The organism is Vibrio breoganii (assembly GCF_001677275.1).
Taxonomy (GTDB): Bacteria; Pseudomonadota; Gammaproteobacteria; order Enterobacterales; family Vibrionaceae; genus Vibrio; species Vibrio breoganii.
The window spans coordinates 173,015-229,454 of sequence record NZ_CP016178.1 but is presented as its reverse complement, the minus strand read 5'-3'; the positions used below and the strand labels follow the sequence as shown (position 1 = coordinate 229,454).

Sequence of the window (56,440 nt, the reverse complement as noted above, 5' to 3'; positions counted from 1 at the left end):
TCAGTGCTCTTGCCGGATATCGAGGCTCCATACGATGCAATGGCATCACCTGTTGGTTTTGCGCAATCTTCATCGGGCCTGGATTTGAAATAGCCAGCCCAGTAACTGCTGTATCCAAAGCAACCTGAGGCAAATCTAAACTGTCTAGCGAGATTGAATTTTCCGATACGTTACTTGAGTTACTGACCTGAGTTTCCGGCGGTTGTGCTGGCTGCTCAGGTGGTTCTGGCAATTGGCGCTGACGGCGCTGCGTTTGGCTATCTTGCTCAACTTGCAACATGTCAAATCTGACCGTTGGCTTTTGATCAGGCAAAGGCGTCTTGCCCATATTGACCAGCCAGGTCATAAAGCCGAAGACAAAAAAGGTCATCAAAATAGCAGCGGGCAGCGCAATGAATAATCGTTTCATCAAAGATCTCTACTTCGCTGCAGTAGCCAGTGCGATTTTTTCAATACCTGCACCTTTTGCGCCATCCATCACCTCAACAACCGTGCCATTAAAGGCAAACTTGTCGGCTTGGATAACCACTGAGGCATCGGGCTTGTCAATGATCATACTTTCTAGCGTAGCTTGTACTCGTTCAACATCGACCAAGCGCTTATCGATATACACTTGGTTGGTGTCTGTGATGGCAATGAAGATACCTGCATCTTTTTGGCTGGTTGCGTGGGCAGCCTGAGGACGATTGACCTCAACGCCAGATTCGCGCACAAAAGAACTGGTCACAATGAAGAAGATCAACATGATGAATACGATATCTAGCATCGAAGTCATGTCCACCTGTGCTTCTTCGTTACGCTCGCGGCGGCGTCCTAATCTCATAATATTAACCTTCAGCTATGGATTCGCAGCAGTCGCTCTAAGTGCAACTGTTTACGTTCTGCCAATCCATATAATCTTGAATAAACAAACATACCAACAAGCGCGGCAACCATGCCTGCCATCGTTGGAATCGTGGCCATGGAAATACCAGCCGCCATTAGGCGTGGTTCACTGTTTCCTTGAGCGGCCATCACATCAAACACCGAAATCATGCCCGTTACGGTTCCCAATAACCCAAGCATTGGGAACAGAGCGACCAGCACCTTCATCAAAGAAAGTGAACGCTTAAGACTAGATTCTGATGCAGATAGCCATGCGCTTCTTTGCGATAGGGCGTACCAAGAATGGCGGTCTGTACGTTGTTGCCACTTAAGCACCCAGTCATGCTGACTCTTTGGAAATGCCCAAAAGAAGTACAAGATCCTATCGAGAACAAGTACCCAAAAAACCAGCATCACAATAGCGAGCCACCACAGAACCGGACCACCTCGAAACATCAGCTCTTCAATAGAACCGACAAGGGGTACGTCTGATAGCATCGCCCACATAGACGCAATGTCGTTCATTATGCCGTTGCCTCTTGTGCAATCTGGCTGTCCGTTGCATGTTTACGCTCAGCGCTTTCAGCGACCAAGCCCACACCTTGTTTCTCAACCACATTACGAATGCCTTCAGATAGGCTCGATAGTAAGTTATGTACTAGCAGTAATGGCATTGCTGCGATCAAACCAAGCACGGTTGTGATCAAGGCCATTGAAATACCACCCGCCATAATACGAGGGTCGGCATTACCAAATTGAGTAATAGTCTGGAAGGTATCAATCATGCCTGTCACTGTACCGAGTAGACCAAGCATAGGTGCAAGCGCCGCCAACAACTTGATGGTAGAAATACCCTGTTCTAGCGTTTCTTGCTCATCCATTACCGCTTCTAACAAACGAAGCTCTAGCGCTTCAACCGTTGGGCTTTGGTCTTGCTTATGAACCAACATCACTCGTCCAAGCGGGTTGTCATCTGATGGTGAGTCCACCTCTTTTAGCTGCTTGGCGATCTTAGACTTAATAGACATCAGAACTACAGCACGATATAGACCGATTAGGAGGCCGATGAGTAGCAAACCAAGAATGATCTTACCCACTAGGCCACCTTGCTCAATGCGTTGCATCAAGGTTGGGTTGTTGGCTAGTTGTTCCAGCAGCGCACCGCGTGTGGCATCAATGGCAATCACTGGCATTTCAGCATCCATATTCGCATTGAGAGTCAGTGCCTGCTTTGGTTGTACGGTATAGGGCGTAGCGATCTGCTTGTCCGTGTTCCACACTAGGTAGCCATTGTCATCTGCCAAGGCGAATGCACCCATGCGCAACACTTGTTTCTGCTCAATCTCACCTGAGCCACCTACAAACGGCACATCAATGATAGAGGCTTGTGAGCTTGTCTTGATCTGATGCACATAAGACTGCCAAAGACCGTATAGTTGATCCTTAGAAGGAATAGACTTTGCTTCAATGATGTCATTGATGGTCGCTACGTCTTGCTCAAGACCAATAGAGGCAACCGAACGCTCTTGCTCTAATTGAACATCTTTTGCAGATTGACGAACAACCCCAAAGATTTCACCCAAGCTGCCTGTGGCTAAGGTCAGTTCCTTCTCTTTTTCAGAAAGCTTTTGCTCATTTTCTTGAAATTGTGCGCTCAGCGAATCTATTGATTTATTAAGGTTGGCGCGCTGCTTAACCAGAGCATCATATTGGCTTTGAAGCTTTTTCTCTTGAGATGCAAACTCAGCTTCTCGTTGCTTGTTGTGTTGCTGCTCGGTTGCTTTTGCTTTTGCCGTTTCATTCAAAAGATCTTGGTTAGCATGAGCAGGTAAAACGTACATTACCGATGCTAAGGCTAGGCTAATCGTGGCTAGGAAATGCTTCATGGATTATTTCTCCTCACCATTAACGCTATCAACCTGAATCAGCGACACTGGCAACTCAAGAAGGCTTGGCGAGGCATGCTTTGCCGCCACATCAAATGCTTTATCGATTTCACGACCTACTCCACTGCCTTGTGCAACCCATGACTTAGTGTTGTCATTCCATGCCCAGTAGTTCTGACGATCGTTTGAACGTGCCACTAGGGAAATACGACCCAGGTACAATTGCTCAGCAATAATATCTTTGCCATCTACTGCTATTGTTCCCGAATACGCGCCCATTTTAGTGCCGTAGTCCATTTCAATCTGGTACGCCTCTAGAATACGACGGTATTTTTCAGCGTCGCTAACGTCAGCTTGAGTCATCATTTCATTCAAGCTATCTAGGCGCTTAGCTCTTGCTTCAGTGCGGATGGGGCGGTCTTCAGCATTAAGCTTTTCAAGACCTTCTAGCATCTCGTACATCAAAGGAACAATGCTTTGGCGAGTATCATCGATTTGAGAAAGCTGCGCATCAAACCCTTCAAGCTCTTTACCTTGGCTTGCGATCAAGCCTTCAAGGTGTGAGTTATAAACAGAGAGATTATGAACTTCTTGCTTGAGCCCAGCGATGTCGGCTTCTAGTTGCATCGCCTTGTCGCTGCTCTTAACAACGCTATTTTGGGTCTTTGCTGCACCTTGCGTTATCTGCGTCTCGATATTCTGAGATTCTTGCAGTGTCGCTTGCTCATTGGCCATAGCCATTGAGCTCGTCATCGATAGTCCCGCAACAAGCAGATATCGCATTTTTGTGTGGTTCATAGGTTTCTCGTAAATCTGTGATTTAGCTATTAGTGAATAAGGTAATACAAACGGAGGCTGTTTCTCAAATTGGCGGTTGGTACATTTGACGGATAAGACAAACCCTTCATGCCCTATACACCCACAATGACACATTGTAAGCGTGCGCTAGTGTACAAAAATAACGACAACGCAAATGAGAAGTACTTTTATTTGCAATAATGTCGGCTATATTAAAGACAGAAAACAACGGATGCAATAGAGAAAGAAGTAGCAAGACTATTAAAACTAAATCTTTGATTAATGCGCCGATTTTTATAACTTCTAACTACAAAATAACATAGAAATCATTAACCAAATTAACAAATCAATCTCAGTTTTGTATCTATTAGAATACGTCATAACGTAGTCATTGAAGTGGCTTTTGGATTACCTTACTTATTTTCTTTTAACTGCCTTGACCTCCCCTATCTAAACAAGGTTTAATTGCGCCCCTTTTTCGTAGCACTCACTGGTCTTTAGAGGACACATGGCAATAGGTTTTGATTACGGTACGGCAAACTGCTCCGTGGCACATATTATCGACAACCAAGCAATCCAAATTCCATTAAGTAATGGCGACAAGTACATCTCTTCAACCTTGTGCGCGCCTACGTCTGAATCGGTATCTGAATACCTGTATCGTCGTAAGAAGATAATGCCAATCACTCAGCCCGGTGAGGCGGTGTTGCAGCGTGCGATTCGTGCCAACCGCGAGGAAGGCATAGACGTTATGGAAGAGGAAATCCTGTTTGGGCAGCCGGCTCTGGATCTGTACCTCGAAGATCCAAAAGATGTTTACTACATCAAATCACCCAAGTCTTTCTTAGGTGCAAGGGGGCTGCGTGACGTGCAGCTCGCCTTCTTCGAAGACTTGGTGTGCGCCATGATGGAGAACGTAAAATCTCAAGCTGAACTATCCCTTGGAAACGCCGTTGAAGATACGATGATTGGTCGCCCCGTCAACTTTCTTGGCCGTGGCGGGGAAGAGTCAAACCAGCAAGCACAAGACATATTGCTCAGAGCGGCTACTAGAACTGGCTTCAAAAACGTCGAGTTTCAATTTGAACCCGTTGCTGCGGGACTTGATTACGAGAGCACATTAACCTCGGACCAAAACGTATTAGTGGTTGATATCGGCGGTGGTACAACCGACTGCTCCATGATCCAAATGGGCCCATCTTGGCTGGGTAAAAGTGATCGTAAAGAAACTCTACTGGGTCATACAGGACAGCTGGTAGGGGGTAACGATCTCGATATCCATATCGCTTATAAGCAATTTATGACTGAGTTCGGTAAGGGAAGTCGCAAACAATCAGGCCTTGAAATACCTATCAGTCAATTTTGGCACTCTATTTTGATTAATAATGTTCAGGCGCAGCGTGACTTTTACGGCAAAGAAAACCTAGCCTTGCTTAAACAACTGCATCGTGAAGCTTGTGAGCCCGCTAAACTGGCACGAATGATCGAAGTACACCAAGGTGCTCTTGGCTACGGCATAGTCTCTCAGGCCGAAAGTGCCAAGATTTCGTTATCAGAGGATGAAAGCTATCTCGCCAAGATCAAGCTTCTTAGCGAGATGGTCGAGATCCCAGTGTTGAGGCAAGAGATGGAACAAGCCATTGAAGTGCCGAAAGAGAAGATTACTAAGTTGGTACTTGAAGCCGTTCAGCAATCGCAGACCACTCCGGACGCCATATTCATGACCGGGGGCTCTGCTCGCTCTACTGTACTAAGAAATGCAGTACAAACCGTACTACCGAATGTGCCTGTAGTGAGTGGTAACTACTTTGGCTCTGTTACTGCTGGCTTAGCACGCTGGGCAGATGTGTGCTTTAAATAGACTCTACAAATTGCTTTTGAAAGCCCTCTAAATTCGGTCTACGCTTAACTTTCAAGGCTAAGTCGTTATCATTTATGAGGGTTGAAATGAATTTAAAGCCTATACAGTTTGTCATTCTTGGCGTTATCGTGGGGTTCTTCATGAATAACCTTTATCACGTATCACAAGAAGCGAGAGCGGCCGATAAGGTTGCTAACCACTCCCCCTTCTCAAACTGTTCTGTGGATCAGAAACAGTCTTAGTGCCCAACTAAGCTGGTTTATAAGGTGAGCTTAGGCTGAATAAAATCAATAAACGCTGAGATACGTTTTGATACCGTAGAAGAGCGATAGTAAACCGCATTCACCAACTCACGTCCTGTATTGCTCATCTTGTCACCTTCCAGCAAAGAGACTAAGCGCCCTGCCTCTATGTCTTTGTTCACCATAAAGCCAGATAGGCATGCGACACCATTTCCTTCAAGCGCCAACTGCCTAACTGTTTCGCCATTACTTGAGATAAAGGTTTGTTCTAAAGGAGAAAAACCTCTTAAAGGCCAGTCATTAAGTACCTTTACCCCCGCAAAGCCGATAATGTCATGAGTAGAAAGGTCGCTGGTTTGCTGCGGTATGCCTCTTCTAGATAAGTACTCCGGCGAGGCAACAATGTACAGAGGGCTTTTGCCTAGAGGCCTGGCATGAAGGGTTGAATCTGTCAGCGACCCGATGCGAATCGCGATGTCAGTTTTCTTTTCTAGAAGGTCGACAAAGCCTTCGTTGGATGTCAGTTCTAGCTTAATGTCCGGATAGGCTTGATTGAACTCTTTAACTAAAGGTACCAACTGATGAAACACAAACGGGCTGGCCGCATCAACTCTCAAACGCCCTTTTGGCAGTTCACCTCGAGAAACAATGTCGTCCTCAGCTTTTTGCAGTTGCTGAAGCCCTAATCTCACCCCGTCAATAAACTGTCGCCCTTCATCCGTCAGTTCGACACGGCGCGTTGTGCGATTGAGTATGGATACTCCTAACTGCTTCTCAACCTTGCTAACAGAGCGTGACACTCTAGCAACTTGGATATCCAGCGCCTCTGCGGCTGCAGAGAAGCCGCCACTATCAACTACGGTAAGAAGAATTTCGAGATCATCAGAACGAGTAAGCATAAATTAGATTTAATAAGTGGGTATTGTTGCAATTATAACAACAATTAGTGCTTACAACCGCTTAATAACGAAACAAACAGACTCAATCGATTGAGTTCTTAGAACGACGAGATTGTAGGCCGCGTCCAACGATCAAAGCGAGCAACCAAGCCCAAGATAAAGAACCGCCAGAGTCGTCCCCAAACCCGCCATCTCCTTCGTCAGGCGTGTAGTTTTCTCGGTCAAACTCTGTCACAACCACCTGTGGTGTCATGCGTCCTGCTAGAACATCCGCAATCCAGTCTCCGTACTCTGCTACTTCAGTGTATGCAGACGAATAATCTGAATCAGGATTTCCGCATTGAGTAGGGCCGTAACTGGTTATCCCAACTTGGATGTATTGACTACCGTTGTACCAATAAAGGGGCCCACCAGAATCGCCTCCACAAGTTGAATTAAGTAGTTCAGTATTAGCGCTGTAGTCGCCAATAAGACAGAGTTGTTTGCTGCCAGTATCCGCAGAAGGACACTCAGAGGAAGAAAGTAGTGTTTGGGTGGTTTTTTGAAGGGCGTCGGTATTGTCTGTCGCAGAGCGAGTATAACCGTGCCCTATGACCTCCATTGTTGTACCGGGAATGTCATACGATGCTATATCACTAAGGTTCGCCAAAGTGACATAATCTGAGGGAGATACAGGCATAGGTGATTCTAGCTTGACGATAGCGATATCGTCAGGCCAACTCAACGCCTCGCTATCAACAAAAGTGTCTGGATAATAGAACTCGCTCGCCCGAATCAGTTGAACACTGCCATTTAAAACCTGTTGTTCGTTCAACAACTGCGGAGCAATAGACGTATAGGTATAATAGTAGGAGTCGCCCTCGACACAATGGGCTGCTGTTAATACGTGATACTCGTCGAGAATCGTCGCTCCACAGTAGTTTTGATAAAGCCCAGAAGTATCTAATTGGTCGAAGTAAAGACTAGAAAACGACGGGAATTCGTCAATGGATAGAACTTCGTCTCCATTGACAATATAAGTACTGGCACCGCCTTCTGAAGCCGAGGCCTGAAGTGCGGTGAAGATTACAACCCCACACGCAGTCAATCTTAACGCTTTATGCATACCTTACTCCGTTATTTGTACACTCTGTCAGGGTGATTCCTTTACCCTGTGATGTGCCAGGAAAATAAGGGGCATCATCAGCTAGCTATTAAATTTGTCTCATTGCAACTGCACTTGAGCTTGCCTTTAAATATAGCTTTTTTGAAATAGCTTTGCAGTACTAAGTTTTACTCATTTTATCGGACAAAGTTCAAAAACCATTCGTAAAAGTTAACTCAAGAACAACAGGACTAAGTTGCAAGAATTCGTATTTCCTAGACTAACGCCTAATTTTTTGTAGCGCTAAATTGGTACAGTATTAGCTTCGTTTTTCAACATGACTATACACATGAACTTCATCGACAAACTCACCTCAAATCAGCCGTTCATCCATAAGTTTGCTCGTGATGACAAAAAGCTTCAATCCAAGGCAAAGCGACTCTGCTTCGAGCTCAACAATTCTCACCCTGACGACATGGAACAGAGACAAACGCTATACAAAGAGTTGTTTGGCACAGTGACCTCCTTCATGAACATCGAGCCTCACTTTCGCTGTGACTACGGCTTTAACATTCACTTCAAAGGCTTTGCGCTTCTCAACTACAACTGCGTTATTTTAGATACCTCCCCTGTGCACATCGGTGCAAACGTAATGATAGGGCCTGGCAGTGTACTCGCCTGTGTGGAGCACGCTATCGACCCTTATCAACGTTCCGCTGTCGGACTATATGCGTCGAAACCAATTACTCTTCAAGATGATGTGTGGCTTGGAGCGAACACCACTGTCTGTGGCGGTGTCACCATAGGTGAAGGCAGCATTATCGGTGCGGGCAGTGTAGTGACTAAAGATATCCCAGCTGGCGTTATCGCTGTGGGCAACCCTTGTAAAGTCATGCGAGAAATTACAGACGAGGACAAGTGGGAGTATCACGATCTAACGCCACTCGATTTGTAATTGTTACGTATTCAAGACCTACAAAAGCACTTCTTTATGAAGTGCTTTTCATCTCAATAAAACTAACCCTCACTTATTCGAGAGCTAATCGGAGTCCTATGTCGGCATAGTGTCAAAGGCAGGCACACCATCAGGAACCTTAAACCAACTCTGCTTCTCCTTAATCCAAATATGCGCTGTCGGCTCAAACAGTGCCATAACATCAGCATCAATAGGCTTTAACTTCAGCTTCAGAAGATTTGGTTCCGCAGGGTTGTAATGATAGATACGATTGCCACACTGTGGGCAGAATTTAGCGGCATTCACATTGCCACTGTCCGATGAGCGTCGCCATTCATGCATCTCTCCACTGAAGTCGATATCCTCCGCAAGTACAGCGGCAGTAACACTATAGGGAGCAGTGGCGAGCTTTTGGCATTCAGTACAATGGCAGGCCATTACTTTCTTTGGCTTAGCCTTCAGTAGGTAAGAAACTTGTCCACATTGACAGCTAGCTTTAATGGGAAAATTCATAAGGAAAATATCCATTTAATTAACGTCACTCTAGCATAGCGCTATTAGAGGTAAGCAAAAGCTAATCGATGAGATCAAAATCGCAAATTGTGGTTAAAGCAAACTGCAGCCATAAAAAAACGCAGTGGCTCGAAAGCGACTGCGTTTTCAATTCGGGGGGTTGAGAGATTACTTCTCAGCACGACCCATGAATGCTTTGTCAGTGGTGTTCACACGAACTTTTTCTCCACCAGCAATGTACTCAGGTACTTGAATAATAAGACCTGTAGAAAGCGTTGCAGGCTTAGTACGAGCAGCGGCTGAAGCACCCTTGATTGATGGGTCTGTTTCAACAATTTCAAGCTCAACAACTGAAGGTAATTCAAGTGCTACTGGGCTACCATCAACGAGCAGTACGTAGATGCCTTGTGTTTCTTCATTGATGAATTGAAGCTCATCTTCAATGGTCTCTTTGTTGAAGTTGTATGGAGTGTAGTCTTCACTATCCATAAACACATACTCATCGCCATCGATGTAAGAGAAGGTAGATGGGTGACGGCTGAAATCTGCTAGGTTAATGATTTCATCGGCTTTAAAGCTTTCGTCTGCCTTTGCGCCTGTCGCTACATCATACATACGCATGCGGTATAGGCTTGCACCTGCACGGCCACTTGGCGTTAGTTTGTTGATTTCTTTAACGAAGTACACTTTACCGTTGTGCTCAATCGCAGCACTTTTTTTGATTTCACTTGCCTTAGGCATTGTTGTTCCCTTGTCTCAATTAGGATCTTTCTAGCAGAGTATACAAGGACATTTGGGGTTGATCATCCAATACTGCTCTCAAGGCTGTAAAACTGTGTTTAATGTATCTTTACCCCACAAAAAAGCGCCCCAATAGGAGCGCTCTTAAACAATGGTTACATCACTTTAGATCAAAGATTGTCCAATCGAATATGGCTGTTCTTCAAGTCATCACGAGTAATACCCTTTCCATCATTCATGTTATTGAAATGACGCAAAACTTCAGTGATGGCTTCGATAGAAGCAAGCAAGTCGCCAGTATGAGCGGACTCCGATGAAGTGTGCATGTTGCGAATTGGGTAACCAATTGAGATTGATGCGCTATCAACACCAGCAAGTGCTGCCGCCATGCCGTCTGTGCCCATGTCACGACCAGAGAAATCCAACTGGAACGGGATATTCTTCTCACGACACAAGGTATCAAACACCTGAACTAGGTATTCTGACGCTACGGATCCACGACCAATCGTAAAGCCCTGCCCCATTTTTAGCGGGTTCATATTGCGAGCACCAATGCCAGGCGCTGCCTCATAATCATGATTCACGTCTGTTGCAATTAATACATCAGGCTTAAGCTCGCCCACTACTTGAGTAGAACCAAAGCGGCCAATCTCTTCATGAGTCGCGATAGTGTAGAGTACGCGTACGTTATCTAGGCCTTCAGAAGCAAGAGTGCGAGCCACCTCAGTGACAGAAAAACAGCCTAGGCCGTTATCAAGATAAGCACCGAAGAAGGTATCTGCACCAACGCCTCGTTTGATAGGGCGATCAAGTAGGATTGGGTCACCCACACGCAGGCCAAGAGCCTCTACTTGTGCTTTGCGGTCTTCACCGTGCATTTGCAGTTCTAGGTAGATCGATTCAGGCTTAATGCCCTGCTCACCTGTGCGCTGTGATGGTGTAGAGAAGTGAATAGCACCGAGTGCCTCAACAGTTCCACCCTTAATCACTTTGTAAGCGCCTAGCTTTTCTGGGTCTTGGCAGAAGACTTGAACTTCATGACCAATCAAGGTCGTCGGTAAAAAAGAATCGGTATTGATCCAAACCTTACCGTCGTTATCAATTTTACGCACCTGCATGCGAATCTTATCCGCATGACCAACAATCATAACGCTAGTAAGATCGTCGCGGCCTGGGTGAGAGTCAAACACGATACTCGCGTTGCCCTTGAATTGATGAATACCCCAACCTTCAGGCATAAACGATTCAAACTCAGGTTTGATCACGCCATAGCTCATCGCCGCTTCAAACCCAATTGGGGAAGGTGCAGACAATACTTTAGACATAAATTCAAACTGGTGTTGTGGCATTGGCTGTGCCCAAGGCTGAGCGTTGTTGCTTTCTGAAGTCATTTGGTCATTCTCATATCCATTTACTATTGGCAGTTAAACTAATGCCTGAAGCCAATGAATTCAAGGGATTTACAAATGTTAGTAGGTGCGAGATGAAACTAGGCTCATAGTTGAGATGAGCAAGATTATGGGAGTAATGCGTGTTTCTTGTGAGGATTGAGTAGTGTAGAAATTGAGATTCTTATCAACTCAAAGCGTTCTGGATCACGAAAACGGCTTGAGTCTAAGACATTACAGCGAAGCTAAGTATTGATAATTAGCTAGCTTTTTTAAATTTGGTACTATTTTCTGTGCACTTTTTTTGGAACCAAAAGCGTTTACGACCGATAGAACGAGACATAAATATCCTTAATTTTTATACGACTGAACCTTTCCTGTGAAATTAAATTCAACATGGAAATAGCTAAGCTTATTTAATATTTATATTGATGTAGCGAAGGAAATAACTAACTTGACGACATTTACATTTTGCAGATGTGAGAGAGGTTTTTATTTACGGTGTTACGATATAAATTATTGAGTTATGAGTTAATGGTATTAAGTTGGCGCAGACAGCCAAAGCTATCTGCGCCGACAAAACTTAGATAGCTACTACGTCAGCAGCTTGAAGGCCTTTTTGACCTTGCTCTACTGTGAAAGACACTTTTTGGCCTTCAGCTAGAGTCTTGAAACCTTCAGATGCGATAGCACGGAAGTGAACGAATACGTCTGCACCGCCATTGTCTTGAGTCAAAAAGCCGAAACCTTTCTCTTCGTTAAACCATTTTACGATACCAGTAGTTTTGTTAGACATAATTTGTCCCTTATTTTTAAAATCATTTATTTTCGCAATATTGCGAGACGCTGAAATCTTGAATTATTGAATGCTACGATGAAGCTAAGGAAACACTGAGGATGACAACAATAACGATGGAATACTGAGGGTTTTGCTTTTACTTTATATTTCATTAATAACTCTGAATCACAGAGTGAACGTGGATAGTACACTAATAAAACAGGCTGTAAAGAATTCTTTTGCTATTTTTTCAGCTGAAGGCTTTTTAAGCTCGCCACCTTCAGCTGGTATCTGGATTCTAGCTTTTATACACCGCAAAGTAATAAGGCGGTAGTTCTTCACTTAGCTCTTCCCCTAGTATCAACTTCGCTCCCTGAAGTTCATCAAGATTAGGCGCCGATACCCTTGCAGGGCTTAGATTAACAATCACTGAATAGGTGCTGCTATCACTCTCACGTTGATAAGCAACAATCCCATCATCAGTATCATACAGAGCAGTAGTTCCTGTTTTTAAGGTCTCAGAGCTAAGCCGTAACTCAATCAACTGTTGGTAAAACCGCAATATAGACTCATCATCCTGCTGCTGTGCTTTTACATTTATCCTGTTCTTGTTCTCATTGACCTTTAGCCAAGGCGTTATTTCGCTAAATCCAGCAAAGGTTGAGTCATCCCACTGCATTGGTGTGCGGCTGTTATCTCGGCTGGCTTTGCTTACCAATGCTAAGGCCTCATCATTTGATAAGCCGTGCTCTAGCTGCTCTTGATATTTGGCAACAGTATCAATGTCATCATAGTCAGAGATCTCATCAAAATAGCAGTTGGTCATACCTATTTCCTCACCTTGGTATAGGTAAGGGGTCCCATGCTGAGTAAGGTTGAGTACGGCTAACGCTTTTGCTGACTGTAACCAAAACTCGCCGTCATCACCGTAAAGCGATACTTGTCGTGGCTTATCATGGTTTGAGAGGAAATTCGCATTCCAAGCGCCTTGCCTTTGAACCTCAATACGGGTCTTAATCTGCTCTTTGTAATATCGGTTCAAGTTCTCATGAAATACTTCAACTTCTGGTGGCGTGAATACAATTGCCATTTGAAATTCGTTACGAGAGGGGAGCACATAATCCAGTAATTCATCGGTATCTCTGGCATTGATCTCACCCACACTCAGTACATTACGAGTGTGCACCTTGCTCATTAGCTTGCGCAGGTGTGCATGTCCCTTAGGTCTATTCACGCAGGCTTCTGTGGCATAGGTGCCATTCGGCGCATCTTCGATGCCTGATTTATCCAAAAACGAAATCGCATCGACTCGAAAGCCATCCACGCCTTTATCTAGCCACCAATCTACCATCTGCTCAATGTCAGAAACTAGATTAGAACATTCCCAATTAAGGTCTGGCTGTTTTTTACTAAAGGTATGTAAATAGAATTGCTGGCGAGATTCACAATACTCCCAAGCACTCCCACCAAACACAGACCTCAAATCGTTAGGCTCATCAGCCCAATAGAAGTAATCCGCATACGGCCCTGTCTTTGATTTTTTCGATTGCTCAAACCACTTATGCTCATCTGAGCAATGGTTGATCACCAAGTCCATCACCAGTTTCATGCCTCGTTGGTGGCACTCTTCCAGCAATAAGTCGAAGTCTTGCATAGTGCCAAACTCCGCAAGAATGGCTTGATAGTCTCGAATATCATAGCCGTTGTCATCACAAGGAGAGTCGTAAACTGGACTTAACCAAAGGGTATTAATGCCTAGTTGCTGAAGGTAATCGAGTTTTGAACGAACACCATTGATGTCACCAATGCCGTCGTTGTTTGAGTCTTTAAAACTGCGTGGGTAGATCTGATAAACGATCGCGTCTTTTACCCAAGTATTCATAATCATGCTCCATAAACAAATGAGCGATAATCATGATTTGTCTCCGGGGGAGCGATAATCGTGATTTGTCTCTGAGGTTGGCGAGAATTCGCCTTTAAGGCAAATATAATAAAGCGGAATGGTTACTGTGTCACGAAGGCAGTTCACAGTTATATAAACTGTATCATTTGTCCTATGAATTTCAGCAACATAGATTATATTTGATAGTGTCTTTCAATAAAAATAGAAGTGATGGCTATGGTTCTAACGCGATTAATTTACATCAGTACTCTTTCCCCTACTTGTGACTCTCACACTTTAGACGACATACTCGCCACTTCTCGAAAATATAACCAACAGAGTCATCTAACTGGCCTACTCAGTCACAATAACAAGTATTTTTTGCAGTGTTTAGAAGGTTCAAGAGAAGCCGTCAACTCAACCTATAATCGCATTCTCGAAGATGAAAGGCACGACAATGTACAGATCCTCTATTTCCAAGAGATCCACAGCAGAGTCTTTGGTGATTGGTCTATGGGAGACATTCCAGAATCATATCTTACTACCTTGATTAATCTGCAATTTTCCGGCACACCGGATTTCAATCCTTATGAAATGTCAGGCGAAAGTGCGTTTCAAATGCTGTTAGAACTAAAGCAAAGGCTGCCTTCAGAGTAGCTAACTTTAGAATCGAAACTGTAGTCCCAGTTCAAGAGTTGCGTCCTGAGATATCTTGATATCTGCTGGCGTTACTCTATGGTCACCAAAGGTATATTGCACATAAGGCTCCACCCATTTAGGCGTAAAGGTGACTCGTACTTCTTGATAGGTTCTGTGGCCACTTTGACTAAGTGATTTATCGTAGCTGAATGAATAACTTAGCTTTACTAATTCATGTATGGCGTAGCTTGCACCAACCGTGTTTTTCCACTCACGAGTACCGTCTATCGCATCAAAAACCAATTCTCTCCATTCGTGAGAGGTGTTACCAAACAACAACACATTCTCAGTCACAGCAAACCCAGAAAAAACGCCTAGGGTGTAAACATCTATCAGATCACCACGGCCATAGCTTACATATACCTCGTTGTATGATTTCCCCAAAGAAAAGCCATAACCTGTACCAAGTTCGAGGTAGCCTGTAGTGTCCAACTCTGCGCTAACGCTGATATGTTCAGTGGCCTGCAAATGCCCAGTTAAAGTACCAATGTACTCATCATTTGTCTTTGATACGCTCATATTTAACTGAGGGGCGTTATATTCGTTTGCTGATGCTTGCACGCAAAGAAATAGGGCCGAGAATAGAATGAAGATGCGATTCATTTTAGGTACCTAGGGTCTGCTAGTCAGAGATCAAAAAGCCGCTTAATTTCTTAAGCGGCTCCATGCTTGTTACTGAGTTCGTAGTAGGGTTACGACCTGATTGATGAAATCCTTGCTTTAACAGCTTGTCGTACTTGGTTTCGCTGCTCTTTAGTTAGCTGATGCGAGTTCAAAATGCGGTCATCTGGCAAACCATGTGAAGGCACACCTAAGCGGCTTCCTGGTTCTGCATTTTTGTCGAACATCACGCTAAACTGTCCATGGCCACCAGCAATCTCATACAGACCATTATGCTTATCAGAAATCACTATCATGGTCCTATCATCACGGTATATATAAAGCTGAGAGGACTCTTCGTCGTATCCAATGCTCCATTCTGGAGTGTGGATTGGATTGTCAGGCATTCCTGGTGAAACTTTTTCTAAGCCGCCTTCTGGTGTCCAAGATCCAATCACAGTACCTTCTTTTCCGTACAAGGTAACTCCTGTAATTGAACCCTCGTCATCTATGACTAACTTAGTGTTTGGCAACTCCACTTGCTTACTATTGTTATGGTTTTTAAGGTGCACATTACCTTGCTCATCAACAGAGACGTATCCAACAACTTCCCCATCTTTACTGACGCTATATAGTCCTTTTACGTTATCTGATTGCTCAATATTCCAATACGCCTTTCTATCACCAATATCACCTACTGGCACACCCCAATCTGGCGAGTCATCTTTCTCGATTGGATTTTCGATACCCGCTGATGGGTTGCCAAATTCAGGATCGATCTCTTTCTCTATTGGGTTTTCAATGCCAGCTGTAGGGTTTCCGTAATCTGGATCAATGTCCTTCTCAATTGGGTTTTCAATACCAGCTGTAGGGTTATCAGAGCCAGGATCAATATTTGAGTCATTGTGTCCTGTAGAAGAACAACCTGCTAGGAAGGCTGCAGAAACTAGTGCGGTAAGAAGTTTAATTTTCATCATATTACTCTCAAAGATTTATATTTAGGAAACAAGCACCTTGCCCGGTGAGTGGCGTTCCTAGCCGATGAGAGAAGTATATGGAATGAGAGATTGAGGCTCTAATCACTTGTAAGAACCAGTGCTTTAATCTTGAGTTATTAATAAAAGAGATGAAACAGTATGATAACCGACGGTTATTAATGGACGTGCCGTGTTAATCCACCAAAAAGCGCTCTAGCATGGATTTCAACCACTGGGTAATTTGATTATCTCGGTTCTTGTTGTGAAAAAAGATACACACATCCGGTTCTATCGTTGCTCCAGCAAAAAGAATAGGCAAACTACGCAACTCCTGATGCTTATCTACATTCATGAATCGAGAGACGGGAAAGAGCATGTCGGAATTGGCTACGACATCAATAATTGCCGATGGGTTCTCTGAACGAAAGCCTACAGTGGCATCCAATCCACGCATCTTAAGCAACTTTTCTGCGTTAGACACATGACTATTCCAATCTGCGGCAATGATGGTGGCCAATTCAAACTCAATACCTTGGCTCACCTCTATTTGGTCATCTTTGAAAGGGTGCCCCTTGCGGATGTAGGCTCTGAAGCTGTCCTTAGTGACTGATTTAGCGATAACCTCTTTGGGCGCATGAGGCACTTCATAATTCAAACCAATCTGTATCTCATCATTAATAAGATCACTCATGGTAGATTTGGTCCAATTCAGCACTTGTACTTGCACGTTTGGCGCTTCAGCGCGGATCGCCATAAATAAATCACTAGAAATTGCATGCAGAAAGAAAGGAGATAGTGCGACCTTTATTGTCCCATCAAGCTCGGCGGGATTAAAATCATTGCTTTGATTCAGCGCGATAGCCAAGCTATCGATAATAGGATTTATAGATTCTGCTAACTGATGACAAAAATCTGTCGCTCGAAGTCCGTGATGGGTTTTAACAAACAGCTCATCATCAAAATGGTCACGCAGGCGTTGCAAGGCCTTACTTACCGCCGGCTGAGAGACAAACAAACGCTCTGAAGCTTTGCGCATATTGCGCTCTTGATGCAGTATGATGAAGGTGCGTAGAAGATTTAAATCTAGACTTGCGAACAGATCCTTAGCCATTTCAATCCCTGAAAATTAGTATTACTTCCAGAAGTATATACACTAATTGCCCCATTCAAGTAGGCACCTTGATCGCGCTTTTCCTTGCCCACATCACAGTTGCACATTAAACACTCACAACATTGATATACATCATGCGTTAAACCACGAAGCTTAACTACGCTTAACCTGTATTCAGCCGATTGATGAGGCTCGTTATGCGTAATCATAAGTTAACCTTCATTGCATTAGCGCTCGTAACCTATTGTCTACTCCCTGCCTCCGTTGATGCTGCACAGCATCTGAAAGCAATTACCAGTGACTTTGCCGACATCGATAGTGCCTCTTCAAAGTCAGTCGACAATAATGAACGTTTACATTTAGTGTTTATGCGCGAAGAGGAAAAGCTAGCGCGCGACGTATACACAAGACTAGGTATGCAATACAAGAATCTAGCCATATTCGGTAAGATTTCTAAAGCAGAAGAGCGCCATACTTACTCTGTTAGCAACAAATTACAGCATTATGGTATTAGCGACCCTGTGCAGAGTGACAATGTAGGCACATTCAATGGTGAAGAATTTGGCTGGTACTTTGATGAGAAATATCAAAGCCTAATAGACAAAGGCTCGAATAGTGAGCTTGATGCACTATATGTTGGCGCGTATATCGAAGAGTTGGATATGCTAGACATACGCCAATGTCCGAAAGTGATAATTGAGACCATTGATAGCATTCAAGATACGTCTGACTGTGGCCAAGTCTATACCGATAACGTTGACTTACAACGCTTGTACCAATCACTTATAGAGGGCTCAGAGAGTCACCTACGCGCTTATGTGCAGAATATCGAAATGTATATTGGTGAGGGTAATTATGAAGCCCAAGTTTTAAAGCAAAAAGATATAGATACAATTCTTCAGCGCTAATAAAACTTGAGAATGATAAAGCCCTATTTCAGGTGACACGGTTTATTCCGCTACCCAACACTTCTCAACTAGGCAATGTTCTCCTTGCAAAACGCGCCCGACAAATCGGTCACCTTTGCCAATGACACCCACGCCTTTAGGGGTGCCTGTCATCACAATATCGCCATCTTGCAAGGTAGTGAATTTGCCAAGCTCTTGCTTAATCACCTCCGGCGGGTACAGCATCAGCTCTACCCCACCTTGTTGGATCAGCTCATCATTAATCCACAGCTCCAGCGACAGAGTCTGAAACCCTTCATCAATGGAAACAAATTCAGACAGCACTGCTGAGCCATCAAATGCCTTAGCTCGCTCCCAAGGCAGGCCTTTTGCTTTCAATGCGCTTTGTGTTTCTCGCTTGGTAAGATCTAAACCAATGGCTACGCCAGAAAACTGCCCATCTTTGACTAAGAAACACAGCTCAGCCTCATAGTGCAAAGGCTCATCATGAAAACTACTCAATTGCTGACTAAGGGATGAATTGGGCTTCATGAAAACCACCATGCCCTCTGGGGTTTCATTACCCAGCTCCTCAATATGAGCCACGTAGTTTCGGCCTACACAAAGAATCTTGCTTGGCTCAAAGGATTGATCATTCAGAGTCACTTGGTTGAGAGGCATAATTATTCGCTGTCTTCTGAGACTTGATAGTGTCGAATCACATTAGTGGTGATGGCTCCCCAGTGAGAGGCTTTAACCCGACGTTGATGGAACTCGAAGGCTTCTCTATCTATGAACTCTTCATAAACATTAAAGCGATGAGGTTTTCTTGAGGATTGTTGGACATGAAAGGAGATACAACCAGGCTCCGCATGAGTCAGTTTTATATGCTCAGGCAAAGCCTCAAGTACTTGTTTCAAGTCTTGAACGGGCACGATTATGTGCCCTTCCAATGTCACTTTCGACATAATTGATTGAGATTAGCCGCGATAGTAACGCTGTGGTACGAACGGCATTTTTTCTACTGTCATTGGTAGTTTTTTACCGCGAACTTCAGCAAAGATCTCAGTGCCTGCTGCCATTAGATCAGCGCGCACATAAGCCATAGAAACAGGCTTGCCTGCGTTAGGGCCTGCAGTGCCGCTGGTGACGACACCTACTTCCACATCGTTAGCATCAAACAGCTTACAACCTTCACGAACCGGCGCTTTCGTTTGACCCACAAGACCTACGCGCTTACGCGTAACATCTTTAGTCGCAATTTGATCAAGAATGATATCTGCACCAGGGAAGCCACCAGCACGTTCGCCATCAGCGCGACGTATTTTGCTGATCGCCCAAAGTAGGCTTGCTTCGACAGGCGTCGTTGTGGTGTCTAAGTCGTGACCGTATAGACACAAACCACACTCAAGACGTAACGAGTCACGAGCCCCAAGACCAATCCACTCTACCAGCTCAGTATCAGTGAGCTTGCGAGCCAAAGCTTCAGCTTGCTCAGCTGGTACTGAGATCTCAAAACCATCTTCGCCAGTGTAGCCAGAACGGCTGACAATGCATTCAACGCCAAGTAGCTCAACATGAGCCACATCCATAAACACCATGTCTTTGACGGCTGGATTAAGCTCAGCCAATACGTCAACGGCTTTAGGGCCTTGAAGCGCAAGCAGTGCGCGGTCATCGATAACTTCTAGCTCTACATCCGCAGGCAAGTTTGCTTGAAGGTGCGCAATATCCTGCTCTTTACAAGCAGCATTCACCACCACAAACAGATGATCGCCAAGGTTAGCCACCATCAAATCGTCCATGATGCCACCTTGCTCATTGGTAAAGAACGCATAGCGCTGATTACCACTAGCAAGATCAATAATATCAACGGGAACTAAGGCCTCTAGCGCCGCAGCGGCATTGTCGCCTTTAAGGCGAAGCTGCCCCATATGAGATACATCGAAAAGACCGGCTGCATCACGAGTATGCAGGTGCTCCTTCTTAACCCCCAGTGGATATTGAACTGGCATATCATAACCAGCAAACGGCACCATTTTTGCGCCTTCTTCAACATGAAGGGCATGTAAAGGGGTTTTCAGTAAAGCTTCAGTCATTGTCTCTCCTTAGCTGTGTTCTGCGCCATGTTTCTTCATCTGGCCCAAAACAACATATTCATAATGATTGATATCAGTTTCGTAGTTAAGCAAACGTTTGCCGACACTATAGGAAACTTCGTCTCTTAACACAACCGCTACATTCAAGCGGTCTATTTTGCTGTAACCCAAAGTATTTGGGCATCTTGTTCACTGCGTGAAACCAATGCATGCCCCATGTTTGCGTCGTAATAAACACTGTCACCTTCAGCAAGGACTAAAGGCTCATAAAACTCAGTATATAGGGTGACCTCGCCAGACAGAATGAGTAGAAACTCTTCACCATCGTGTCTAACCCAGCCTTGAAACTCATCAAAGCTTCGCGCATGCACCACAGATTTGAACGGCATCATTTTTTTCTGTGACATCTCAGTCGCCAACAACTCATGCTCATACGTTGGCGTAGGATGAGGCTTACCCTGCCCCTTCATCGTGACGTCTCTTCGCCCGCTCGCCCCTTTGTTCTTGGGAGGAGCAAACAACTGTGGCATATCGATATCTAATCCAGAGGCCAGCTTTTGCATCGCCTGAAACGTCGGGCTTATTTGCTCGTTCTCTATCTTGCTTAGCGTAGAGCGGGCTAGTCCAGTGCGCTGACTAGCTTCCTCAAGAGTTAAACCCAGCTGGCTACGGATTGACTTAATTTTGTCACCTAACTTTAATGGTTCAACACTGTTTTCTACTGAGGACTTCTCTATGGTTAATGATGGATAATCATCCAGTTTAGATTCTTTCATGAGGTCCTTCGTCTTAATTTTCTTCCCATTTCTTGGCTGAAAAGTGTGCCATAAAAAGGTACTTGGGATGAAGAGCATAGAGTAAGATTAAGTGAGAGATAAGTTGCATTCTTGAATTTTTTGTTTCCAATAGGAAATTTCGACTTGAGAATGTAAACAACTCGGTTTATTTTATCTGCAATAGTGCTTTTATTAATTCAAATCTGATTAAGTTGGAGATTCAAAAAATGGACAACACCCTTAAGTTTGCTGATAGCCATGAGTGGGTAAAAGACAACGGTGACGGTACGGTTACTATCGGTATCTCAGAGCACGCTCAACAGATGCTAGGTGATGTTGTGTTTGTCGACCTACCAGAAGTAGAAGAAAACATTGAAGCTGGCGACAGCTTTTCATTGGTTGAGTCTGTAAAAGCAGCATCAGACATCTACGCGCCAATCACAGGTGAAATTGTTGAGATCAACGAAGAGCTAGAAGATAGCCCTGAGCTAATCAACGAAGAACCGTACGAAGGCGGTTGGATTGTTAAGGTGAAGCTAGAAGATCCCTCTGAGCTAGATAACCTAACTAACGCAGAAGATTACCTAGCTAGCATCGAAGACGAGTAATCCTCTTCGGTTTTATTAAGTTAAAACAATAGCTTCTAAGTATCCCCGCAACTGCGGGGATCTTGCCATTCAGAGACGCGTATAAGAGAGCAACCAAGCTCCATTCACTTAACCTGAATTGCACTCTCGCTTGCAAAAGCACCTAGGAAACTGAATCACCCCTAAAGTCTCGTAGAAGGCTTCAAGTAAGGTATAAAGGAATTATGACTGATCTACTACGCAGTTTGAGTACAGATAACGAATTTGTTGCGCGCCATAATGGTCCCAACTTAACTGATCAAAAAACAATGCTTGAGCGCATCAAGGCAGAGAGCCTAGATGAACTTATTCAACAAACGGTGCCACAACAAATCCGTTTAGAGAAGCCACTGACTCTAGATGCACCACTGAGTGAAGCGGGCATGCTAGAGGAAATGAAGAAGTTTGCTCAGCAAAACCAAGTTAAGCGCACCTTTATCGGCCAAGGTTACTACAACACCTTCACGCCAAACGTAATCCTGCGCAATGTTCTAGAAAATCCAGGTTGGTACACAGCGTACACCCCATACCAGCCAGAGATTTCTCAAGGCCGCCTTGAAGCCCTACTGAACTACCAGCAAATGGTCATCGACCTTACTGGCATGGAAATCGCAAACGCCTCTCTTCTAGATGAAGCGACGGCGGCGGCAGAGGCAATGACTCTGTGTAAGCGTGCAGGTAAAAGTAAGAGCAAGACCTTCTTTGTGGCAAGCGATGTACACCCTCAAACTATCGAAGTCGTTAAGACTCGCGCTGAATACATCGGCTTTGACGTTCTCATTGGCGAACTAGATTCCTTACCTGAGCAAGACGTCTTTGGCGCGCTAGTTCAGTATCCAAACACAACCGGTGATGTACGCGATCTCACAGACATCATCGCGAAAGCACAAGCGAACAAGACGCTTGTTACGGTTGCTACCGACCTTCTTGCATCAACCCTAATCAAGCCTGCGGGCGAGATGGGCGCAGATGTTGTGATTGGTTCAGCCCAGCGCTTTGGCGTACCTATGGGTTACGGCGGTCCTCACGCAGCATTCATGGCGACTCGTGACAAGCACAAGCGTACTATGCCTGGTCGTGTTATCGGCGTATCTATCGATACCAACGGTAACCAAGCACTGCGTATGGCAATGCAAACGCGTGAGCAACACATCCGTCGTGAAAAAGCGACCTCAAACATCTGTACCGCTCAGGCTCTGCTTGCCAACATGGCTGCTTTCTATGCGGTATTCCACGGCAGCGAAGGCCTGAAAACCATCGCGCGTCGCACGCACCACATGACGGCAATTCTAGCTTCTGGCCTAACTCAAGCAGGCTATGAACTGGCTAATAATTCGTTCTTCGATACTATTACCATTAACACTGGCGATAGAACTGAGGCGCTATACGGCGCAGCTCAACGTGACAACATCAACCTGCGTAAGCTAGACGGTAAGCTAGGTGTGAGTTTCGATGAAACGACCACCACAGCTGATATCGTCGCACTATTTAGCGTATTTCAGGTGACAGAGTCTATTGAAGCGCTTAGCGCAGAAGTGGCAAAGAACGAGTTTGCTGCCATTCCAGAAAACTGCCGCCGCGAGTCAGAGTTCCTAACGCACCCTGTGTTCAACACTCACCACAGTGAAACACAGATGATGCGTTACCTTAAACAACTTGAGAACAAAGACTTCTCGCTAACGCACGGCATGATCCCTCTGGGCTCTTGTACCATGAAGCTAAACGCAGCAGCAGAGATGATCCCGGTTACTTGGCCTGAATTTGGTGCTATCCACCCATTCGCTCCTATTGAGCAAGCTGCAGGCTATACCGCTCTTGCCAAAGACCTTAAAGCCAAACTTTGCGAAATCACTGGCTACGACGACTTCTCACTGCAGCCAAACTCTGGCGCATCAGGTGAGTACGCAGGCCTAATCGCGATTCAACGCTACCACCAATCACGTGGTGAAGGTCACCGTAACGTCTGTTTGATCCCAAGCTCTGCGCACGGCACTAACCCTGCAACGGCTTCTATGGTATCGATGAAGGTTGTGGTAGTGAAATGTGATGACGATGGCAACATCGACATGGCAGACCTAGAAGCGAAGATTGAGAAGCACGCTGAGAACCTATCTAGCATCATGATCACCTACCCTTCAACGCACGGCGTATTTGAAGAGCACGTGAAAGAGGTGTGTGAAAAGATCCACGCTGCTGGCGGTCAAGTGTATCTTGATGGTGCGAACATGAACGCACAGGTTGGTCTGACTACTCCTGGCTTTATCGGCTCGGACGTATCGCACCTTAACCTACATAAAACCTTCTGCATCCCGCACGGTGGCGGTGGTCCAGGTATGGGCCCAATCGGTGTTAAATCTCACTTGGCTCCATTCCTGCCAGGTCATATCGAAAATGGCGTACAAGGCTCAGATCACGCAGTCTCTGCTGCAGATATGGGTAGTGCTTCTATCTTACCAATCTCTTGGGCGTACATCGCAATGATGGGCGAGCAGGGTCTAACCCATGCAACAGAAGTGGCAATCCTAAACGCTAACTATGTGATGGAGCGTCTACTACCTTACTACCCTGTGCTTTACCGCGGTAAGAATGGCCGTGTTGCGCACGAGTGCATCATCGACATTCGCCCTCTTAAAGACGAAACAGGCATCAGCGAAGAAGATATCGCAAAACGTCTAATGGACTACGGCTTCCACGCGCCAACCATGTCATTCCCAGTTGCGGGTACGCTAATGGTTGAACCAACAGAGTCTGAAGACCTAGAAGAACTAAACCGCTTCTGTGACGCTATGATTGCCATCCGTAAAGAGATGAACAAGGTACGTGACGGTGAATGGCCACTGGATAACAACCCATTGGTTAACGCACCACACACGCAAGTTGACCTTGCAAGCAGCGAATGGGATCGTCCATACCCTCGTGAGCTTGGTGCCTTCCCATCGAAGTCTCAGCGCGTTTGGAAATACTGGCCAACAGTAAACCGCGTAGACAACGTCTACGGGGACCGCAACCTGATCTGCTCATGCCCGAGCATTGAAGAGTATGTGGAAGAGTAGATAAACTCTAACTAGAATAGGCAGACTTTGGTCTGCCTATTTTTTATATGTTATGGACTGAAATCTATTTTCAAAAGCCTACAGGGCTAAGATCAATTATATCGCAGCCTTTCTTTCACTTGAGAAAACGCTTTAAAAACTAAAATTCACGCCAAACTCATAACTATTTTCTGAAGTTACTTTTGAGCTAGGTGTAGATCTATGTTCACCAAAAATATACTTGAAATATGGCTGGATCCATTTAGGTCTCATGGTCAATTGAACATGTTGGTTTGTTCTGTACCCGCCTTCAGTAATCTTTCTATCATAGTTAAATGAGTACCCTATTCGAATAAAATCAATAGGCGAATAATTTACACCAATTGTATTTTTCCATTCCTCGATACCTAAATCAATGATATCAACAGAGCTACTTCTCCATTCATAAGAGCTACTTAAAAAGGCTATTGTACTCTCGTTAAGGGCCGTTCCACTAAACACACCTAATGAATAAATGTCTATGATATCTGCTCTACCATAGCTTATAAAAGCTTCTGTATAGAAGTCTCCAAGCATTACTCCGTAGCCTGTCCCCAGCTCTAAATACCCAGTAGAGTCTATATCCGCACTTATGTTGACCTGTTCTGTTGCTTGAATTGTTCCTGATACTGTTCCAACCCAACTGTCACCAGTCTGCGATACTTGAAAACTTAATTGAGGTTCATAATATTGCAGTTCAGTTTGATTGGAATATACAGCGCAGCTAAAAAATAGAAGCCCAATAGTTATCAATAGTCTTTTCATATCATCTGCTTTTGATTTAAACAAAAAAGGAGTCACTCGATAAAGCGACTCCTTTGCTTATATTTCTGTTTAAATCAAGTTACGAGCGAGATGCAACTCGGCTTTTGATAGCTTGCTTTATCTGTTGACGTTGCTCTTGCGAAAGAGACTGCAACTTATTGCGAAGTTCTGCTTTTTGCGCTTCTGTCATATTAACAGCCTTATCACGCGCAGCGCCTTTTAGTTCAGAGATACCCTTCTTTTGGCCAGTAAGAAGGTAATAACCTAATGAATAAGGTTTTTGACCAATCTCATCCACCTCAATAGCAATTATCTGGACCATTTTTGTTGCATTTTCTACAGACTGTTTAGCCCACTCAACCGTTGACTCTTTTTGAACTTTCCAAAGTGCTCTGCGCATCTCGTCATTGATAACATCACCACTTTGGTTTACCAAAAATACAGCGACAAGCGACTTCTGCTCTTCTGGACTCAATACTTCGGCAGCTTCCTTGTATGCATCCATGGTAGCTTTAGACACAAGCTTTGTGTCACCTTCAGGACCAATAATCACACCACCAGTTACGCCATTATCCTGAATGATAACCTCAGTACCATCGAGTAATGTTACTGTCAGTTGGTTACCATCTAGATCAAAGCCTAATGTAGGCAAATCGTTTGCAGGTGATACTGGACTAATAATTGCGGCAAACAGTCTTCCATTATCATTTCTAAAAATAATCTCAGCACCATTCTCAAGCTGAACTACAAAGCCATGCTCTGTCATTTCACCTGAGCCGATAACTTCACCATCCATATTAGTGATAGTGCCATCATTATTTAGTACAACACCGCTATCAGATTCTGGGTGATATAGGACACCATCTTTGACTACAACTCTTTCGCCATTGTCTAGTGTGATAACTGTCGTGCCAAATACTTCATCGATATCACCGTAAGTCGGCGCAGCTTCTGGCCCCCAATGATTATTGCCACTCTCACTAATAATCGCTGCGAACAAACGACCATTGTCGTTGCGGAAAATCACTTCAGCGCCACTTTCAAGTTGAACCACAAAGCCAAGCTCAGTCATTTCACCTGAGCCGATAACTTCACCATCCATATTAGTGATAGTGCCATCATTATTTAGTACAACACCGCTATCAGATTCTGGGTGATATAGGACACCATCTTTGACTACAACTCTTTCGCCATTGTCTAGTGTGATAACTGTCGTGCCAAATACTTCATCAATATTACCGTATGTTGGTGCTGCATCTGGACCCCAATGAATATGCCCGTTACCACTACTTACAATAGCTGCAAATAGACGGCCATTATCATTACGGAAAATAATTTCTTCACCAGAATCTAGAGTGACTACAAAGCCTAGCTCCGTCATATTGCCAGTACCGATAACTTCACCATCCATGTTTGTGATAGTGCCGTCATTATTCAGTACAACACCGCTATCAGATTCTGGGTGGTATAGGACACCGTCTTTAACTACGACTCTTTCGCCATTGTCTAGTGTGATAATTGTCGTGCCAAATACCTCATCAATATCACCGTATGTTGGTGCTGATTCAGGTCCCCAGCTATCATCGCCAAACTCAGGTCCCCAACGAGGTGTATCACCAAAATCAGGAGCAATATCATTGATGCCTACCAATAAGCGCCCATCTTCAACAGATAAAGAATAAGCAACGCCATCGATATACGCTGTCGCTACTCCATTCTCCACAACAACACCACCAACAATATCGCCATTCTTATCAACAATAACGTCGCCTTGAACTGTAAATACTTCACCATTTACAGTAACTGCCGCATTACCATTTCCATCACCAACGATAACAGCTGAGTTACCTTGATCCCCTTCAATGTAAGCTGCATTTAAGCTTTCGCTGTAAACAACATCAGCAACACCACTTTTTGGGGTTGAAGAGTCCGAAGAGCCTGAAGATGAGCAACCAGCAAGAAGTGTCGCTGCGATAGTTGCGCTTAGTAGTCGTAGTTTCATGTATATCTCTCAATAAGAAGTAGCACGATAAATGTTGCATCTTGCGGAAAAAGTGGCGTTCCTGCCGTTGAGAGAATATTAAATATAAATTGGTCAATTAAATATTGAGCGAGATGAATATCGCTATTAACCACAGGTTAACAGCGAAACAATTTGTTACCTTTGCTTTTTTAATAGAGTAGTGATTATTTTCTGTAGCCACTTTTTTGTCGCATCGTTCCGATCTTTTTGATTAGAGTAAATATGAATATCTTTTAGCAATTCTACTTCTCTATCCCATACAGTTAGAGCCTTCAAATGAGGGTAACGTGTAATATCAAATAGGCCTGAATGAGGGAATATCAAGTCTGTTCTTGCGATGGTTTCTAAAACTACCGAAGGCAGCTCGGAACGTAATACGACCTTAGGTATTAGTGCAAATTCGCCAAATACTTTCTCCGCAAAGGTCTTTCGAGTATTCCAATCAGCAACGATCAATGCGGCTACAGGGTACATAGATAATGTTTTTACACTCACTTTATTTCCAGCTATAGGGTGATCTTTTCTCACTATAATTTGGAATCTATCTTGAGTTATCTTACGACTACTAATGTCTTTACGTGATAAGTCGATATCATAGTTAATACCTAGTTTTATGTCTCCTTTAGCTATATCTTCCAAGGAGGTTTTAGACCAATTCACTAAGTGCCACTGAATATCTGGTGCTTCCTCATGTAAAATAGAAAACAGATCTGTACCTATGGCTTGAAGCATAAAAGGTGATATTGCTATCGTCATCCTTCCTTGCAGATCGCTAGGACTAAAGTCGTTTAGTGAGTTAAGGTTGTTTGCCAGTTTTTCGAGTGTCGGACTAATACTATCTGCAAGTTCATTAGCAAATGGGGTCGGGTTTAATCCCTTTGGCACTTTCACAAATAGTGGGTCATGAAAGTGATCACGCAGTCGAGTTAACGATTTACTGAGCGCTGGAGCGGATACATGCAATCTAAGTGACGCTCTTTTTAAATTTTTCTCTTGATAAATGACCTGAAAAGTACGCAAAAGGTTAAGGTCTAGGTTGTTATAAAACTGCTTTGCCATTTAATCATCTATCCTTGTAATCATAGAAGCAATCATAACTATTTGGTCCGTTATATAAGTTGCAACTATGCAGTCTTGTTCTCTAAATTTCGTTCAAGTCTCTCAAATTACACCACTCTATTAAAGCAATTTAAAAATATTAATAGTGATTGTGTATCCACCTTAATTAACAGTATCTTTTGAATTTCACGATCAATAAAGCTTATGCTTCTTTAACCTGCTTACGAATAATAAGCAAGGCTCGCCAGTAATTAGTGATACCTCCAAGCAGAAACAGAACACTACCTATGATGTATTGCCAGGCTAGATAGCGAAACGGCGTTGTTGACTAAATCAGTTGAACCTTTTCTAAATCCTGCGATCTGATCCCATGTAGTAGAAGCATGGTGGTGTTATGGGTAAATCGAAGAAGAAGATAGTGAATTGGAGTGAGTATAATGAAGCCTTGTGTAAGCGAGGCTCAGTAACGTTTTGGATTGACGACTCAGCCGTTGAAGCGTGGCAATGCAAAAGACACCATGGAAAACGTGGCAGAGGCTTTCAGTTTTCTGATACTGCTATTGAAACCGCTTTGATGGTTAAAGGGATATTCTCACTCCCGTTACGTGCGCTTCAAGGTTTTATCGACTCCATTTTTGCCTTGATGAACGTCCCTTTGCGCTCCCCAAACTACAGCAGTATTAGCAAGCGCTCAAAGACCGTTCAGGTACAATACAAGAACAAATCTAAAGGCTCAGTTCGCCATATTGCTATTGATTCAACAGGTCTGAAAGTCTTTGGTGAAGGTGAATGGAAAGTTAAAAAGCATGGAGCAGAAAAACGTCGGACTTGGCGTAAACTGCATCTGGCCGTTGATGTTGATACTCATGATGTGATTAGCGCAGAAGTCAGCCTCGTCAATGTCGGTGATAGTGAAGCTCTCCCAACATTGCTGAATCCGCTTCGTAGAAAAGTGCATTCTGTATCAGCAGATGGTGCTTACGACACGAAAAAGTGCCATGAAGTATTGCAGAATAAGGGTTGCAAACCTCTCATACCTCCTCGGAAAAATGCTGGTTATTGGGAAGAGGGACACCCTCGGAATAAAGTGGTCGATGCACTTAAAAGCGATTCGTTAGCTCAGTGGAAAACTGACTCTGGCTATCACGACCGTTCAATCTCTGAGACGGCAATGTCCCGATATAAAGGACTGACTAGCGGAACATTGAGCTTGAGATGTTATAACGCTCAAGTTGGTGAGGCGTTGGCAAATGTCAAGGCGATGAATAAAGTCCTAGGGCTAGGTATGCCCATTAGAAGCTAGCTGGCAAGTTCCGTAGGATAGCTACGTCCTTTTCCTGATTTGATCAACAACGCCTAGCGAAACAACTGGTATGAGTCATGGGTCGTGTCAATTGTCCAGAGATAGGGAATGGAGGCTACTAGAAACAGCACTGAGCCGGTGACGAAGGTAAGGGCTGTTAGATTCATTAATTGTAGCGTTACCACTGAGCCCTCATACAAGATCCGGCATACATTAATCACAGCACCGAAGACGAACAAGCCGCTGCCTATGATGAATAACCAAGCCCCTGCGCTCACCAGATCCACTTCTTTGAGAAAGAAAATACTGCCAATAGTGAACAGAAGCGAGCCCAAGAAGTAGGCAAAGGAGGCGGTAAACTCGAGCTTTAGTTCGTGGTTCAGATTGCCGTTGCTTCGTCGGTATGCATTGACTTCAAGTACGTCGTGCAGGGCAACAATGAGATAGAGAATGGAGCCAATAACAAACAAAATAGCGCCGATATCGACATAGTCCTCAAAGCGAGGTAAGAAGCAGATGCTTCCGAGAATGAAGATTACGCCACCGACTTTGTAGACAATAGCATTTAGCGATTCCCAGAAAATCTGCTGTTTAAGCTCCGGAGTTTGATGAACAACATCGTGCATTCTTTGGCGATTGACAAATAGGTGTGGCATACCACTAAACAGCCTTATTGATTGATACTCTGTAAAGCATAATCAATGTTTAGGGTCTGTTGATCTTTTGAGGTTATTTTTGTAGCAATTTGTTGGGTATTAATACAAGGCAGTCGCTTTTAGGTGTGGTGGTTCCACATGAAAAGTGACTAACGCGGTAGAAATGCCCAACAAAGCGCTACCCGAAGGGCTCGGCAAGAAGGGCTCGTCCAGAACCCCTTTACTCTGCGTTGAGCGACTTTTGCTTAGATGACTAGGCGGCAAGTCCCTCGCCTTGATTAAATGACTTCTGGTCGAGCAAAATTTAATCGCAAAAGGTCAACAGACCCTAGCCACTGCAGAGGGTTATTTCCACTTTATTTATCAGTATCTTACCCTTATTCCGCTTTCACTCGCTCTGGCTTGCCTTTTTCATGGACACGAAAAACAATAACCGTCACGCCCTCGTCACCTGTTTTGGCTGTATGCACTTGCTTCAGAGGAACCTTGGCTACCTGACCTTTTGTCAGCAATACATCTTGTTTGCCTTTTTGCCAAAGCGTAACGCTCCCTTCAATAATGTACGCAAACTCTTCTCCTGGATGCCAGTGTTTGGGTAGCGACGTGTTGGGAGGGATGGTGACTCGACTAACAATGACTTCAGTACCTGGTGCGCCCTCTAACAGAGAGGAAAGCAAAGTCTCTGACTTTAACTCCATAGCGAAACTGCTTGTTAAGGAGTGAAACAGGATTCCAAACAATGCTAAGACTTTAATCATAGGCTTCATTGATATGGCCTTGGTCTAAATTAAACTCCTTAATGCTATAGACCAAAAAACCGACAAACCCATAGCCGGCATCAATGCATTGCAAGTCATCAATACCTGCACCGAATGAAATGTCGTGCAACCTTTAGTTACTTATCCCGTAATCTGGTTGCAAAGTAGAGCTTGATCACATGAAACGAGTTGAATGGTTCCGAAACCCTGCCGACTACAAATATAATAATACAAGATATATAAAATGAACTGTCTTCATAGGAACAATCACCATGGCACTTCGTAAAACTAAAATACTCGGCCTAGCCACTACCCTACTCTTATCTTCTCAAGCGTTCGCCATCACCTTTGATGACGCGGGCGACAACCGTGGTATTCCTGCTGATTATGCGCAATACCGTCCGATTCTGTCTGAATCAGAATTACAGATCTCTGATCCTGCAGGCAAGAAAGGCAACAAGCTTTACATCGCAACCAACACCGACTTTTCTGGTGTTGTGAACGAAGTATTTTATGTGGACAAAGAATCAGAAGCTTTCGTCTTTAAAATGACGGGCGATCACAAAAGAAACGAGTTGCGTGTTCATAAGAACTTTAACACCTCGCTGCCACATACCTTCTACCATCTAAACGCAAGCATTGAGCCGGTAAGCCCAGAAGCTTCCATGAAAGACTCTACGTCCAAGCAAAATGAAATTACCTATCTTCAAGTACACAACAAAGGCGTCACTGTTGATGGTAAAGACAATATTCCTCACCCGCTTCTACGCGTAGTATGGCGTGAAGGCGCTGGTGAAACTGCTGGACACTACTGGGCAGTAATTAAAGACAATGCGCTTATCTGTAAAGGTAAAAAAGGCAAAGAAAACATGGGTAAGCCTGCTTGTAAGTCAGAAAATGCTTACAAACAATACGACCTTGGCAAAGCAAAGGCTGGCGCAACAGATTTCAATATTATCGTTGGCAACAGCACTCTTATTGTTAATTTGGATGGTGAGCAAAAAGTGAACCACAACATCGACTACTGGAGTCACCTACTCAGCTACTTCAAAGCGGGTGTATACAACCAGTTTACCAATGGCGAAAGCGAAGCTCACTTCTACCAGCTTGAGTATCAAGTAGAGCATAAGTAATAACAATCACACTCAATAAGTGAAAATAAAAGCCAGAGATCGAGTCGATCTCTGGCTTTTTTTATGCAAGATTATCTATATAGAATAAATATTCACAAATACACTACCCTTTATTTATAATGAGATTAAATCCATCATAAATATAAATAAAAACAATTAGCAAAATTCTGTTACATTTATAGCTTTATTTTGCTCTCTTGATAGTACAGAGAATAGTGTTTTTAATATAAATGTCGAGTGAGTCACAGTCTAATATAAATTGGCAAGGCATCTTGTACGTGTAGCATAACCATATAGAAAGGATTTAGATTATGCCATCAAGCACGTGCCAGCAGATTAATCCAGACTTACATTTGGATAGCTTATCTGTACTTAAGCTGTTGTCTTTAAAGCCAATGGGAGTAATCACGCTCGATGAATTGGAGTTCTTCATCTATCACACAGTATGCGAGAAAGTAGACACCTTGCTTAACCTATTAGAGTTTAACCAGTGTATCCTGATTGATGGTGAAAATATTCATCTGACCGATATTGGTTTAGAGCATCTAGAGGTAAATGGTTAATAATATATTTTACTAACAGGGTGAGATCGTGAACGTTTTTCAATCAAAATCACGATTGATTTGACGATCACATTTAGCTGTGATCATATACTCCCTTTTTAGGGAGAGCATCATGCACATTGACCACTTCAAAGAACATTTTCAAACGATTATCGACCAACGCCAAGGTGCAAAGGTCACATATTGCCTGTTTGAAGTCCTTTTTGGCTCGCTATGTGCAGTGATTGCAGGCGCGAAAGGTTGGTTCGATATTCGTGAATACATTCTCGGTCATCATGATTGGTTTAAGCGTAATGACTTGTTTTTGAATGGTATTCCTGCTGATGACACAATAGCTCGTATCATCTCTACCATTGAACCCGAACAGTTCCATGAGTGCTTCATTAACTGGATGTCATCAATTCATACTCTCACCGAAGGTCAAGTGATTGCGATTGATGGAAAAACACTTCGCGGCTCATATAATCGTGAAGACAGGACGAGCACCATTCATATGATTAGTGCTTATGCGTCGTCCAACAAGCTCGTACTGGGACAGCTAAAAACCGAACAAAAAAGCAATGAAATTACAGCGATCCCTGAATTGATAAAGATGCTCGATATCAAGGGGGCCCTAGTAACTATTGATGCTATGGCCTGTCAAACCAAGATTGCTAAAGCCATTGTAGATCAAGGTGGAGACTACCTGCTTGCCGTAAAGAGCAACCAAGGAAAACTCCGACAAGCAATAGAAAAGGCATTCTCTTCTCAGCGAGCCAATGTGGCTGATAACATCTCTCTTGAGCAAGGACATGGCCGTATAGAGTCTCGTCAATGCTATGTTTTTGACAGTGCAAAACTTGAAGGTAATTTCTCTCGCTGGAAAGGCTTGAAGAGCATTGTGATGGTTGAAAACTTTCGCCTTGAGAAAGATAAATCTGTCGACCTAGAGTACCGTTATTACATCAGCTCCAAAGAGCTTAGTGCAGAGCAAGCTGCTATGGCTGTCAGAGAACATTGGGGCATAGAGTCAATGCACTGGGTACTTGATGTCACCATGAATGAAGATGCATGCCTGATATACAAAGATCACGGTGCAGAGAACCTATCATGCCTACGTCATATGAGCTTGAACATGCTCCGAGAAGAGCCAACCAAGCTAAGCATTGTTGGTAAGCAAAAGCGCTGCATGATGAATACATCGATGCTAGAGGCAGTATTAAGTGCTGGTTTTACTCGAGTGGTGAAAAACTAGGCACTCATGCGGTCACCCTGATTTTACTAATGGTATAAACGGAGTATCGATTAGTCACTACGTAAGCGTGTCATGAACACCGCATTCTAATCTTTCAGCACGAAGAATAAGATCATCTCTCCAACCCAAAGGAGAGTTGAAATGGCAAAACGACGCACCAACCTAGAATGGCAATCACTGTTTGAACAATATGAAAGTAGCAGTGTTACCCAACGCGCTTTTTGTGAAGAGCATGGACTGAGTTTATCCACGTTCTTCGCCAAACGGCGTCAACTCCAAACAGCAAACCAATCGGAATCTGTCGGATTTGTTAGAGCCGAAATCGTTGAAAAGACAACCAAGTATCAGGCCCAGATAGCTACGGCGAACATGACACTTCTCATCAATGATGTGGAGCTGAGCATTCCTCAAGGCACGCCAGCCACCTATCTTGCTGAACTCATTGGAGCGTTGTCATGAAAGGTATGCTCAGCGCTCCAGACATTTACCTTTATCGTGAAAGCGTCGATTTTAGAAAGTCCATCAACGGCCTTGCAGCGATTATCGAAAATGATACTGACTTGCCTCTTGGCAGCGGTGCGCTGTTCCTGTTTACCAATAAACAGCGCGATAAGATTAAAGTGTTGTACTGGGATAAAACAGGCTTCGCCCTCTGGTATAAACGCCTTGAAAAAGCCAAGTATAAGTGGCCTTCAAAAGAGAAAAATCAGGTGTTTACCCTCACTCAATTTGAGCTTGATAGACTGCTTTCAGGCTTCACAATTATCGGCCACGAACCCATCAAAATAAACGATTTTACAATGAGTTAATCGAGAATAAAGCCTTATTCTCCAAGCGTTAACGGCACGATTTTAGTATAATCAATGCTATGAAAAAGACGCCAAATATCAACCCAGAAAGCCAAGATGTTGCCGAGCTACAAGCGATGGTAGCTGCTCTGATGTCGGAGAAAAATGAGTGGAAACAAGAGCGCCAATCGCTGCTTGAACAACTCAAACTCGCCTTCGACCGTCAGTTCGCGAAACGCTCGGAGGCATTAAAGCCTTACGATGAATCACAAGGTGACCTCTTCAACGAAGCGGAGTGTGAAGCCGTTAAAGAAGACGAGGTTGAGGTGACAACCACGACCACAACGAAAAAGCGCGGTAAACGTAAACCTCTGCCTAAGACCTTGCCTCGTGAGGTTATCGAACTTGATGTAGACGACCATGAAAAGCAGTGCGCTTGCTGCAATCATAGCCTGCATAAAATCGGTGAAGACCGCAGCGAGAAGCTAGAGTTCACGCCAGCGGTACTCAAAGTGTTGGAATATGTTCGTCCTAAGTACGCTTGCCGCCAGTGCGAGAAAACAGGTGACAGCAGCCGTATCGTTCAGAAGCCATCCCCTCAGAGTCTCATCCCTAAAAGCTTCGCCACAGAAAGCTTGCTGACCAACATCATTCTTGGCAAATACCAATACGCGATGCCACTTTATCGCCAAGAATCGCTGTTTACCCAGTCGGGTATCGAGCTATCACGCACCACCATGGCAAGGTGGGTTATCCAAGTCAGTGAGAAGTTCGCCCCGCTGTATGCGGCCTTGAAGGAGAACCTGCTTCAACAAGTGGTGGTTCAGGCGGATGAAACGCCGCTCAATGTGCTCAAAGAAGAGAAGAAGTGTTATATGTGGCTCTACTGCTCAGGCGCTGACTCACCCGAATCGGCACTGCCGAATGTGAAAAATATTGCCTTGTACGACTATCAAAACAGTCGCGCGAGGGCGTGTCCCGTGGACTTTTTAGGTGACTACAACGGTTATCTACAAACCGATGGCTACGCGGCTTATGATGGTCTGCATCACGTCACCAATGTAGGGTGCTTAGCGCATGCTCGTCGCAAGTTCATGGATGCGAAGAAGCTTCAAGGGAAAGGTAAATCAGGCAAGGCTGATAAGGCGCTGGCTAAAATCCAAAAACTCTACGGGATAGAATCACGCTTAAAAGGTGCGCCTGCCCAAGAGCGAAAAGCAGAGCGTCGAGCGCTTGCCAAGCCGATACTGGATGAGCTTTACCAATGGATGACGACCCAGAAGGTGATTGGCTCTAGCCCACTAGGCAAAGCGATAAAATATACGCTTGGGCAGTGGTCAAAGCTTATTCGTTATATCGACGATGGTCACTTATCTATTGATAATAATCGCGCTGAACGCGCAATTAAACCACTGGTCATTGGCAGGAAGAACTGGCTGTTCTCTAACACACCAAACGGTGCTGATGCGAGCGCGATGCTTTACAGCATCATCGAGACCGCGAAAGCCAACGGTCTTATCCTCTACGACTACATGGTCAAGTGCATGAAAGAGCTGGCGAAAGCTGAGCCTGATATCGACGCACTCCTGCCTTGGAACTTCAAACACTGACAAGTCGCCCCGTGGGTTCATGGGGCGGATACGTCACTACAATATATAATATGGGAATAATGGTTATTCCATTTATTCATATTCATCTTGCTATCAAGATCACTTTCATTACATTCCATATGGGGCACATTAACGGCAAAGAAAAATAACTAAAATAAAGGACTACAGTTATGCAATCCAATCTTTGCTCCCAACTACATTCATCTCTTCACGCAGATAGCCTTACCATGCTTAGATTCCTTACTTTGCAGCCTATGGGTTCGTGTTATTTTGAGGAAATGAATGCTTCAATCACGGATTACCTAAACGAGCCGTTAGATAGAGTATTGAATACGCTAGAAAGTAGCGAGTGCATTCGCTTTGAAGATAGTCGTATTGCATTGACCGACTATGGCCTAGATTACGTCGAAATGAACAATTAAAGTTTTAAGCTGACAGCATGTCTCTTGATCACAACTCGGACTTTAGGGTATCGGGCATCTGTTTCTATAACAGGTCCCCGATAAAAGCCTTCGGGAACGACGTTAATTAATCGCATGAAAGTTAGGCTGGCAGTTATTCGCTGTCAGATTAAAACTCTTTAGTGACATTCTATCCAGTATCTTGCCAAAGGGTTTGGATAAACCTTACCAAACACAACGTTTTCTAGCTGTCCGCCATTGGCTTCGATGACTTTGCGTGACGCCATATTGTCTTCATCCGCCACAACCAGAGCCTTAGATAACCCTATCGCTTTGGCTTTTAATAAGGCTTTCTTTAGCATCAATGTGCCATAGCCCTCGCTACGATATTCAGGGGCTATGTCGTAGCCAATATGCCCTGCTTCTAACGCGAGTAGTTCAGTATCGATGTTATGGCGTACTCGAATAGCACCATAGATGTTCTTCTGCGCATCAACCAGCCAAAAATGACTGCATTGCACATAATCTTCTACAAGATTAATGCCCATAGCTTCATCTTTCAGGCACTGAATGTAGGCTTTGAAATTCAGCACACCCTCTAGGTAATAATCAGAGTTGATCTCATCGTTGGCTGCGAAATCTTCATAAAATCGAGCAAACGATGATTCAAATTCCAGCGAGGGCTCTATTAACTGCATATGCCGATCTCCAAACTAATCCAAAGGGGAGTTTACTCTGATAAATTACGAGCAAATTTTTGTGCGACGGTGGTGAATACTGTTAGCTCTTCGTCGCTTAGGTCTTGCTTCATTCTTGTTTGGATAGATTGCTGAGCTGCATCAATTTGCTCACTCAGTAAAATGCCCTGCTCTGTCAATGATAGGAATTGGCTACGCTTGTCTTCAGGGTTAGGAGACTTCACGATCCACTCGTTCCCAATCATCTCTTTCACCAAGCGTGCGACTTGCGCTTTGTCTCTAGAAAAGTGCTGAACAATATCGTTGGCTGTGCATTGGTCCCGTTGTCTGATGAAGGCTAAACAGCGAACATGCATTCCATTCAAACCAAGATCATTCGCTTGCAGCTCAGCACGTATCGCGTGCCTATATGATTGTACGAGTTGAAAGATCGTATCAGAGATTAGGTTCTTATCCATTGATTTACCATAAAGATTAGATAACAGTGTTTAGATTAACTGTATCATAGTTGAACTTATCAACCAGGTAAATCTGAACCCAATGAAAGAAGTTAAGCAGGTATGGAGGAGGGTCGAGAACGAAAAGAGTCTTTATTCTACGACGATATACTGAACAACTGCATCGTCAAGAAGACCAGACTTATCAATAGAGTCAAAATCGAGTACCTGCCCCAAGATCAAGGCGACCTTGATCACTATCGTAGCGATCGTTAGCACCAAAACAGCTCGATTCAAGCTCAGTTTTGCAAGGCTTTTACGCACTATCTCTTCAGAAACGTGGTTCTTCTGGGCAGACCAAATTGTCTTTCTTAGCGAATCCATCGATTTTGTAGCAGCCACAGCTAGTACTACTAGCAAAAGCACACTCAAAAAATCGAAAAAAATAGGCCAAGACAAAATATTTCTCCAGACGGAATAATCTACACAACGGAATGGAATTATAATAATACAATTCAACGAATACCGTGGTCAGATTCACATTTCTGGTTATTACTTAATTACCAAAACACCAAATTACGTGATGTGGATCACAATTTAATGAAACTTATGTAATTAACTTTCAGTATTTAATTACATAAACAAAATCTACCACATCATAATGGCTAAGCCCATGCAAATTGTCATGCTTGAGTGAAAGTACCGAATCGCCCCATGATTTTATCCCTTAAAGATGACAGTTTTATTGAGCCACAATAAAAAAGGACCCAGAGAAAAGTCCTCTGAGCCCTTAATTACGAGTCTTTAGTCGCGCTACTCTTTGGACGATTTCTCCAATCGCTTCTCCCAGTAGGTTGCACCTTTAATACCCAACTTGACTGGATCAAAGGTGTACACAGTAACACCGCGCTTTTGCTGCTCTTCGTAATCTCTTAGAGCCTTAAGTGCGGGTTTAGACATAAAGAAGATAATCAGAATGCCGATGATGTTCAACCACGCCATCAAACCCACACCAATATCACCCATCGCCCAAGCAAGGTTTGCAGTTTTCACCGTGCCATAGAAGGTTGCTGAGATAATAACCAGCTTAAGGATAAACATCAGACCATCGACCTTGAAGGTACGGCGTATGTAAGCAATGTTGGTTTCAGCAATGTAGTAGTAAGCCAAGATAGTAGTAAAGGCAAAGAAGAACAGCGCTACCGCGATAAACGGCTTACCTATGCCAGGCAGGGCGCTATCAATCGCAAGCTGAGTAAATACTGGGCCATTTGCACCAATGCTTGCCGAAAGGTTCTGTATAACAAAGACTCCCTCTCCTGCACCGTGCACGTTGTACATACCCGTAATTAGGATCATAAATGCCGTAGCAGAACAAACCAGCAGTGTATCAATATAGATAGAGAACGATTGAACTAGACCTTGCTGTGCAGGGTGCGCCACGTTAGCTGCTGCTGCCGCATGTGGGCCAGTACCTTGTCCTGCTTCATTTGAGTAAACACCACGCTTAACGCCCCAACCAATAGCAGCACCAAAGCCAGCCATAGGCGTAAAGGCATCACCGACAATCATCGCAAAAATACGAGGGACTTCAGTGATATGAAGCAGGATGATGACAAACGCCGTCAAGATGTAGGCCAGAGCCATGAAAGGAACAACAATCTGAGTAAAGTGGGCAATACGCTTAACACCACCAAAGATGATAAAGCCAAGCACTATCGCGATAAAGGTACCAGTTAGAACCTTAGCGAAGCTGAACGTACCCATAGCGGTTTCAATCGCAGGGCCAGAGCCAAACGCCGCTTCAACCGCATTGCCGATACTGTTTGATTGCACGCCAGGAAGCAGTACACCACAGGCAAAGATAGTCGCGATAGCAAAGATCCACGCATACCATTTCTGACCCATGGCCTTTTCAATGTAGTAAGCAGGGCCGCCACGGAATTGTCCTTCATCTTCCTCTTTATAGATTTGAGCAAGAGTCGATTCCGCATACGCGGTTGCAGCGCCAAAGAAGGCAACAACCCACATCCAGAATACTGCGCCAGGGCCACCAAAACCGATAGCGGCGGCGACGCCAGCAATGTTACCTGTACCTACGCGACCAGAAAGCGAAACCGCTAGCGCCTGAAATGATGAAATGCCTTTTTCCGAACTTTTGCCTGATAGCAGCAAACGCCACATCTCAAAGAAATGACGAATTTGTACAAAGCGCGTCAAGATGGAATAAAACAGACCTGCACATAAGCAGAGGTAGATAAGAAAGGGACTCCAAATGATCCCATTCAGAAAATCCACAAATTCTTGCATAATCAACTTCCCTATTGAATTAAAATTCTTTCGGAACAGTATCTTACTTGTAAGCTTGTTGTTAAAGGGTTTGTTCAAAAATAGACAGTAACGAGATGTAAATCACACTTAACACACAAATAATGCACTAATGAATGCTTATATTTAACCTCAATACATTTCATATCCAGCATAAACGGTGCATAAAACTCCAATATCCCATCAATTATTGAATCAATGTTCTTACCTCTATTCGTCCCCATGCTCAAATTCATACAATGCTTAGGGTCTGTTGACCTAATGTCTGGCTAAGAAAATATAGTGGCGAGACACTCTTCTGTATGAGATTCAAAAGGAACTAGGTATGAGCCGCCTAATTATCGGTGCACTTATTGCTTCTTCGTTGGCGGGATGCGCCAGTATGACATCGGAGCAATGTCAATCTGCAAATTGGCATGATGTCGGTTATCAAGATGGGAAAGAGGGCAATGACCCTAGTATTGTTAACGATTATGCGAAAGATTGCTTAGAGGCGAATGTCGTTGTTAACCAACCCCAGTGGCAACAAGGGTTTAAACAAGGCACAGAAGTTTATTGCTCTGCTGACAATGGCTACAAAGTGGGCTCTGAAGGCCGCACCTATTACAACGTGTGCCACGATGAACAGTTCTTGAAGAACTACCAATTAGGTAAAAAAGAGTATCAGCGCCAACAAAGGCTGATGAGCTTGGACTCGCAGATCGCGGAGCTAGACAGCCAAATGGAAGCGACCTCAGACACTAAGAAATACAACAAGCTGCGAAATCGTCGCAAGGATTTAGCTCACGAACGCTCGCAGCTGCTCAATCCCGACATCAGCATCAATCTGAAGTTGTGATTTCAAACTCTAGCGAGCTTTTATAGATAGCGTTAAATCAAACTCAGCCATGGGCTTATCACCATGTAAATCAGGACAAAGAGCTGTAATACGCACGTCCTGATTTACACGCTCACCCGTCGTTAGCGTCTGTTCAAGCATTTCATCAATCAAGCGACCATCACGACAGATAAAGTGAACATCACTTTCAGGGCGCATCAAAAACTCTGCCTTTAAACCCTTAAAAGCCAGTGAGATCTTTCGCCCTTGATTTTGCGCCTTCATTGCCGCCATAAAGCCACCAGCAACATCAGCCCCCATAACGAGCGCGCCAATATACATACTGTTTAAATGATTCTTTGTGCGACGTTTTAGAGGGATCTTGATCTCTACCATCTCTTCATCCATCGCCAAAATTTTGGGGCGACTCAGCCACAACAAAGGGACTTTACTAAACCCAAAATAGCTAAGATATAAGTTGGCTTTCTTAAGCGTGGAGAGCATTCACTGTACCGTTCAATCAACTAGTCGTACCAGTTAATCAATGTGACGATGAATTGTCAAAGAGTTGTTACGAAAGATGTTACAGAGGAGCCGTAAAGCCATTAAAGCTCAACGACGCAAGCAAGAAGTGCACCCTCGACAGGCCGAGCGAGTGGATGGTTCTAGTCGCCCTCGCTGAATTTTGCAGTAAGCGTTTCTTAGTACTCGTCGGGCAGCAAACCAATCCTCAGGCTTTGCCAAAAGTAGGTATCCATTAAAGCGTTTGAACAAAGGCACGCGATATTCCTCAACAAATCGACGGTCAAAATCCACCTCAAAATACTCGAACACTTGTTCAAGGGAGGTGAAGGACGCTAATTTTTGTTGGATATCACTAAAGCTCATACACGATCAATAACGGGATTTTACCGGATTTTACCGCAAAGTCAGCGCTTAGTCTCTGCCAAAGCTTACGCCGAGTATTCAGTGTATACTCAGGGCTTATTCCAAACCTTAAATGGCAACTCAATAACATGATCGTATTAACAACCAACCTTGGCGAAATAACCATAGAGCTCAACCTGGAAAAAGCGCCAGTGAGTAGCAAAAATTTCCTGAGATACTGCGAGGAAGGCTTCTTTGAAGGGACCATTTTTCACCGCGTGATTGACGGCTTTATGATTCAAGGTGGCGGGCATACTGAGAACCTGTTAGAAAAGCCTTCTCACGATCCTATTGTCAATGAGGCTAACCGCGGACTAAAGAACGTTATCGGCTCTGTTGCGATGGCACGCACCGACGCACCGCACTCTGCTACATCACAGTTTTTTATTAATCTAGATAACAACGACTTTCTGGACTTCACCGCCACCAACAATCAAGGCTGGGGCTACGCCGTATTCGGTCAAGTTACTGCAGGCATGGATGTAGTGAATGCTATTGCAAAAGTGAAAACACACTCAAAGTTTGGGCTTGATGATTTGCCGGTAGACCCTATCACTATAGAGAAAGTCACTATCTTATAAGGCGTTAAAACTTGTAGGTTAGAGGGCAGATTTCTGTGCTACCTATGGTAAGAACATAGACCTCGCCTAACACATCATAGGAGCAAAGCTTGCTGAACCCTGAGGTTTGCTCCTGTTTGAAAAATCCCGTCTTTTGCGCATTTTCTGTGGGGGGTTGAAGTTTTGGCGTCACATCAAACTCATGAGTCAACGGGCACAGATCTGTAGCGCCAATATTTAGGCTATGCGTCTCACCAAGCACATCGTAAAAACACACCTTAACGAAGGCTTGGGACTCCTCATTTTGCAAAAACCCTGCCGTTGCTTGCGCGGAAGTTGGCGCTAGCAAGAACGAAGTTACAAACATGAATAGGCTAAATTGTCGCTTCATAGGTATCTCGCCTTATATTTACAGTGACTCAATTTCGATATTTTCACGAATGTATGTCGGCACCTCTAACATATCTTCAATAGATAACGCCTGATTAGAGTCGCAACCAACAATCTCACTCAACTCATCAAAGCTTATACCAAACAGACGTGAAGCCGTCATGAGTCCTCTTATAAACTGTTTGTTCTCCCGCTTCTTCTGCCATTGCGTAGATGGGATGGCCAAATACTGCTGATACTCCTCGCTAAGAAGATCCAGAAACGCTTGCTTATTATTCATCGCCTCTCCAATAAAGCACTCTTTCTCTTAAGAACCTCTATCTTATTGAAATATATCGAGAGATAACCTTGTCGCATCCACAAAGATCATCAAATAGTAAAAATATCACTTAATAAACCTGATGGCGCAAATTGGTAAGCATTATTTTAAACTATCGATATACTTCTCCTCGTCCCTGATATCAGTAATTACACAGCAACATATCACAGGTGCCAGAGACACGATTTAAATAGCTACCAATGAGCAACACACTTTAATTTTCTTTTTGTAGTGGACATTAAAATCTCAACTACAAGTTCGATAGCAAGCCTCGCTTCAATATCGGATAAATTAGTTTGAGAGTGATGTCACCAAATGGCTATTTATTAAGATCTAATCTGATTATTATTCACTGGTTTTCAAAGTTCATAGGGTTTACTAAATGAAAAAGTTTGGCTTAAAAGTATTAGGTATGGCAGCACTAGCAGCATCACTAACTGGCTGTATTGGTAGCAACGCAGTTACAGGTTATGTAATGAAGTTTAACCTTGAAGTGGTAGACAACCGCTATGCTCGTGGTGGTGTAAACATGCTTCTTGCTCCTGTATACGCCCTTACGGTTGCTGTGGATTCTCTTGTATTCAACTCAATCGAATTCTGGTCTGGCAAAAACCCTATCAACGGTAAGCCACACATCTTTGATTCAAAAACAAAGACCATGTACAACATGAACGATGACCTAGATCCATCACTTACTGAAGCACCAATTGACCCAATCACAATGCGTGAAGTTGAGTCTTCTACGTTCGAAGCTATCGATGAAAACACAATCGAAATGCACGTCACTTACAACAATGGCGACAAGTCTGTTGTAACGGGTGTTCGTGACGGCGAGAACGTTAACTACTACGTTGATGGCGAGCTAGTTTCTCAAACCACTATGACTCAGCTAGAAACTCTGACTAGCGAAAAAGCGTAATCATTCGTTCGCAAATCTGAATCGTTAACTTATTAAACTGCCCGATATTATGTATCGGGCATTTTTTGTTTTTGGTAATAGGCTTTGGGAATGAGAAGCTAGGATTGGGCGCTAAATGGCAAATTTGGAATAGCACTAATAGATTCTTCTTCTGTCTTTGGGATTCATCAGTTACCTAATTATATCGTGCACAAAGCAAGTACCTAGATCTCCGATAGGAGCACTCGGAGATGACGATTCTTCCTGCCACTCGGCAGTGACTCTTCGTTCGACACTCTACGGTGATACATAATTATGGCATTCAGTGGCGATGTACTACCCTAGCACTCGCCGCTAATACATCACTCCGCCACAGAGTAGGTACATAAAAAAGACGTCATGCCCTAGTGTTCCTATCGGGCATCTATCACTCTTATCGCGAATACATTGACTCTAACCCGATGACGACTATCTTCATTACTAGATAACAATGTAGATGGAGGTTACATGAGACAGGGATTACTAGGTTTATTCATCACGCTCTTAATGAGCTTTACCGCCCATGCCAGCAACGGGCTTATTTCCATTAAAAGCTCGCACGATGTCTCCACCACTGCTGATAAGCTTATTGCCACGTTAAAAGAAAAAAACATGACCACCTTTGCTCGCATCAAGCATTCTGAAGCGGCCGAAAATGTGGGTATTGAGCTTCGCCCTACAGAGTTAATTTTATTTGGTAACCCTAAAGTCGGCTCGCCCTTAATGGCTTGCCAGCAGAGCGTGGGTATCGACCTTCCGCAAAAAGCTCTGATTTCCGAGGATGAGCATGGATTAGTTTGGTTTACCTATAACGACCCGAACTACCTTAAAGAGAGACATAACATTACAGGCTGTGATGAGGTACTCGCTAAGATAGCGAAGGCGTTGAATATGTTTGCTACTAAGGCTACCCAGCCTTAAAGGTGCGCCATGCTGGCGAACACTGGAATGCCAGCCCTGCAGCATCTTAGAGTGCACATAACCAAGCCCGAACTATCCAAGATTCCAGCTCAAGGCTGGAATGACGGACTGTTCGGCATTGCTACACCTTCCCCTATTATCTGTCATGCTGGCGAACGCTGGAATGCCAGCCCAGTAGTATCTTAGAGTGCACATAACCAAGCCCGAACTATCCAAGATTCCAGCTCAAGGCTGGAATGACGGACCGTTCGGCATTGGTACACCTTCCCCTATTACCTGTCATGCTGGCGAACGCTGGAATGCCAGCCCAGCAGCATCTTAGAGTGCACATAACCAAGCCCGAACTATCCAAGATTCCAGCTCAAGGCTGGAATGACGGACTGTTCGGCATTGCTACACCTTCCCCTATTATCTGTCATGCTGGCGAATGCTGGAATGCCAGCCCTGCAGCATCTTAGAGTGCACATAACCAAGCCCGAACTATCCAAGATTCCAGCTCAAGGCTGGAATGACGGACTATTCGGCATTGCTACCTCAGTAACCACAGCGACTGAATTACAGCCACACCAGTTGCAATAATCGCCAAGCTTTTCCAAAACATTAATGGCTCACGCTTTAATAGCGGGGCCTTTTTTGCCTGCCTGACTAACTTTTGATTTGGTGTTGACAGATCCACAAGAAAATCACCGAGCACTTGATACCGGCTATTCGGACTTGCCTGAGTCGCCTTGCGAAACACCAAATCCAGCCATGAGGGAATATCTTCACGATACTGAGTGATGGAACGATAATGCCATTTATGATGCCTAGCTGTTTGCGCGACTTGTGCTGAGATAGGCTTGTACGGCAGTTCCCCGCACAGCATTTCATAGCCAATCACTGCCACAGAAAACAGGTCAGATACCGTTGTTGCCTCTCCGGTATCTATACTCTCAGGCGCAATATAGTTTACAGCGCCCAATGGCTCACTCTCTTGATGATTATGATTGATTTCATCCAGACCTAGTGCTTTCACTGCCCCAAAATCAATCAATTTTATCTTGCCCGAATCTGTCACCATGATGTTTTCAGGCTTTAGATCACGATGCACCATGTCCGCTCTTTGCAGCACCCGCACCGCTTTTACGATTTCTTCTAAAACAGTGCGCACTTCGCTGAGTGTTGGGATTGGATTGTCATACATCCATTGCCTTAAGGTAATGCCATCCACCCACTCGCAAAGCTGATAAACAAATTTGGAATCACTCGGCGTGGGATAGACTCGCATAACCCTCTCGCTTTTTAGCTGACTACCCACCCAAAATTCATTCGCCAGATGATTAAGGTGTTCCGTATCTTCGCTATAGGTCAGCGAAGGCGCTTTTAACACTCTTAATTCGCCGCTGTTCTCATCAAGCACCTGATATACATGGCTTCTTGGCCCAGCGTACAAGACTTTTTGCACTAAGAAATGATCTATTCGATTGCCTTCTTTAAGTGCAGGAGGCACTGCGCGAGACAAGAGCTTCGCTTGGTGTTCGAGTAGCGATTGCTGTGGGAGGGAATCTACGTCCAGCAATAAACAAGTGGCATTATCGGCGCTACCCTGCTCAATGGCCTCGCTACTGATTTTATTACTGAGTCGTTCTTTGTCTTCTATTTCACGCAGATATTTCGACAATTGCTCTTCAGTGAAAGCATCGTGAACCCCGTCAGAGGTCAGAATAAAACGGTCGCCCGTCTGCAATTCGACCATCTGATAATCCACATCCAATCGATTATCCATGCCTAATGCGCGAGTGAGGTGGGGATTTTGGCCGAAGTTGACCCTTTGGTGATCTCGAGTGAGTAGTTTTAAGGTGTTATCTCGAAGCCGATAGATGCGTGTATCGCCAACATGAAAGAGATGAGCGGTATTTGATTTGAATATGACTGCGCTGAATGTGGTCACAAACCCGTTATGTTTAAGGCTTTGTTTGAGCCCTTCTTCAAACAACCAGTTGTTCATAGAGGTGAGGATTTTGCTGGCGCAGTGTTGGATACTCCAGCTATCAGGGGTAGCGTAGTAGTCAGCAACAAACTGCATTACCGCGGTATGACTCGCCTTCTGACTATTGTCACTGCAACTGGCACCATCTGCGATGCATGCAACCGCTCCCTTGTGTTCCAGCTCGTAGCGTTGCTGGGGAACCTTAACTAAAAATGCATCTTGGTTTTCATCGCGCACCCCTTTCAGTGAACATCCACCGTAGCTTAAGCTCAATCTTGACTGCGTGATGCCTTCCTGTGCCTGCATTCTTATCTCCATCCTTGAAAGTAGATAAGCCCCGCAAAGCAGGGCTTAAGTTCTATACAATACTAGTTCGATACCTTGATTAAGGTAACGCTGCCGTCTTCGTTCACCTCAGCAATCTTACCGCTTGGCTCTTCCATAAAGATTAGCGTAACAAACCCAAGTACCGCGGTTGCAGCAATCACATAGAAGAAGGTTTGGTAATCAACAAACGATAGGATAGTTAGATAAGTTACCGCGCCCACGTTACCGTATGCACCCGTCATACCGGCAATCTGACCTGTCATGCGACGTTTAATCAAAGGTACTGTTGCAAATACAGCCCCTTCACCCGCTTGCACGAAGAATGAACACAACATAGCTGCCGCTACTGCCAGCCATACTGGCCATTGACTGCCCACTTGACCCATTAGGAAGTAACCCACAGCAAGACCAGCAGTTAGGATAAGTAGCGTAGGTTTGCGACCAAACTTATCAGAAATCCAACCACCACCAGGGCGTGACATCAAGTTCATAAAGGCATAAGCCGAAGCCACCATACCCGCTAGCACAGGGGTTAACTCAAAGGTCTCAGCAAAGAATAGCGGCAGCATAGACACTACAGCCAACTCAGAACCAAAGGTCGCAAAGTACAACACATTAAGCACTGCTACTTGTTTGAACTTGTACTGGTGCATCTCAGGTACAGGCTCTTTAAACACCTTCTTGTTTACCTTCCATACCTGGCTTAATTCAACTAGATACAATGCAAACAGGCCTGCATAGATGGAAGTAACCACAGTATCTGACAGCATGCTGATACCACTTGAAGACATCTTCCAAGTAAGCAAAGCAAGTACCGCGTACATAGGAATCTTCATGATTAGCAGTAAGAAGAAGTCGCCTTTCGAGGTTACTTCCATCGCTGTTAGATGCTTTGGTTTAAAGTAGGTAGAGCCTTTAGGTGTATCAGAAACGGAGCGATAAAAGATGACAGAGAACACCAAGCTCATTAAACCAGTAACTGCAACAGCGTAACGCCAGCCCTCATCGCCGCCGAACAATAGTGCTAGAGTCGGTAGAGAGAACGCGGCAGCTGCTGAACCGAAGTTACCCCAACCACCGTAGATGCCTTCAGCGGTACCCAGTTCATCGTGTGGGAACCACTCCGATACAAGGCGAATACCGATTACAAAGCCTGCACCGATGAAGCCGAGCAAGAAGCGAGCGATAGCCGCCTGCACAAAGTTATCGGCAAAAGCAAACATGAAACAAGGGATAGAACAAACTGCAAGCAGTGCTGAATAAACCTTACGCGGGCCGAATTTATCGGTAAACATACCTATGACGACACGCGCCGGAATGGTCAAAGCCACGTTGAGGATCAAGAGCATTTTTACTTCTTGAGTACTCAATCCGAGGGTTTCTTTTACCATTTGTAGAAGTGGTGCAAAGTTAAACCACACCACAAAGGTGATGAAAAAAGCCATCCAACTAAGATGTAGAATCTTCATCTTGCCGGTAAATGAAAACAGAGAGAACTTACTGTTATCCATAATATAATTCCTTTTTTTGTATTCCTTCACTCGAGCGACAATTCGCTGCCCGGGCAGTTAAAAATGTTAGGCTGCAACCGCTTCCGATACTTGAATCTGCACCGAACCGTTGAGTAGTCGAACCGGGTAAGCTTTTACACTTATCTCTGGGTCTTCAATACACTGTCCTGTTTTAAGACTGAAGTGCTGTTTGTAAAGCGGTGATGCCACACAAGGCTCTCCGTCCATACAACCCACAATTCCTCGTGACAGTACTTGAGCTTTACCAATCGGGTCATAATTTGAGATAGCGTATAGCGCGCCAGCTCGCTGATAGTTGAATATTGCGACTTGTCGTCCGTTGATCAGGGCGCAAACTCCAACATTTGGCGCGATGTCCGTTACATCGCAAATGGTCTGCCAGTGATTCATAGTCTTTCTCCTAGGTCGAAAATGATTTCTGGTTATGCGTGGTTTTGGGATTAATCGAGCGTTCAGGTGCTCAATCGATCTCCACCACGTCTATTGATTGTTCTGTAATGTTCTTTGGAAACCTTTGCTCACGCTCTGAAACGAAGCTGAGCGTATTGTCACGTTGGTCCGTATTAATGAAGTGACTGAAACGCTTGAGCTTTTCAGGGGATTCAAGGGTAGTTTTCCATTCACATTGATATTGTCCAATAGTGGTCGCCATATCCTTCTCAAGCTCTGCCCCTAGGCTTAACTTGTCTTCAACCACAACTTGTTTTAGATACTCAATGCCACCTTCAAGGTTTTCTAACCACACAGAGGTGCGCTGCAAGCGCTCTGCAGTGCGGATATAGAACATCAGCATTCGGTCGATATATTGAATTAAGGTTGCTTCATCTAGGTCAGTAGCAAGCAAATCAGCATGTCGAGGGCGCATACCGCCGTTGCCACACACATACAGGTTCCAGCCGTTTTCAGTAGCGATGATGCCGACATCTTTAGACTGCGCCTCAGCACACTCTCGAGTACAGCCCGATACCGCGAACTTCAACTTGTGCGGGGAACGCAAACCCTTGTAACGATTTTCGATATCGATAGCTAAGCGAACGCTGTCACCTACCCCATATCGGCACCAAGTGCTACCGACACAAGACTTCACTGTGCGCACTGATTTGCCGTAGGCGTGTCCAGTTTCAAAGCCTGCATCTACTAGCTTTTTCCAGATGATAGGAAGGTCGTTTAGCTCTGCACCAAACAAGTCCACGCGCTGTCCGCCAGTGATCTTGGTATAGAGATCAAATTCTTTCGCCACCTGCCCAAGCACAATCAGCTTGTCTGGTGTAATTTCACCGCCTGCAATACGCGGCACAACAGAGTAGGTGCCGTCTTTTTGCATATTGCCTAGATAGATGTCGTTGGTATCTTGCAGCTCCATATGCTCATTTTTCAGAATGTAGTCATTCCAAAATGACGCCAAGATTGAGCCAACCGTAGGCTTACACACCTCACAGCCGTGACCACTACCGTATTGCTCTAGCAGTTCATCGAAGGTTTTGATTTGATTGACACGAACGATGTCGCTGAGCTCTTGGCGAGAGTAGGCAAAGTGCTCACACAGGTCATTGTTGACCTCTACACCTAGGCTTAATAGTTCACTGTCCAACACCTGTTTTGCCAGTGCGCTACACCCTCCACAACCGGTCGAGGCATTGGTCGTTTCTTTAAGGGCCGACATAGTGCTACAGCCCGCCTGAACCGCTTGCTTGATATCACCTTTAGTCACATCAAAGCATGAACAGATAACCGCACTGTCCGGCAAGGCATCAATACCCATACCTGCTGACTCTTCACCCGCTACATTTGGCAAAATAAGCACAGATGGATTCGACGGCAGAGGCATATCATTTTGCTTCATTTGTAGCAATGTGCCGTAGGCTTCAGCATCGCCCACCAGCACAGCGCCAATGATCTTACTGCCATCCTCTGAGACAATAAGACGCTTATAGACTTGGTCAATCTCGTCACTGAAGGTATAAGACTGAGCGCCTGGTGTTTGACCGTGCACCTCACCAATACTCGCAACATCAACGCCGAGTAGCTTTAACTTGGTGCTCATATCAGCGCCAGTAAATGATGCAGCCTCTGACTCACCTTCTAGCAAATGAGTGGCAGCAACCTTAGCCATCTGATAGCCCGGTGCAACCAAGCCAAAGATGCGATTTTGCCAAAGGGCACATTCACCTACTGCGTAGACATCGGGAAGGTTCGTTTGGCAGTAATCGTTAACCACTATCCCGCCACGCTCACCTATCTCTATATTCGCTTCACGAGCCAGTTCATCCTGAGGACGAATACCTGCAGAGAACACAATCATATCGGTCTCTAAATGAGAGCCATCAGCAAAATTCATTCGATAGCGCGCATTCTCACCGGCGACGATTTCACTGGTCGCTTTTTGCGTATGAACCGAAACACCGAGCGATTCTATTTTTCGGCGAAGCAAGGCACCACCACCGTCATCAAGCTGCACTGCCATCAAGCGTGGCGCAAACTCAACTACGTGGGTTTCTAAGCCAAGTTCTTGGATAGCATTGGCTGCCTCAAGACCTAAAAGGCCACCGCCCACAACCACACCGCTTTGGCTTAGCTTGCTTGATTCCTCAATTCCATCTAGGTCTTCAAGGGTTCGATATACATGACAATGGTCACCGTCATTACCAGGGATTGGAGGGACAAAAGGGAAAGAGCCCGTAGCCAGTACTAAGGAATCGTATTGTTCGATACGGCCGCTTTCGGTGATCACTTGCTTAGCATCAGTATCAAGCTTGACCACTTTATCGCTGACCACAAACTTGACGCCATTGTCGGTGTAATAACCCTCATCCGCTAAAGCCAACTCCTTAGCGCCTCCAGTAAAATAAGAGGTAAGATGAACACGGTCGTAGGCAAGATGTGGCTCCTCAGAAAATGTAATGATCTCTATGTCATCCCTTTTCTGCTGCAATAGTGTTTCTATGTATTTGTGGCCTACCATGCCGTTACCGACCACTATCACTCTTTGCTTTTTCATAATATCCATTCCTTGAAACCCGAATTTTGTTACTAAATTCTTGTGCGTACTCTTCCAAATACCTTTGCGACTATGCCGTCATCTGCAGTGTTTGCTCATGCTCTACTTTGCGTAGCTGCCTGCCAGACAGTTGACCAAGCCAATCCATTTGCTCAGCAACGGACACAACCTCGCCCACCACAATCAATGCTGGTGACTGAATTTGATGCTGTTGTTTAAGGGAAGTGAGCTGATGAAGTTTGCCGATAAGTACGCGCTGTTTAGGGGTACAACCATTCTCAATGAAGGCAACCGGGGTGTTTTCTGATAATCCACCCTTGGTCAATTTCTCCATCAACATATCCGTTTTGCTCAGCCCCATATAGAAGACTAAGGTTTGCTTCAGCTGAGCCAATGCATCCCAGTTGATATCGAGTTCTTTGTCAGCGTGAGCCGTGACAAAGGTGCAGCCTTGCGCCAAACCTCGGTGAGTAAGAGGAATATCTGCATAGCTAGTGCAACCTGAAGCCGCCGTAATGCCCGGTATGACATCCACTTCTACACCCTGTTTTGCCAGCATCAGCATCTCTTCGCCGCCACGCCCAAACACAAAAGAGTCTCCGCCTTTCACACGACAAACATCTTTACCTTCTAGCGCTGCATTGAGTAGTAAGGTGTTGATCTGATCTTGCGTTGCGCAGTGCATGCCTTTGGATTTACCGACAAATACCTTCTCTGCTCCCTCTGGGAACAGGGCTCTGATTTCATGACTCACTAAGTTGTCGTACATGATGAATCGAGCTTGTTGTATGGTTCTGCTCGCTTTGACCGTTAGCAAGTCAGGGTCACCTGGACCTGCTCCCACTAAGGTTACTCGACCTAGATATTTACTTTGTATTCCCATTACTTCACTCCTAGATCTGGTACGTCATGACTTCTCACCATCACTACCAAATTTTTATTCGCCTCTGTGCCAACTCCTGCAAATTGGAGGCCAATAATTTGATCTAAGACAAAATTAAAATTCATTAACCTTTAATAACAATCACTTAACATGCAATTACTCTACAAAATCACTGTGCAAAATTCACACAGAAAAACATAAACTCACAATTTATGTCCATTCGCGGTGCAAAATTGATCAAAATGGTGCAGAAACAATCATAAAGAGCATATTCAAGCAATTAATGCATACCACTTTAGGGGTACATGTAATTTTAAGATATTGTTTTACAACATATATTTTTGAATAGTGTTTTTTTTGAGGCTTTGGTTTGATTTTTGCAGGGTAATAGAGATTAGAGCTTAAGACATGAAAGGGAACGCCCATGACTGAACATAATGAAGGATGGATCAAAACCACTTGTGCATACTGCGGTGTTGGTTGCGGAATCGAAGCCAGACCGAAGCATTCCGGCGAGTTGGAGATACGCGGAGATAAGGAACATCCCTCAAACTATGGCAAGTTGTGCACCAAAGGGATAGCGCTAGGAGAAACGGTTATTCATGATGGTCGCCTGTTATCTCCAACCCAAAAAACTGACCATGGTGATAAAGCATTGTCGTGGGAAGATGCCACTACAATGGTCGCAGAGCGGTTTGCACAAACTATCCAAGAACATGGCCCAGACTCCGTGGCATTCTATGTTTCAGGACAACTGTTAACCGAGGATTACTATGTTGCCAACAAGCTCATCAAGGGCTTTATGGGGACGGCTAATATCGATAGTAATTCTCGCCTTTGCATGGCTTCTTCTGTTGTCGGGCACAAGCGAGCCTTTGGTAGCGACACGGTTCCCGTTTGCTATGAAGATCTCGAGCAAGCAGAAATGGTGGTGATTGTGGGGTCAAACCTAGCTTGGTGCCATCCTGTTTTATTTCAACGACTTCGTACAGCTAAGCAAGAAAACCCTTCGCTAAAGATAGTCGTGGTTGACCCAAGAAAGACCGATACCTGTGAGCTTGCCGATACCCATCTGCCTATAGAATCGGGTTCAGATGTGGCTTTGTTTAATGGTTTACTTGCGCATCTTATCCAGCAGGACTCTCTGGATCACGAGTTTATCTCATCACATACCGATCATTTTGAAGAGACAATTCACTCTGCACTTTCAGAGCAAAATATAGAACAGGTCACAGGACTTACCGAGCAACAATTAATTCAGTTTTACAGCGAATTTGCCAACACAGACAAGGTAATCACTATCTACTCTCAAGGAGTGAATCAGTCCAGTAGCGGCTCTGATAAAGTGAACGCCATCCTTAACTGTCACCTTGCCACAGGTAAAATAGGTAAAGCCGGCTGCGGACCATTCTCTGTCACTGGACAGCCCAACGCTATGGGCGGACGAGAAATTGGCGCATTAGCCAATACGCTTACCGCACATATGGAGTTTGATAACCCAGAGCACCTGCAACTCGTCAGTGATTACTGGCAGACGGACACCCTAGCCACACAGCCTGGCCTGAAAGCCATCGACATGTTTGATGCCATAGACTCCGGGAAAATAAAGGCGGTGTGGATCATGGCCACTAACCCTATGGTCAGCCTGCCTAATTCCGACAAGATACGATCTGCGCTGGAAAAATGCCCCTTAGTGGTCGTGTCAGATTGTATTGCCGATACCGAAACCAGTCGCTTGGCTGATGTAGTTTTGCCTGCTCAAGGGTGGAGTGAGAAATCTGGTACTGTGACGAATTCCGAACGCCGAATTTCAAGGCAGCGACGTATTCTACCTAGCCCCGGAGAGGCAAAGCCCGATTGGTGGATCATCAGTCAGGTTGCTCATAGAATGGGGTTTAAAGAGGCCTTTGACTACATACATGAGGGCGAGATATTTTCTGAGTACGCCAAGCTGACGACTCTTGGAAATGATAACTTTGAGCGAGACCTTAATTTGATTGGTTTAACCCAGCTAGACGACAAGGGCTATAGCCAGCTTAAACCTCAGCAATGGCCAGTGACAGAGCTTCAACACCAAGTGGTCAATCAGAGGCTGTTCAGCGATGGTCAATTTTATACCCCTAATAAGCGAGCTCGATTTGTTGCGGTTAACTACCAGGCTCCATTAGCCAAAACAGATGCCAAACACCCATTGATCCTAAACAGCGGTCGGGTTAGAGATCATTGGCACACCATGTCCAGAACAGGCTTGTCCCCTAAATTGGCAGAACACACCACTGAACCCTTTGTACAGGTGCATCCTGATACGGCGTCAAGATACCAGATATTGGACGGTCAGTTGGCTAAGGTGTCTAACCTCCAAGGAGAGGCGTTAGTGCGAGCTAAGGTGACTTCTGAGGTTTCCCCATCACAGCTGTTTATGCCGATACACTGGAACGAGACCACCTCTAAAAACAGTAAACCTTGCGCACTGATTGCCAACACCACCGATGAATTGTCTGGGCAACCTGAATTCAAGCATTCCGCCGTCGCGATCTCTTCATTTGCTAGTGTCAGCTGCGCTGTGTTCATTTCCAAAGATACTCTGGATTTGAATGACATGGATTACTGGGCACGACAAAAGGTTCAAGGTGGCTATTTATATCGAATTGAATCAGTCCTACCCATGAGTGAGCTTGCAGCTAAGTTGAAAGGCTATTTGCAAGTAGATGACCAACGCCTGATCAGCTCCGAATCCCATCAAGGCCAAGCCCAGTGGTTAATTTTGGACAATGACAAACCGACCCAACTACTGTCAGTGCAAGAGCGCTTTGCTGATTGGGAGGTGACAAGGCTCATTGAGTTGTACCTGCAAACAGATGAGCAAGGAAACGCTTCAGATATCATGCAAACTCTGGCAAACGACCCCCAAAGCTTAACTCCGGCATAAACATTGTAGTCATCGCCAAGCACCCTAAAATTCTTACTTATAGGGTGCTTGGCCTTGATTAACTAAACCTTTTCCTATTCAGGTGCGTACAAAAAAGTAACCAAAGCAACGCCTTATTCAAATGGTTAACTATACTTTGGGCTACATCTGTCAACACCTCTCTTTCGTTCGAAAAGAGGATCGGAAAAGGATTTACACCGATGAAAGTGCTGTTACTAGCAATACTAGGTTTAAGCGCAACCGCTTATGCACAAGAAGATGCACAGTTTGAAGTGGGCAAAGCCAAAGCCAAAGTCTGCATGACCTGTCATGGCGAAGATGGCATTTCCACCCTTGATCCCTACCCGAACCTTCGCGGCCAGAAAATGGGATACCTCATTTCCTCATTGAAAGATTACAAAGCGCGAGAAAGAACCAGTGGACTCGCCATTTTAATGC

General features: G+C 44.6%; 61 protein-coding genes (2 of these 61 cut by a window edge). 23 read left to right on the top strand and 38 right to left on the bottom strand.

Annotated features, from left to right (window positions below; translation table 11 throughout):
- The 5 genes in view from A6E01_RS14085 to A6E01_RS14065 are tightly spaced (at most 11 nt apart) and all read right to left on the bottom strand, a layout consistent with a single transcriptional unit that may run on beyond the window.
- On the bottom strand, positions 1–409 hold the 5' portion of the coding sequence (locus A6E01_RS14085; RefSeq protein ID WP_017029847.1) for an energy transducer TonB. It extends 215 nt beyond the left edge of the window; only the first 409 of its 624 coding nucleotides appear in the window; its start codon is at positions 407–409; its stop codon lies off the left edge, out of view.
- A gap of 9 nt (positions 410–418) precedes the next feature.
- Positions 419–823 carry an ExbD/TolR family protein gene (locus A6E01_RS14080; protein ID WP_017029848.1) on the bottom strand — a complete coding sequence of 135 codons (405 nt, stop codon included), beginning with the start codon at positions 821–823 and terminating at the stop codon, positions 419–421.
- Between the two features lie 11 nt (positions 824–834).
- Complete coding sequence (locus tag A6E01_RS14075; protein WP_017031923.1) at positions 835–1,389, bottom strand: MotA/TolQ/ExbB proton channel family protein; 555 nt, start codon at positions 1,387–1,389, stop codon at positions 835–837.
- On the bottom strand, positions 1,389–2,750 hold the full coding sequence (locus A6E01_RS14070; protein ID WP_017243136.1) for a MotA/TolQ/ExbB proton channel family protein: 1,362 nt from the start codon (positions 2,748–2,750) through the stop codon (positions 1,389–1,391). Before A6E01_RS14070 ends, A6E01_RS14075 begins: the two co-directional genes overlap by 1 nt.
- A gap of 3 nt (positions 2,751–2,753) precedes the next feature.
- Positions 2,754–3,548 carry a DUF3450 domain-containing protein gene (locus A6E01_RS14065; protein ID WP_065210496.1) on the bottom strand — a complete coding sequence of 265 codons (795 nt, stop codon included), beginning with the start codon at positions 3,546–3,548 and terminating at the stop codon, positions 2,754–2,756.
- 508 nt (positions 3,549–4,056) lie between these two features.
- Between A6E01_RS14065 and yegD the strand changes: the two genes are divergently transcribed.
- Entirely contained in the window at positions 4,057–5,409 is a 1,353-nt protein-coding gene (gene yegD / locus A6E01_RS14060) for a molecular chaperone (RefSeq protein WP_065210495.1), read from the top strand.
- Positions 5,410–5,495: 86 nt separating this feature from the next.
- Positions 5,496–5,651, top strand: coding sequence for a hypothetical protein (locus A6E01_RS21445; protein WP_017031919.1), 156 nt, complete (start codon positions 5,496–5,498; stop codon positions 5,649–5,651).
- 17 nt (positions 5,652–5,668) lie between these two features.
- On the opposite strand, the gene A6E01_RS14055 is transcribed toward A6E01_RS21445, so the two are convergent.
- Positions 5,669–6,550: a LysR substrate-binding domain-containing protein gene (locus tag A6E01_RS14055; protein ID WP_017031918.1), complete on the bottom strand. Its 882-nt coding sequence runs from the start codon at positions 6,548–6,550 to the stop codon at positions 5,669–5,671.
- A gap of 82 nt (positions 6,551–6,632) precedes the next feature.
- Positions 6,633–7,655, bottom strand: a complete 1,023-nt coding sequence (locus tag A6E01_RS14050; RefSeq protein ID WP_017029855.1) for a S1 family peptidase — start codon at positions 7,653–7,655, stop codon at positions 6,633–6,635.
- 316 nt (positions 7,656–7,971) lie between these two features.
- Here A6E01_RS14050 and A6E01_RS14045 point away from each other — a divergent pair, with 316 nt between their 5' ends.
- Positions 7,972–8,589, top strand: a complete 618-nt coding sequence (locus A6E01_RS14045; RefSeq protein WP_237334542.1) for a sugar O-acetyltransferase — start codon at positions 7,972–7,974, stop codon at positions 8,587–8,589.
- A gap of 96 nt (positions 8,590–8,685) precedes the next feature.
- On the opposite strand, the gene A6E01_RS14040 is transcribed toward A6E01_RS14045, so the two are convergent.
- From A6E01_RS14040 to A6E01_RS14020, 5 genes are all read right to left on the bottom strand, one after another.
- Positions 8,686–9,102, bottom strand: coding sequence for a GFA family protein (locus A6E01_RS14040; RefSeq protein ID WP_017029857.1), 417 nt, complete (start codon positions 9,100–9,102; stop codon positions 8,686–8,688).
- Positions 9,103–9,270: 168 nt separating this feature from the next.
- Positions 9,271–9,843 carry an elongation factor P-like protein EfpL gene (gene efpL / locus A6E01_RS14035; RefSeq protein WP_017029858.1) on the bottom strand — a complete coding sequence of 191 codons (573 nt, stop codon included), beginning with the start codon at positions 9,841–9,843 and terminating at the stop codon, positions 9,271–9,273.
- Between the two features lie 170 nt (positions 9,844–10,013).
- Entirely contained in the window at positions 10,014–11,234 is a 1,221-nt protein-coding gene (locus A6E01_RS14030; protein WP_017029859.1) for a M28 family peptidase, read from the bottom strand.
- Positions 11,235–11,814: 580 nt separating this feature from the next.
- Positions 11,815–12,027 (bottom strand): transcription antiterminator/RNA stability regulator CspE, encoded by a 213-nt coding sequence (gene cspE / locus A6E01_RS14025; RefSeq protein ID WP_017029860.1) that lies wholly within the window; start codon positions 12,025–12,027, stop codon positions 11,815–11,817.
- 280 nt (positions 12,028–12,307) lie between these two features.
- The gene (locus A6E01_RS14020; RefSeq protein WP_065210494.1) at positions 12,308–13,891 is read right to left on the bottom strand and encodes an alpha-glucosidase; all 1,584 of its coding nucleotides are present in this window, start codon (positions 13,889–13,891) and stop codon (positions 12,308–12,310) included.
- Positions 13,892–14,128: 237 nt separating this feature from the next.
- Here A6E01_RS14020 and A6E01_RS14015 point away from each other — a divergent pair, with 237 nt between their 5' ends.
- Positions 14,129–14,548, top strand: coding sequence for a BLUF domain-containing protein (locus A6E01_RS14015; RefSeq protein WP_026026258.1), 420 nt, complete (start codon positions 14,129–14,131; stop codon positions 14,546–14,548).
- A gap of 6 nt (positions 14,549–14,554) precedes the next feature.
- Here A6E01_RS14015 and A6E01_RS14010 read toward each other — a convergent pair whose 3' ends face one another.
- From A6E01_RS14010 to A6E01_RS14000, 3 genes are all read right to left on the bottom strand, one after another.
- A complete protein-coding gene (locus A6E01_RS14010) occupies positions 14,555–15,193 on the bottom strand; it encodes a hypothetical protein (RefSeq protein ID WP_065210493.1) in 639 nt (212 codons plus the stop codon).
- Positions 15,194–15,282: 89 nt separating this feature from the next.
- Complete coding sequence (locus A6E01_RS14005; RefSeq protein WP_065210492.1) at positions 15,283–16,167, bottom strand: hypothetical protein; 885 nt, start codon at positions 16,165–16,167, stop codon at positions 15,283–15,285.
- 193 nt (positions 16,168–16,360) lie between these two features.
- A complete protein-coding gene (locus tag A6E01_RS14000) occupies positions 16,361–17,278 on the bottom strand; it encodes a LysR family transcriptional regulator (protein ID WP_065210491.1) in 918 nt (305 codons plus the stop codon).
- A 197-nt stretch (positions 17,279–17,475) separates the two neighbouring features.
- Here A6E01_RS14000 and A6E01_RS13995 point away from each other — a divergent pair, with 197 nt between their 5' ends.
- Entirely contained in the window at positions 17,476–18,186 is a 711-nt protein-coding gene (locus A6E01_RS13995) for a DUF2202 domain-containing protein (protein ID WP_065210490.1), read from the top strand.
- A 42-nt stretch (positions 18,187–18,228) separates the two neighbouring features.
- Here A6E01_RS13995 and A6E01_RS13990 read toward each other — a convergent pair whose 3' ends face one another.
- The 4 genes from A6E01_RS13990 to A6E01_RS13975 form a co-directional block, all read right to left on the bottom strand.
- The gene (locus tag A6E01_RS13990; protein ID WP_065210489.1) at positions 18,229–18,846 is read right to left on the bottom strand and encodes a fumarylacetoacetate hydrolase family protein; all 618 of its coding nucleotides are present in this window, start codon (positions 18,844–18,846) and stop codon (positions 18,229–18,231) included.
- A gap of 2 nt (positions 18,847–18,848) precedes the next feature.
- The gene (locus tag A6E01_RS13985; protein ID WP_065210488.1) at positions 18,849–19,133 is read right to left on the bottom strand and encodes a putative quinol monooxygenase; all 285 of its coding nucleotides are present in this window, start codon (positions 19,131–19,133) and stop codon (positions 18,849–18,851) included.
- A 12-nt stretch (positions 19,134–19,145) separates the two neighbouring features.
- Complete coding sequence (gene gcvT / locus A6E01_RS13980) at positions 19,146–20,264, bottom strand: glycine cleavage system aminomethyltransferase GcvT (protein WP_017027695.1); 1,119 nt, start codon at positions 20,262–20,264, stop codon at positions 19,146–19,148.
- Positions 20,265–20,416: 152 nt separating this feature from the next.
- Positions 20,417–21,040 carry a helix-turn-helix domain-containing protein gene (locus tag A6E01_RS13975; protein WP_017027694.1) on the bottom strand — a complete coding sequence of 208 codons (624 nt, stop codon included), beginning with the start codon at positions 21,038–21,040 and terminating at the stop codon, positions 20,417–20,419.
- Between the two features lie 227 nt (positions 21,041–21,267).
- Between A6E01_RS13975 and gcvH the strand changes: the two genes are divergently transcribed.
- The gene (gcvH, locus tag A6E01_RS13970) at positions 21,268–21,648 is read left to right on the top strand and encodes a glycine cleavage system protein GcvH (protein WP_017027693.1); all 381 of its coding nucleotides are present in this window, start codon (positions 21,268–21,270) and stop codon (positions 21,646–21,648) included.
- A 203-nt stretch (positions 21,649–21,851) separates the two neighbouring features.
- On the top strand, positions 21,852–24,719 hold the full coding sequence (gcvP, locus tag A6E01_RS13965) for an aminomethyl-transferring glycine dehydrogenase (protein ID WP_065210487.1): 2,868 nt from the start codon (positions 21,852–21,854) through the stop codon (positions 24,717–24,719).
- A 132-nt stretch (positions 24,720–24,851) separates the two neighbouring features.
- Here gcvP and A6E01_RS13960 read toward each other — a convergent pair whose 3' ends face one another.
- The 3 genes from A6E01_RS13960 to A6E01_RS13950 form a co-directional block, all read right to left on the bottom strand.
- The gene (locus A6E01_RS13960) at positions 24,852–25,502 is read right to left on the bottom strand and encodes a hypothetical protein (RefSeq protein WP_065211013.1); all 651 of its coding nucleotides are present in this window, start codon (positions 25,500–25,502) and stop codon (positions 24,852–24,854) included.
- Positions 25,503–25,581: 79 nt separating this feature from the next.
- Positions 25,582–27,504, bottom strand: coding sequence for a hypothetical protein (locus A6E01_RS13955; protein WP_065210486.1), 1,923 nt, complete (start codon positions 27,502–27,504; stop codon positions 25,582–25,584).
- A 156-nt stretch (positions 27,505–27,660) separates the two neighbouring features.
- Entirely contained in the window at positions 27,661–28,584 is a 924-nt protein-coding gene (locus A6E01_RS13950; RefSeq protein WP_065210485.1) for a LysR family transcriptional regulator, read from the bottom strand.
- 394 nt (positions 28,585–28,978) lie between these two features.
- Between A6E01_RS13950 and A6E01_RS13945 the strand changes: the two genes are divergently transcribed.
- The gene (locus tag A6E01_RS13945; RefSeq protein WP_017027019.1) at positions 28,979–29,887 is read left to right on the top strand and encodes an IS5 family transposase; all 909 of its coding nucleotides are present in this window, start codon (positions 28,979–28,981) and stop codon (positions 29,885–29,887) included.
- A gap of 53 nt (positions 29,888–29,940) precedes the next feature.
- On the opposite strand, the gene A6E01_RS13940 is transcribed toward A6E01_RS13945, so the two are convergent.
- The 3 genes from A6E01_RS13940 to A6E01_RS21285 all read right to left on the bottom strand — a co-directional run bounded on the left by A6E01_RS13940 (position 29,941) and on the right by A6E01_RS21285 (position 31,431).
- A complete protein-coding gene (locus tag A6E01_RS13940; RefSeq protein ID WP_237334541.1) occupies positions 29,941–30,543 on the bottom strand; it encodes a YrhK family protein in 603 nt (200 codons plus the stop codon).
- 377 nt (positions 30,544–30,920) lie between these two features.
- On the bottom strand, positions 30,921–31,241 hold the full coding sequence (locus A6E01_RS13935; protein ID WP_237334540.1) for a cupin domain-containing protein: 321 nt from the start codon (positions 31,239–31,241) through the stop codon (positions 30,921–30,923).
- Positions 31,242–31,293: 52 nt separating this feature from the next.
- Positions 31,294–31,431: a hypothetical protein gene (locus A6E01_RS21285; RefSeq protein ID WP_156744624.1), complete on the bottom strand. Its 138-nt coding sequence runs from the start codon at positions 31,429–31,431 to the stop codon at positions 31,294–31,296.
- 142 nt (positions 31,432–31,573) lie between these two features.
- Between A6E01_RS21285 and A6E01_RS13930 the strand changes: the two genes are divergently transcribed.
- The 7 genes from A6E01_RS13930 (at position 31,574) to A6E01_RS13900 (ending at position 37,051) form a co-directional block, all read left to right on the top strand.
- Positions 31,574–32,434, top strand: coding sequence for a polysaccharide lyase family 7 protein (locus A6E01_RS13930; RefSeq protein WP_065210484.1), 861 nt, complete (start codon positions 31,574–31,576; stop codon positions 32,432–32,434).
- A gap of 311 nt (positions 32,435–32,745) precedes the next feature.
- Positions 32,746–32,997, top strand: coding sequence for a hypothetical protein (locus A6E01_RS13925; protein ID WP_065210483.1), 252 nt, complete (start codon positions 32,746–32,748; stop codon positions 32,995–32,997).
- Between the two features lie 112 nt (positions 32,998–33,109).
- Complete coding sequence (locus tag A6E01_RS13920; protein ID WP_065209512.1) at positions 33,110–34,231, top strand: ISAs1 family transposase; 1,122 nt, start codon at positions 33,110–33,112, stop codon at positions 34,229–34,231.
- A 141-nt stretch (positions 34,232–34,372) separates the two neighbouring features.
- A complete protein-coding gene (gene tnpA / locus A6E01_RS13915; RefSeq protein WP_017037717.1) occupies positions 34,373–34,690 on the top strand; it encodes an IS66 family insertion sequence element accessory protein TnpA in 318 nt (105 codons plus the stop codon).
- Complete coding sequence (gene tnpB / locus A6E01_RS13910; protein ID WP_017037716.1) at positions 34,687–35,040, top strand: IS66 family insertion sequence element accessory protein TnpB; 354 nt, start codon at positions 34,687–34,689, stop codon at positions 35,038–35,040. Before tnpA ends, tnpB begins: the two co-directional genes overlap by 4 nt.
- A gap of 59 nt (positions 35,041–35,099) precedes the next feature.
- On the top strand, positions 35,100–36,629 hold the full coding sequence (tnpC, locus tag A6E01_RS13905; RefSeq protein WP_065210482.1) for an IS66 family transposase: 1,530 nt from the start codon (positions 35,100–35,102) through the stop codon (positions 36,627–36,629).
- Positions 36,630–36,799: 170 nt separating this feature from the next.
- Positions 36,800–37,051, top strand: a complete 252-nt coding sequence (locus A6E01_RS13900; RefSeq protein WP_065210481.1) for a hypothetical protein — start codon at positions 36,800–36,802, stop codon at positions 37,049–37,051.
- A gap of 158 nt (positions 37,052–37,209) precedes the next feature.
- On the opposite strand, the gene A6E01_RS13895 is transcribed toward A6E01_RS13900, so the two are convergent.
- From A6E01_RS13895 to A6E01_RS13880, 4 genes are all read right to left on the bottom strand, one after another.
- Positions 37,210–37,728: a GNAT family N-acetyltransferase gene (locus A6E01_RS13895; RefSeq protein ID WP_017028607.1), complete on the bottom strand. Its 519-nt coding sequence runs from the start codon at positions 37,726–37,728 to the stop codon at positions 37,210–37,212.
- Positions 37,729–37,760: 32 nt separating this feature from the next.
- Complete coding sequence (locus tag A6E01_RS13890; RefSeq protein ID WP_017028606.1) at positions 37,761–38,186, bottom strand: MarR family winged helix-turn-helix transcriptional regulator; 426 nt, start codon at positions 38,184–38,186, stop codon at positions 37,761–37,763.
- A 132-nt stretch (positions 38,187–38,318) separates the two neighbouring features.
- Positions 38,319–38,591, bottom strand: a complete 273-nt coding sequence (locus A6E01_RS13885; RefSeq protein ID WP_237334551.1) for a hypothetical protein — start codon at positions 38,589–38,591, stop codon at positions 38,319–38,321.
- Positions 38,592–38,978: 387 nt separating this feature from the next.
- The gene (locus tag A6E01_RS13880) at positions 38,979–40,475 is read right to left on the bottom strand and encodes an alanine/glycine:cation symporter family protein (RefSeq protein WP_065210480.1); all 1,497 of its coding nucleotides are present in this window, start codon (positions 40,473–40,475) and stop codon (positions 38,979–38,981) included.
- Positions 40,476–40,818: 343 nt separating this feature from the next.
- Here A6E01_RS13880 and A6E01_RS13875 point away from each other — a divergent pair, with 343 nt between their 5' ends.
- Positions 40,819–41,331: a DUF2799 domain-containing protein gene (locus A6E01_RS13875; RefSeq protein ID WP_065210479.1), complete on the top strand. Its 513-nt coding sequence runs from the start codon at positions 40,819–40,821 to the stop codon at positions 41,329–41,331.
- A 9-nt stretch (positions 41,332–41,340) separates the two neighbouring features.
- Here the strand turns inward: A6E01_RS13875 and A6E01_RS13870 are convergent, their stop codons facing one another.
- Entirely contained in the window at positions 41,341–41,814 is a 474-nt protein-coding gene (locus tag A6E01_RS13870; RefSeq protein ID WP_017028602.1) for a DUF4442 domain-containing protein, read from the bottom strand.
- 108 nt (positions 41,815–41,922) lie between these two features.
- Positions 41,923–42,198 carry a nitrogenase-stabilizing/protective protein NifW gene (locus A6E01_RS20970; protein WP_082961379.1) on the bottom strand — a complete coding sequence of 92 codons (276 nt, stop codon included), beginning with the start codon at positions 42,196–42,198 and terminating at the stop codon, positions 41,923–41,925.
- 128 nt (positions 42,199–42,326) lie between these two features.
- On the opposite strand from A6E01_RS20970, the gene A6E01_RS13865 reads away from it, so the two are divergent.
- Positions 42,327–42,818 carry a peptidylprolyl isomerase gene (locus A6E01_RS13865; RefSeq protein WP_017031891.1) on the top strand — a complete coding sequence of 164 codons (492 nt, stop codon included), beginning with the start codon at positions 42,327–42,329 and terminating at the stop codon, positions 42,816–42,818.
- 4 nt (positions 42,819–42,822) lie between these two features.
- On the opposite strand, the gene A6E01_RS13860 is transcribed toward A6E01_RS13865, so the two are convergent.
- Both A6E01_RS13860 and A6E01_RS13855 read right to left on the bottom strand, forming a co-directional pair.
- The gene (locus tag A6E01_RS13860; RefSeq protein ID WP_065210478.1) at positions 42,823–43,188 is read right to left on the bottom strand and encodes a hypothetical protein; all 366 of its coding nucleotides are present in this window, start codon (positions 43,186–43,188) and stop codon (positions 42,823–42,825) included.
- Between the two features lie 18 nt (positions 43,189–43,206).
- Complete coding sequence (locus A6E01_RS13855) at positions 43,207–43,467, bottom strand: hypothetical protein (protein WP_017028599.1); 261 nt, start codon at positions 43,465–43,467, stop codon at positions 43,207–43,209.
- 421 nt (positions 43,468–43,888) lie between these two features.
- Between A6E01_RS13855 and A6E01_RS13850 the strand changes: the two genes are divergently transcribed.
- The 4 genes from A6E01_RS13850 (at position 43,889) to A6E01_RS21275 (ending at position 45,822) form a co-directional block, all read left to right on the top strand.
- The gene (locus A6E01_RS13850) at positions 43,889–44,425 is read left to right on the top strand and encodes a DUF3332 family protein (RefSeq protein WP_065210477.1); all 537 of its coding nucleotides are present in this window, start codon (positions 43,889–43,891) and stop codon (positions 44,423–44,425) included.
- Between the two features lie 486 nt (positions 44,426–44,911).
- On the top strand, positions 44,912–45,364 hold the full coding sequence (locus A6E01_RS13845; protein WP_065210476.1) for a DUF302 domain-containing protein: 453 nt from the start codon (positions 44,912–44,914) through the stop codon (positions 45,362–45,364).
- Between the two features lie 9 nt (positions 45,365–45,373).
- Positions 45,374–45,550, top strand: a complete 177-nt coding sequence (locus A6E01_RS21280) for a hypothetical protein (protein WP_156744623.1) — start codon at positions 45,374–45,376, stop codon at positions 45,548–45,550.
- Between the two features lie 50 nt (positions 45,551–45,600).
- Positions 45,601–45,822, top strand: coding sequence for a hypothetical protein (locus tag A6E01_RS21275; RefSeq protein WP_133126164.1), 222 nt, complete (start codon positions 45,601–45,603; stop codon positions 45,820–45,822).
- A gap of 71 nt (positions 45,823–45,893) precedes the next feature.
- On the opposite strand, the gene A6E01_RS13840 is transcribed toward A6E01_RS21275, so the two are convergent.
- The 5 genes from A6E01_RS13840 to cobA form a co-directional block, all read right to left on the bottom strand.
- Complete coding sequence (locus A6E01_RS13840; protein ID WP_065210475.1) at positions 45,894–47,639, bottom strand: bifunctional protein-serine/threonine kinase/phosphatase; 1,746 nt, start codon at positions 47,637–47,639, stop codon at positions 45,894–45,896.
- Positions 47,640–47,701: 62 nt separating this feature from the next.
- Positions 47,702–49,171 carry a NarK family nitrate/nitrite MFS transporter gene (locus A6E01_RS13835; protein WP_017028595.1) on the bottom strand — a complete coding sequence of 490 codons (1,470 nt, stop codon included), beginning with the start codon at positions 49,169–49,171 and terminating at the stop codon, positions 47,702–47,704.
- A 66-nt stretch (positions 49,172–49,237) separates the two neighbouring features.
- Entirely contained in the window at positions 49,238–49,582 is a 345-nt protein-coding gene (gene nirD / locus A6E01_RS13830) for a nitrite reductase small subunit NirD (RefSeq protein WP_017028594.1), read from the bottom strand.
- A 70-nt stretch (positions 49,583–49,652) separates the two neighbouring features.
- On the bottom strand, positions 49,653–52,190 hold the full coding sequence (nirB, locus tag A6E01_RS13825) for a nitrite reductase large subunit NirB (protein ID WP_065210474.1): 2,538 nt from the start codon (positions 52,188–52,190) through the stop codon (positions 49,653–49,655).
- A 70-nt stretch (positions 52,191–52,260) separates the two neighbouring features.
- A complete protein-coding gene (cobA, locus tag A6E01_RS13820; RefSeq protein ID WP_017028592.1) occupies positions 52,261–53,073 on the bottom strand; it encodes a uroporphyrinogen-III C-methyltransferase in 813 nt (270 codons plus the stop codon).
- A gap of 424 nt (positions 53,074–53,497) precedes the next feature.
- Between cobA and A6E01_RS13815 the strand changes: the two genes are divergently transcribed.
- Together A6E01_RS13815 and A6E01_RS13810 are read left to right on the top strand one after the other, a co-directional pair.
- The gene (locus A6E01_RS13815; protein WP_065210473.1) at positions 53,498–56,002 is read left to right on the top strand and encodes a molybdopterin oxidoreductase family protein; all 2,505 of its coding nucleotides are present in this window, start codon (positions 53,498–53,500) and stop codon (positions 56,000–56,002) included.
- A gap of 200 nt (positions 56,003–56,202) precedes the next feature.
- A protein-coding gene (locus tag A6E01_RS13810; protein WP_017028590.1) for a c-type cytochrome crosses the window boundary here: on the top strand, positions 56,203–56,440 show its 5' portion. 86 nt of this gene lie beyond the right edge of the window; 238 of the gene's 324 nt are visible here — the first part of the coding sequence; it begins with the start codon at positions 56,203–56,205; its stop codon lies beyond the right edge, outside the window.

Bases quoted from the DNA above. Each gene is read 5' to 3' on its own strand.
- A6E01_RS14080 (WP_017029848.1), bottom strand. From the start codon at position 823: ATGAGATTAGGACGCCGCCGCGAGCGTAACGAAGAAGCACAGGTGGAC.
- A6E01_RS14075 (WP_017031923.1), bottom strand. From the start codon at position 1,389: ATGAACGACATTGCGTCTATGTGGGCGATGCTATCAGACGTACCCCTT.
- A6E01_RS14070 (WP_017243136.1), bottom strand. From the start codon at position 2,750: ATGAAGCATTTCCTAGCCACGATTAGCCTAGCCTTAGCATCGGTAATG.
- A6E01_RS14065 (WP_065210496.1), bottom strand. From the start codon at position 3,548: ATGAACCACACAAAAATGCGATATCTGCTTGTTGCGGGACTATCGATG.
- yegD (WP_065210495.1), top strand. From the start codon at position 4,057: ATGGCAATAGGTTTTGATTACGGTACGGCAAACTGCTCCGTGGCACAT.
- A6E01_RS21445 (WP_017031919.1), top strand. From the start codon at position 5,496: ATGAATTTAAAGCCTATACAGTTTGTCATTCTTGGCGTTATCGTGGGG.
- A6E01_RS14055 (WP_017031918.1), bottom strand. From the start codon at position 6,550: ATGCTTACTCGTTCTGATGATCTCGAAATTCTTCTTACCGTAGTTGAT.
- A6E01_RS14050 (WP_017029855.1), bottom strand. From the start codon at position 7,655: ATGCATAAAGCGTTAAGATTGACTGCGTGTGGGGTTGTAATCTTCACC.
- A6E01_RS14045 (WP_237334542.1), top strand. From the start codon at position 7,972: ATGACTATACACATGAACTTCATCGACAAACTCACCTCAAATCAGCCG.
- A6E01_RS14040 (WP_017029857.1), bottom strand. From the start codon at position 9,102: ATGAATTTTCCCATTAAAGCTAGCTGTCAATGTGGACAAGTTTCTTAC.
- efpL (WP_017029858.1), bottom strand. From the start codon at position 9,843: ATGCCTAAGGCAAGTGAAATCAAAAAAAGTGCTGCGATTGAGCACAAC.
- A6E01_RS14030 (WP_017029859.1), bottom strand. From the start codon at position 11,234: ATGACTTCAGAAAGCAACAACGCTCAGCCTTGGGCACAGCCAATGCCA.
- cspE (WP_017029860.1), bottom strand. From the start codon at position 12,027: ATGTCTAACAAAACTACTGGTATCGTAAAATGGTTTAACGAAGAGAAA.
- A6E01_RS14020 (WP_065210494.1), bottom strand. From the start codon at position 13,891: ATGAATACTTGGGTAAAAGACGCGATCGTTTATCAGATCTACCCACGC.
- A6E01_RS14015 (WP_026026258.1), top strand. From the start codon at position 14,129: ATGGTTCTAACGCGATTAATTTACATCAGTACTCTTTCCCCTACTTGT.
- A6E01_RS14010 (WP_065210493.1), bottom strand. From the start codon at position 15,193: ATGAATCGCATCTTCATTCTATTCTCGGCCCTATTTCTTTGCGTGCAA.
- A6E01_RS14005 (WP_065210492.1), bottom strand. From the start codon at position 16,167: ATGATGAAAATTAAACTTCTTACCGCACTAGTTTCTGCAGCCTTCCTA.
- A6E01_RS14000 (WP_065210491.1), bottom strand. From the start codon at position 17,278: ATGGCTAAGGATCTGTTCGCAAGTCTAGATTTAAATCTTCTACGCACC.
- A6E01_RS13995 (WP_065210490.1), top strand. From the start codon at position 17,476: ATGCGTAATCATAAGTTAACCTTCATTGCATTAGCGCTCGTAACCTAT.
- A6E01_RS13990 (WP_065210489.1), bottom strand. From the start codon at position 18,846: ATGCCTCTCAACCAAGTGACTCTGAATGATCAATCCTTTGAGCCAAGC.
- A6E01_RS13985 (WP_065210488.1), bottom strand. From the start codon at position 19,133: ATGTCGAAAGTGACATTGGAAGGGCACATAATCGTGCCCGTTCAAGAC.
- gcvT (WP_017027695.1), bottom strand. From the start codon at position 20,264: ATGACTGAAGCTTTACTGAAAACCCCTTTACATGCCCTTCATGTTGAA.
- A6E01_RS13975 (WP_017027694.1), bottom strand. From the start codon at position 21,040: ATGAAAGAATCTAAACTGGATGATTATCCATCATTAACCATAGAGAAG.
- gcvH (WP_017027693.1), top strand. From the start codon at position 21,268: ATGGACAACACCCTTAAGTTTGCTGATAGCCATGAGTGGGTAAAAGAC.
- gcvP (WP_065210487.1), top strand. From the start codon at position 21,852: ATGACTGATCTACTACGCAGTTTGAGTACAGATAACGAATTTGTTGCG.
- A6E01_RS13960 (WP_065211013.1), bottom strand. From the start codon at position 25,502: ATGAAAAGACTATTGATAACTATTGGGCTTCTATTTTTTAGCTGCGCT.
- A6E01_RS13955 (WP_065210486.1), bottom strand. From the start codon at position 27,504: ATGAAACTACGACTACTAAGCGCAACTATCGCAGCGACACTTCTTGCT.
- A6E01_RS13950 (WP_065210485.1), bottom strand. From the start codon at position 28,584: ATGGCAAAGCAGTTTTATAACAACCTAGACCTTAACCTTTTGCGTACT.
- A6E01_RS13945 (WP_017027019.1), top strand. From the start codon at position 28,979: ATGGGTAAATCGAAGAAGAAGATAGTGAATTGGAGTGAGTATAATGAA.
- A6E01_RS13940 (WP_237334541.1), bottom strand. From the start codon at position 30,543: ATGCCACACCTATTTGTCAATCGCCAAAGAATGCACGATGTTGTTCAT.
- A6E01_RS13935 (WP_237334540.1), bottom strand. From the start codon at position 31,241: ATGGAGTTAAAGTCAGAGACTTTGCTTTCCTCTCTGTTAGAGGGCGCA.
- A6E01_RS13930 (WP_065210484.1), top strand. From the start codon at position 31,574: ATGGCACTTCGTAAAACTAAAATACTCGGCCTAGCCACTACCCTACTC.
- A6E01_RS13925 (WP_065210483.1), top strand. From the start codon at position 32,746: ATGCCATCAAGCACGTGCCAGCAGATTAATCCAGACTTACATTTGGAT.
- A6E01_RS13920 (WP_065209512.1), top strand. From the start codon at position 33,110: ATGCACATTGACCACTTCAAAGAACATTTTCAAACGATTATCGACCAA.
- tnpA (WP_017037717.1), top strand. From the start codon at position 34,373: ATGGCAAAACGACGCACCAACCTAGAATGGCAATCACTGTTTGAACAA.
- tnpB (WP_017037716.1), top strand. From the start codon at position 34,687: ATGAAAGGTATGCTCAGCGCTCCAGACATTTACCTTTATCGTGAAAGC.
- tnpC (WP_065210482.1), top strand. From the start codon at position 35,100: ATGAAAAAGACGCCAAATATCAACCCAGAAAGCCAAGATGTTGCCGAG.
- A6E01_RS13900 (WP_065210481.1), top strand. From the start codon at position 36,800: ATGCAATCCAATCTTTGCTCCCAACTACATTCATCTCTTCACGCAGAT.
- A6E01_RS13895 (WP_017028607.1), bottom strand. From the start codon at position 37,728: ATGCAGTTAATAGAGCCCTCGCTGGAATTTGAATCATCGTTTGCTCGA.
- A6E01_RS13890 (WP_017028606.1), bottom strand. From the start codon at position 38,186: ATGGATAAGAACCTAATCTCTGATACGATCTTTCAACTCGTACAATCA.
- A6E01_RS13880 (WP_065210480.1), bottom strand. From the start codon at position 40,475: ATGCAAGAATTTGTGGATTTTCTGAATGGGATCATTTGGAGTCCCTTT.
- A6E01_RS13875 (WP_065210479.1), top strand. From the start codon at position 40,819: ATGAGCCGCCTAATTATCGGTGCACTTATTGCTTCTTCGTTGGCGGGA.
- A6E01_RS13870 (WP_017028602.1), bottom strand. From the start codon at position 41,814: ATGCTCTCCACGCTTAAGAAAGCCAACTTATATCTTAGCTATTTTGGG.
- A6E01_RS20970 (WP_082961379.1), bottom strand. From the start codon at position 42,198: ATGAGCTTTAGTGATATCCAACAAAAATTAGCGTCCTTCACCTCCCTT.
- A6E01_RS13865 (WP_017031891.1), top strand. From the start codon at position 42,327: ATGATCGTATTAACAACCAACCTTGGCGAAATAACCATAGAGCTCAAC.
- A6E01_RS13860 (WP_065210478.1), bottom strand. From the start codon at position 43,188: ATGAAGCGACAATTTAGCCTATTCATGTTTGTAACTTCGTTCTTGCTA.
- A6E01_RS13855 (WP_017028599.1), bottom strand. From the start codon at position 43,467: ATGAATAATAAGCAAGCGTTTCTGGATCTTCTTAGCGAGGAGTATCAG.
- A6E01_RS13850 (WP_065210477.1), top strand. From the start codon at position 43,889: ATGAAAAAGTTTGGCTTAAAAGTATTAGGTATGGCAGCACTAGCAGCA.
- A6E01_RS13845 (WP_065210476.1), top strand. From the start codon at position 44,912: ATGAGACAGGGATTACTAGGTTTATTCATCACGCTCTTAATGAGCTTT.
- A6E01_RS21280 (WP_156744623.1), top strand. From the start codon at position 45,374: ATGCTGGCGAACACTGGAATGCCAGCCCTGCAGCATCTTAGAGTGCAC.
- A6E01_RS21275 (WP_133126164.1), top strand. From the start codon at position 45,601: ATGACGGACCGTTCGGCATTGGTACACCTTCCCCTATTACCTGTCATG.
- A6E01_RS13840 (WP_065210475.1), bottom strand. From the start codon at position 47,639: ATGCAGGCACAGGAAGGCATCACGCAGTCAAGATTGAGCTTAAGCTAC.
- A6E01_RS13835 (WP_017028595.1), bottom strand. From the start codon at position 49,171: ATGGATAACAGTAAGTTCTCTCTGTTTTCATTTACCGGCAAGATGAAG.
- nirD (WP_017028594.1), bottom strand. From the start codon at position 49,582: ATGAATCACTGGCAGACCATTTGCGATGTAACGGACATCGCGCCAAAT.
- nirB (WP_065210474.1), bottom strand. From the start codon at position 52,190: ATGAAAAAGCAAAGAGTGATAGTGGTCGGTAACGGCATGGTAGGCCAC.
- cobA (WP_017028592.1), bottom strand. From the start codon at position 53,073: ATGGGAATACAAAGTAAATATCTAGGTCGAGTAACCTTAGTGGGAGCA.
- A6E01_RS13815 (WP_065210473.1), top strand. From the start codon at position 53,498: ATGACTGAACATAATGAAGGATGGATCAAAACCACTTGTGCATACTGC.